Genomic DNA, 56936 nt, shown 5'->3' with positions numbered 1-56936 from the left:
ATCAACTGTTTTTTGTTCTACCGCTGCCATCAGCTCAAGCCTTTTAATCTTAGACCTTCAGATTCGGCGTGTCCTCAAGCGTTTGAAACGCGGAAATCGCATCGAATGATTATTTATGGTGTTATAAAGGTCTTGTCGGCAGCGCTTAGCATTAAGCGACCGTTCTTGCGAGCCATAATCCTAAAAACAGTGCAGCAATGCTCAATACGACGCTCAACAGCACGTAAAATGCTGCACTTGCCGCCTCGCCTCGCTGCCAAAGCAGCACAACATCCAGCGAGAAAGAAGAGAAAGTCGTGAAACCGCCCAGAATACCGATTGCCACGAACAAGCGCAGTTCCTCCGAACCCTCGAAGCGGCGCGTCAGCAGTTCAATAAACAACCCCATCAGCAATCCGCCGATCACATTAACCGCAAGGGTACCATAGGGAAAGGCTGCACCAAAGAAACGTGTCATGAGGATACCGGTCAGGTATCTCAAGACTGAACCGATGGCACCTCCGGAAGCGACGAGTAATATTGCGTTCATGTTACATTCAGTTCGGCTGGTTTAATTTGCAATCTCAGTAAGTTGACTCATCACGGGACGTTACGAGCCGTAGAAAAATGTTCCCAACTGTGATAGGGAACAATCAAGACTTTAGAGCATTGAATATTGCGGTGCACAAGAGTCTGATGCAGTGTCATTTCTACGTGTGAGTAGCGGACCAAGCAATCGGAGTGGCAAAGTGTCATTGTTAAACATCTATTGGAGATCACTCCAATATCTCGGCGCTGAAAAGCGTGCGACCTTGTTTATATGCATCGCCAATATTGCGCTCGCTGCAAGCATGATCATTGAGCCATGGCTTGCCGGCCGGGTGATTCAGGCCATCGCAACAAAAACAGCTATCATTCCTCCGCTCAGCCAGCTGGCTGCTGTCGGCCTTTTCCATATCGGCGCGAATGTGCTTGTTTCCCGCGAAGCAGACCGCCTCGCCCATCGCCGCAAGCTGGCTGTCCTTACGGAATCCTACAACCGTGTTATCAGTATGCCCCTTGCTTGGCATCATCAGCGCGGCACATCAAATGCTTTGCACACGTTGCTGCGCGCCGTCGAAACGCTGTTCGGCCTGTGGCTGGAATTCATGCGCACCCATCTGGCAACTGCCGTTGGCCTCGTGCTGCTGTTCCCGCTTGCACTCAGCCAGGACTGGCGTTTGACATCAGTGCTCGTCGTGCTTGGCGTAGTCTATATGATGGTTGTGCGTGTTGTTACCAGCAAGACAAAGGATGGTCAGGCCCAGGTAGAACGTCACCACATTACAGCTTTCACACACGTAAGTGACTCAATGAGCAATATCTCGGTATTGCAGAGCTACAACCGTGTTGAAGAAGAAACTCGCGCATTGCAGACCTATGCGAAAAACCTGCTCGACTCCCAGTATCCGGTTCTCAACTGGTGGGCGTTGGCCAGCGGTATCAATCGCATGGCTTCCACCATTTCCATGATCGTTGTTCTGCTGCTTGGTTCTTACTTTGTTATGCGTGACGAGATGAACGTTGGTCAGGTTGTTGCCTTCACAGGCTTTGCTGGCTTGCTAATTGGTCGTCTTGATCAGCTCAGCGCCTTCGTGAATCAGATTTTCGCGGCCCGCGCCAAGCTTGAAGATTTCTATGCCATGGAAGAATCTGCAGCTTATGCTGTTGAGCCGAAGTCCGCGCATGACATCGATAATGTCACTGGCGACGTGGAATTCCAGAATGTTTCGTTCGAGTTCCCGAACTCTACGCAGGGCCTAAAGAACGTTACCTTCAAGGCAAAGGCCGGTGAAACTGTCGCCATTGTCGGACCTACCGGTGCCGGTAAGACGACGCTGATCAATCTGTTGCAGCGCGTTTATGACCCGAAGGAAGGCCGCATTCTTGTTGATGACATCGACACGAAGACAATCAGCCGCCGTTCACTGCGCAATGCCATTGCGACCGTGTTTCAGGATGCGGGTATGTTCAACCGCACGATTGAAGACAATATTCGCGTTGGCCGTCCGAAGGCTACAGATGAGGATGTGTTTGCTGCGGCTGAAGCTGCCGATGCAAGCGACTTCATCCTGTCAAAGTCTGCTGGTTACGACACTGTTGTCGGTGAGCGCGGTTCGCAGCTGTCCGGTGGTGAGCGTCAGCGCGTCGCTATTGCCCGCGCCATCCTCAAGGATGCCCCTATCCTTGTTCTGGATGAGGCTACAAGCGCCTTGGACGTTGAAACTGAAGCCCGCGTGAAAGTAGCGGTTGATAAGCTTTGCCAGAACCGTACGACGTTCATCATTGCTCACCGTTTGTCGACCGTACGTGACGCCGATCTAGTATTGTTCATGGATCAGGGTGAAGTTGTTGAATCAGGTAGCTTTGATGATCTGGCGCGCCAGAACGGCCGCTTCACTTCGCTGCTTAAAGCCGGTGGCCTGAAGCTTGATGACGATACAGCGAATGTAACGCCATTCCCACGCAAGCCGGCAGCGGCTTGAAAGGTTAGCGATTAAACAAAAGGCCGCTCATGAGCGGCCTTTTTCTTTTGACGCTATGCTCCAGTAGCGCCAAGGCAAATACCAGACAAAACGCCCTGAAAGTGTGACGGGCACCGGGTCCAACCCACTGGTGCCACCCGGACCACACCGGGCAAAGCGAAATAACCCCATCCAGCCACCAGCCCATAAGCCATGGCGCGCAATCGCTTCATAGGTGTATTCCGAGCATGTCGGCAGATGCCTGCACGAGTTCCCGATAAATCCCGATAGTGTCAATTGATAGAGGCGGACCAGCCCTGTCCCAAGCACGCGCCCCGGAGTCTTGCGCCATGGGCCACCCCAATTACGGGAATATTTTACCTTATGCTTATGCGCTGGGTCATTACACATAAAATCAGGCTGCGGCTTCTGCGTTTTTCCTGTCGATCTGATCAAGGCAATCAACCACGGCATCGAAGGTGAGCATGGTAGAATTGTGCCGCGCCTTATAATCCCGCACAGGTTCGAGAAATTTCAATTCCTCGAAGCGCCCTTCAGGCGGCGCGCCATTTTCTTTCAGCATACGCAACATGGTCAGCTGCAGTGCTCGAAGTTCTTCAGGCGTTGCACCAACAACATGGCGCGCCATGATTGAAGACGAGGCCTGCCCCAGGGCACATGCTTTAACATCGTGAGCAAAATCGGAAACGACGCCATTTTCCACCTTGAGATCAACGATGACAGTCGAACCACATAGTTTTGAATGAGCTTTCGCAGACGCATCGGGCGCTTCAAGACGCCCTAGACGCTGAATATTGCCGGCAAATTCCAGAATTCGCGTATTGTAAACATCATTGATCATGATTTGCCAGTCTTCATCTTAAACGCGTCACAACTCGCCGTTTGATGCTCTATGAATTCCCTATAGACTACCTATATAGTATCTGAGCAGGCACACATAAAGTCGCATAGATTAATTTCGCGATGGGATGTATGTCTACCGGGCGGATGATTAGTCTGCTTATGCTTCAATACACCGTCTGTTCCGGCACTGGAACGATTATCGTGTATTGCCGTTTAACTCGTCGCTCCTTTGAGGGCGACTACGGGAGATCGCGATGGATGCGGTAGTGAAGAACTTGCAGTCAGCAACTGCAAAGCAAAATAATGTTCGCCGTCCAACTCAGGAAGAAGCAGAAGCAGCGGTACGCACGCTGTTGCTTTGGGCGGGAGATAATCCCGACCGCGAGGGCCTGCTCGATACGCCTGAGCGTGTGGTAAAATCCTACAAGGAATTGTTTTCCGGCTATGCTCTCGATCCCGCCGACGTTCTTGGCCGGACATTCGAGGAAGTTGCTGGCTATGAGGATATGGTTCTCATTCAGGACATTCCATTCTTTTCCCATTGCGAACATCACATGGTTCCAATCATTGGAAAGGCACATGTTGCCTATCTTCCGGATGGTGAAAAGGTTGTCGGCCTTTCCAAGATCGCCCGTGTTGTTGATATTTTTGCGCACCGCCTGCAAACGCAGGAAAGCATGACGGCCCAGATCGCCAGTTCGATACAGGATTCACTTCGCCCACGTGGTGTCGCCGTCATGATCGAAGCCGAGCACATGTGCATGGCGATGCGCGGTATCCGCAAGTCGGGTTCCTTGACAACCACCACGACATTTACCGGCTCGTTTAGGAATGAAGTGAATGATCAGGTTCGCTTTATGACCATGGTGCGAGGCCGCTGATAGAAAATGACGGATACGTCCCTTTCTGCTGCCTCAAATCATGATCATGATATCGAAGAAGGCACGGTTTTCAGCCCGCGGTTTGACGCTGCCGGACTGATAACGGCTGTCGTGACCGATGCGCGGGATGGTGAACTGCTTATGGTTGCGCATATGAACGCTCAGGCTTTGCAGTTGACCATTGAAACCGGGATTGCACATTACTGGTCGCGATCCCGCAAGTCGCTGTGGAAGAAGGGCGAAACCTCCGGAAATCTGCAGACCGTTGTCGAGTTGGGTACGGATTGTGATCAGGATGCACTGTGGCTCAAGGTTAGAGTTGCCGGTGATGGACCGACTTGTCATACCGGACGCAGGTCGTGTTTTTATCGCAACGTCGTTGCAAAAGATGGAAAGCCATCACTGGTAATGAAGTTTTAGGTGAAGCGATGCCTCGCATCCGCCGTTTTCGACGTTTGTAGTCGCGTTTCATTGGTCAGCTAAGAACTGTTATTCACGCAATATTCAGCTTTTGGTTACCACAATCGGAATTGAGTGAAAGTCCACGACTCTAGGAGTTTATGCCATGCTCGAATGGGCATCGCGCCGGACACGTGCGGCGGAATCGATAGGTATCAGCAATGGTTCCGATGAGAAAATCGCAGCAACTGAACGGCCCGTTCAAAGCAAGACACCGATAGCGCTCGCTCTTGGTGGCGGTGCCGCGCGCGGTTGGGCTCATATTGGCGTGCTGCGCGCACTCGACGAAGCAGGTATCGAAATTTCGATGATTGCCGGAACGTCAATTGGCGCGCTTGTCGGCGGCTGTTACCTTGGCGGAAAACTCGATCAGCTTGAAGAGTTTGCGCGCAGTCTCACCAAGCGCGGTATTTTCAGCCTGCTTGATCTGCGTTTTGGTGGCAACGGACTGTTTGGCGGTATGAAGCTGGATCGCCGGCTTCGCGAACATCTCGAAGAGCTATCAATCGAAGATCTACCAAAGCGCTTCATTGCTGTTTGCACTGAAATCAATACTGGCCACGAAATCTGGTTGACCCGTGGCAGCCTTATCACCTCCATGCGGGCATCCTATGCCCTACCCGGTGTGTTCGAACCAGTTGAATGCAATGGCCGCATCCTTGTCGATGGTGCATTGGTGAACCCGGTTCCGGTCGCCGTTTGCCGGTCATATGAGCAGCCATTGGTCGTTGCCGTGAACCTGCATTATGACCAGTTTGGCCGCGCCGCAGTCATCAAACATGCGGCAGAAGCCCCGCATCCACAGGCAGGTGACGTTGAGGGCTCCGGTTCGCGCCGCGCGGCCTATTCGAAGCGCCTCGGCATCACCGGAGTGATGATGGAATCGTTCAATATTATTCAGGACCGTATTTCACGCGCACGCATGGCGGGCGATCCGCCGGATATCGCATTGCTGCCAAAGGTTGGCACCATCGGACTTGCCGAGTTTCATCGCGCCGATGAAGCGATCCGAAGCGGGTATGAAGAGACGATGGCCCGCCTCGGCGAGCTTGAGCGCATGCAAAAGCTGGTGTTTTAGCTCAAGCCGTAGCGATGTAGCTGCGGATTTCCTGTGACTCGCGCTCTACCTCTTCGATACGCAACTTCACAACGTCACCAATTGATACAATACCGTGCAGGCGTCCGTCTTTTTCAACCGGGAGATGGCGGAAGCGGCCCTGGGTCATCGTTTCCATGACTTGGTTGATTGTGTGGTTTTCGGTGCAGACCTTGACCTTGATTGTCATGATCTCCGAAATCGGCTTCCACAAAGCATCAGCGCCGTCAGCAGCAATGGCTCGAACGACATCGCGTTCCGACAAGATTCCCTTGATGGCTTTGTTATCATCGCAAACAACAATCGCACCGATTTTATACTTTGCCAAAACCGTGATCGCATCAGCCAGCGTCATATCAGGATTTGTGCTGAAAACGTCATAGCCCTTGCGTTCAAGAATCAATCTGACTGTCATGTGCATCCTCCTTGCATGTTCGACCGCTGCATCTCCCCCGATGCCTAAGCAGTCTAACTCATCGTGCTTATGTTGCACCTATTGCACCTGCATTGCAATTACATGCTGGCCTTGAATAATGACCGTTGCGAAGGAGATTTTCGCTGAATGTGATTTCAACAACTCGTCCCACCTGATTGATTTTCTGCATATTTTTCCAGGTTGGCAATGCCTGTCAAATGTCAGGCACTGCGCCGGTCGAACAGCGATATCCCAAAGAAACCTATCACAAAGCCGCCTATGTGCGCTTCCCACGCAATGGAAGCCGAACTTTCTGCTCCAAGCGATAAAAGCCCTGTGACGATATTGGTAACAAACCAGACACCGAGGAAGGTCAATACCGTACGCATGCGCAGCGCAACGCCGATAGGAAGTATGTCTCCCATAAAGGCCGCCGAATTGCGTGATGTCGAGCGGCGAAATCCGAATCGGGCTGCCGCACCCATCATGCCGGAAACGGCACCAGATGCACCGACCAATGGCGACATACTGTCAGGATAGATTGCGTAATGGGTCAGAGCGGCGGCTATGGACGTAACAAACCAGAACAATGTCGTGCGCAACGGTCCAATGCGGGCAGCCAGTGGTGAACCGAATGCTGCGAGCCAAATCATGTTCAGCGCAATATGGGCCACGCTTCCGTGCATGAATGAGTAGGAAATGCTGGTAAACCAAGCCAGCGCTGGCATTTCAGCTCCGGATTGGGAAAAGCGCGCGGGAATAAACGCATAATTCCAAAGAAACTCTACCGCCTGCACACCAGTCAGAACATAGGTTTCGTACACGAAAACGGCGATGCATATGCCGATAGCTACAAGAATAATGCCTGGAATGTTGAATATGGGTTCACCGCCCGACGATCTGCTCCGGGTATATTCTGGTTCGGTCATTGCTGTATCGGCCTCAATTGCATTTGGGCAAGCTAGCGACTTACGCTTCTCGCGCCAAGGCCGGAACTGAACTGGGTAGTTAAAAAGAAAGAAGGCCGCCCGGTGACGGACGGCCCCAAATTTAAGGTCAGGTATGAAATCTCGTAGATTGTTGTCTCACATTCCTTGCAGCACCACAACGTAAACCACTTGTTAACCCTAACAGCCCGCCGCGGTGGACACGAGCACATCAAACATGGCGTTGATATCCGGTCGGTGACACAGTCCGCCCACATCCTGATCGGACAAACGGATATATGCAGCCTGGAAAATCGCACGAGCTTATTGCCTATTGGGAGCAGCTGCGTGGAACGCGCGCTGCGCCTGAGCGCGCCGAGATTGCGCCAGCTGCCATTTCTCGCCAATTGGCTGATATATTCATCCTTCAAGCCAGCGCTGGCGGTGAAGCCAAGTTCCGACTTGCAGGAACCCGCATTTGCTCGATTCACGGCCGCGAACTGAAGGACTCGCCTTTCGGTACGCTTTGGCAAACAGAAGACCGCCGCCATATCTCCGGGCTTATTGCAAATTCCCTGGCTGGGAAAAAACCCGTCAGCATAAATGCCGAGGGCATGAGTGTGCGCGAACGCCTGTCGTTGTTTGAGTTCACATTGTTGCCCTTGGCCAGCGAAGCATCTGAGCAATTCATGTTGGGTATGATTGTTTCACTTGGCCAGCCATTTTGGTTGGAATCGGATTCCATTATCGAAAACAGCATACGCTCAATCGCAACATTGGATTCCCGCCGGATCAGCCGTGACCAAGTCGTATCGCGAACGTTACAAAGCCCGAAAAGCGCCATTCATACCATTATAGGTAAAAAGGCGGATCATCTTCGATTGCTCGAAGGCGGAAAATCATCAAAGCAGGCCAAAACAGACGTGAAACCATTATCGTGACGCTGAGAATTGTGGCATAGTTTGCTAACAAGCTTATTAAACACTGCTATTGGACAAAACGATGCAACTCACCCGCGATGGCTCAAGTCCAAGTCCGGTCGCCACGGCAAAGTTTTACAGTGTCAAGGTCCAGCTTTATGGACGCTTCATGCTCGAAGACCGTACCGAGCATGTCTGTCAGATAAACGAAATGTCCCCCGGTGATGTCATCATCGGCACGGATGTGATGGCCAATAATGGCGAACGCGTTATTGCTTATATTGATCACATTGGCCGGGTTGAAGGCACTGTCGAAAGACTGGTAAGCGGCGGTTTTCTTCTGTCGCTTATCGCTTCTGATCGCAAGAAAAACAAAATTGCTGCGCAGCTGACATGGCTTGCAAACAAGCATGAGCTGGATATGCCGGAAGATCGCCGACATCAGCGTATTGCGCCGCGCAACCCAATCACGACGCTTTCCATGGCTGATGGCAGGCAATATCCTTGCCGTATTGTCGATTTATCCATCTCTGGCGCAGCTGTAGAGCTTCGTATGCGCCCTGCCCTGAATAGCCAGGTTATCCTCGGGACCATGCGAGGACGTGTCGTGCGGCATTTCGAAGAAGGTGTCGCTATTGAATTTGCCACGGTACAGAGCCGCGAGGCAATTGACTCTGCCTTTGAAGGTTAGAAGCTTCCTCTCGCCTCTCGCCCGCATTTACAGTTTTTTCTTCATGTCCGTGAAATATTTTTGTTCCGATTGCCGCCAGAAGACGGCGATCATCTGGCATTGACTGGCTGCGCGTTAAGCCAATAGAAATAATGACATATTAATTTAAACCATTACTTAATTCTAATATTCTCAGTTTTATTCAATATATTACTTATTTAAACTAAATAATAACACTTATTAATACATAGTAATTGCCTAATTCCTTTATTTTTTACTACTTTATTCATTCATATTTACTCATCAAGATTTCCGCTCAATCAAACTCTCTCTGCCATTGTCGCCTCAACCGGGGAGACGACGGTAATGATAAAAAAGACAATCCTGCTTGGCACTGCATTTCTTTTCATGTGTATTGCCGCCTATGCTGAAGCTGGTGTTTCAGCGACAATCATGAAAACTGGTGGCCGCACCTCGCAGCCGATAGGTCATTATGAGTTTTGCCAGACCTATAGAAGCGAATGCAGTGTAAAGAGCAGCAACGATACGCCGTTGAGCCTTACATCAAAGACATGGAATCTGCTTGTTCAGGTCAATAGTCAGGTGAATGCACAGGTCCGGCCTGAGACTGATATGGATATTTGGGGCAAAGCCGAAGTCTGGTCCTACCCGACAACTGTTGGCGACTGCGAAGATTACGTCCTGCTAAAGCGTAAACTGCTCAATGAAAACGGTATTCCCTTGAGCAATCTTCTTATCACCGTCGTACGCCAGATGAATGGCGAAGGTCACGCTGTATTGACTGTTCGCACCGGCCAAGGCGACTATATTCTCGACAATCTCGAAGCACGTATCAAGCCGTGGAATGAAACCAACTATGATTACCTCAAGCGCCAGTCAACAAAGAACAGTGGCGCATGGGTTTCGATCAACGATGATCGCCAGGTACTGGTCGGCAGCATCGAACAGTAGGGTTTAATCGGGGCAAGCCGGTGCATCTGCACCGGCGATAGTCAGGCTATCTCAAGACCGCTCATGAAACGTTTGCCGTTCTCCACATAGTGCGCGGCAGAAAGCTTCAACTGTTCTATTGCAGCAGTATCAAGGGTTCGCACTACCTTGGCGGGTGAACCGACGATCAGCGAATTATCCGGAAATTCCTTGCGCTCAGTGACCAATGACCCAGCCCCCACAAGCGAATTCCTGCCGATCTTTGCACCATTCAGGATGATTGCTCCTATTCCTATGAGTGTGTTTTCTCCGATAGTGCAGCCATGGAGCATTGCACGGTGCCCAATCGTGCAACCATCACCAATCGTCAGCGGATATCCCATATCCGTGTGCATGATTGTATGTTCCTGCACATTGGTATTGCGACCGACATGAATGAGTTCGTTATCGCCGCGCAGCACTGATCCGAACCAGATACCGGCATGCTCGCCCAGAAACACTTTACCGACAATTGTTGCATCAGGCGCTATCCAGTTTGACTGGAAATGCTCAAATTGCGGTGCATGTCCATTAAGCGAAAATATCGGCATTAGCTTCCTCCAGAATCAAACTGAATGGCCTGTTGATACTCAATTAACCATAAATCAGCACATAGGCGATTAAACTGTCTGCGGAATAACTTCTACAGGCAAGCTCATGCAAGCGACCGCGCAGAACATAAAGGCAATTTCGGCAAGCCTGATATTGCGCAAGATATTTTATTGCGTGATCGCGCTTTGCGCCTTGTCGCTAAGTCTGGCGATGGCTGGCTATTTTCTGGGACACACAATCTCGCTCGGCGGACACACGGAAGATATTTCGGTTCAGGAAATTGTCATTGGCAATGACGTTCTGCAAATCCCGGCAAACATGATCCGCTTTGACAGGCAACGCCGCGATGGAATCGCAGACCGCGTTGACCTGTATCTGCATTGGCCTGATATGCAGGGCTATACGCCTGAACTTAAAGATGATTTCAATGGCGCGGGATCTGGAAAGAGACTGTTGTTCCTGACCTTCGAAGAGCGGCAGGGAAGTCAGGATATGTCCGGCCGTTATGGCCCTGTCTATCTTCCCCTGACCGAGGGGCCCGGCATTGCGGGGCCGGCTGATTTGACGATCCAGCGCTTCAGAAGCGATAGCGGTTTTGTAAATGAGGAACTGCTCGTTGCGCCGGATCACGGCGCGAAACGTCCCTTTGTCGCGCGCTGCCTTGATGAACAATCATCAAGAGACAATCTGGCCTCCTGTCAGAGCGATATTTTCATCGGCAGTAATTTACAGCTGACCTATCGGTTTCCCAGAGAAATGCTTGGGGATTGGCGGCTTCTGGATAAGCAAATCAAAGAGTTTGCGCGTGGACACATTAAAAGTGCCGAGTGAAGTCCAGATAAAGTTGCGAAGAGATTCCCGATATGCCGGGCTGAAAATGGTTATTTTTGAGAACCGGCACAGAGCGTACATTTGGTACGTGTGCACCGGATCGGAGAGAAGCTCCATTTGCAGGCCGGCATAGCGCGAATATCAAGTAACCTCTCAGAGGTCCATTTCCAGAATAGCCATCGAGAAATTATAGGACAGTTCGCCCTCATCCTCGTCTTTGTAGATGAGACCGAGGAACTCGTCGCCCAGATAAAGTTCTGCGGAATCATCCTTCCGCGGGCGAGCTTTCACTACCAACTCCGTATTGCGGAATGTCCGCTTGAAGTAGCTGTCGAGTTTTTTCAATTCTTCGGGCTTCACCTAAAATCTCCTGTCATATTCATCGAGTCAGAGCGGTTTGCCATGCGGCACTGCGCCCTGTAAAGGGCTGACTGCAATCGTTAGTGGTAAAGAAACAAGCTTTATTCGAAGTTCGTAACAAGCTGATCCATAGCGCGCGATGGCTCCGAGCAGCCTGCCTCGCCGACTATACGGGCAGGAACGCCTGCTACGGTCACGTTATGCGGGACAGGTTTCAGGACCACGGAACCGGACGCCACTTTCGAGCAATGGCCGATTTCGATATTGCCCAGAATGTTTGCGCCAGCACCAATCAGAACACCGTTGCGGATTTTTGGATGGCGGTCACCAGTCTCTTTGCCGGTGCCGCCAAGGGTTACGCCTTGAAGAATTGAAACATTGTCTTCGATAACAGCTGTCATGCCGACAACGATGCCCGTTGCATGGTCGAAGAACACACCCTGCCCCATGGGAACGGCCGGGTGGATGTCAGTCTGGAACACTGATGAAGAACGGCTCTGCAGATAAAGCGCGAAGTCATTACGCCCTTCATTCCACAGCCAATGCGCAAGACGATGGGTTTGGATGGCCTGAAATCCCTTGAAATAAAGGATTGGCTCCAGAAAACGCGTGCAAGCAGGATCGCGGTCGTAGACTGCCTGAATATCGACGCGCAGAATCTGCGACCAGGAGGGATTAGCCTCCAGCATGGCCGTAAAAGTTTGCCGAAGCAGCTCAGATTCAACATCCGGATGGTCAAGACGTTGCGAGATGCGATGAATGACCGCCTGTTCTAACGACTGATGGTTCAAAACAGTGGTGTAAAGAAACGTCGCAAGCAGAGGCTCGTTGCGCACCACCTCTTCCGCCTCAGCCCGGATCGCATGCCAGATCGGGTCGATCTGCTTGATCGATCCAGTCATCTTTATCGGTACGCTTGCTGACATGTTTTAGCTCCAGGCATTCAGCCGAATTTTATACTCTAGCTCGGATTATACGGCAAAAGTCGTTTCATGACACCTCATATTCCTGCACACAAACCGCAAGAAATTTTGAAGATGGCATTCATATACTTGATCATTGCCATATTGGCCGCCCGCCTTGACTAGGCGAAATCGTGCTTGCGTGCAAGAAACGGCGTTCTCGGAATTTAAGCGGTGATTGGGTTACGCTTCAAAAACTCCAGAACGGCTTCCTTGAAGACCTTATCACCAACCGCCAGCATGTGATCACGATTGGGAATATCGATAGCTTCACCGTGAGGCATCAGCGCCGCAAGTCTTTGTGCACTACCGCCAATATCGTCTTTTGTACCAACAGCAACGAGAGTTGGCTGCTTGATGCGCGCCATGTTCTCCGCGCTGATTTCTTCTTTCGAAGTGATAACGCAAGCCGCCAATGCGATCTTGTCGCTTTTGGTCTTGTCCGCGAACATTCTGAACATTTTGCCGCGAGGGTGTGTAATCGCATCAGGATCATCCGCCATGAGCGCTTCTGCAATGGGCGACCAATCGCCGGCACCTTCCACCATGCCGATGCCAAGACCGCCAAACACCAGATCATGCACGCGCTGCGGGTGTTCCAATGCGAGGAAGGCGCTGATGCGTGCGCCCATGGAATAACCCATTACGTGAGCTGATTTTATTCCAAGATGATCCAGAAGTACGGCAGCATCTCCCGCCATGCGGGTGGGAGTATAAACCGCCTTATCATGCGGCTTGTCAGAAGCGCCGTGGCCACGATTATCTATCGCGATTGTGCGATATCCTGCCGACTTCAATACAGGAATCCACCCGGGCTGTATCCAATTGTACAATGACGATGAAGCAAAGCCATGAATGAGAAGCACCGGTTCGCCCTCGCCCTCATCAACATAGGCAAGCTTTAACCCGTCATTTTCAAAGAATTGCATTTTGCTGTCCGTTATTTGGCTTCAATTGCGGGATGCCGCACCTTGTCGCCAACTCTTAAACCGAGACGTTGCGCCGTTCCAGCCTTTACTTCGACAACAAATTTCACCGGCCCACCCGACGATATGGTGTCTCGCGAAAATGGCACGGCATTTTGGCGTATTGCAGCGATGCGTCCGCTCTCATTGAGAAACAGCATATCCAAAGCAGACGGGGTATTCTCCATCCACATCGTAACCAGTCTGGTCTGGTCAAAGACGAACAGCATCGCGCTGTTATCTTTCAAATCGGTACGGAACATCAAACCGCGCTGACGCTCTTCCTCCTCGTCAGCGATTTCAACGCTGAAAGGTACGTCACCCTTGGCTGTATTGATTGTCAGCGCTACGGCATCAATCGGCAGATGCATAGGCGCATTTTGCTGCGCCAGTGCTGTGAAAGCAGGGATCAGCGCAAAAGCCATAACGGCCAGCAATAATTTCAGGCGATTCATCAACAGGTCTTCAGTGGGAAACCGGCAGCTGCGTGCCGATATCAGGATGAACTTCCGAAGCCATCAAACCTTTTTCGCCATTGCCGAAACGGATCAACACGACTTGACCGGGCCGTAACTCGGTAAGGCCGAAGTGGCGCAATGTTTCCATATGAATGAAAATGTCTTCCGTGCCTTCGCCGCGCGTCAGGAAGCCGAAGCCCTTGGTGCGGTTGAACCACTTGACCAGAACCCGCTCCAGCCCGCTGGAGGGTGTCACAGTGACGTGGGTGCGTACAGGCGGCATTTCTGTCGGGTGCACTGCCGTCGAATTATCCATGGACTTTACATGGAAGCACTGCATGCCGCGCTCACCCTGCTTCACTTCGCAGACAACACGTGCGCCCTCGAGTGCAGTCTGGAAACCATCACGGCGCAGGCAGGTCACATGCAGAAGAATGTCGGGAAGCTCTGAATTGTCCGGGACAATAAAACCGTAGCCCTTGGCAACATCGAACCATTTGATCGCCCCTGAAACCTCGATGAGGTCGAGACTGTCGCTTGTGCCTTCATCATTATGGGAGATCTGGGTCGATACTGTTCTGTCTGACATGAAGCGAGCCCTCCTCTCCCGAAAACGAAACACTGATTCTCTTATTGAAGAATAACACCGGTCCGATAGCGGAGAGCAAGTATCATCTTGTTGTTTTCTTGCAAACTATAACCAAAACCATCGTTTATCCTCAATCAGTCTCTTGAAATTAGCTCGCTGGTTTGTTCGCGTAAGCAATTAGTGTTATCGATATTGGTAGTCACTCGCCCTTTCCGGCGGGAAGGCACTACTATTCCAATCCCGTGAAAAGAACCCAAAGGCAAAAGATGCGCTATCTTCATACAATGGTTCGCGTCCGCGATATCGATGAATCGCTGGATTTTTACTGCAACAAGTTCGGCCTGAAAGAAGTTCGCCGTACGGAAAATGAAAAAGGCCGGTTCACGCTTATCTTTCTCGCTGCCTCTGAAGATGAAGGCCGCTCTGCTGCCGAACGCGCGCCCGAACTCGAACTGACCTTTAACTGGGACCCGGAAGAATATACTGGCGGGCGCAATTTCGGCCACCTCGCCTATGTCGTGGATGATATCTACAAGACCTGTCAGGATTTGTCGGACAAGGGTGTCGTGATCAACCGTCCTCCCCGGGATGGCAACATGGCTTTCATTCGCTCGCCTGATGGTATTTCGATCGAGCTGATCCAGAAAGGCCCGGCCCTTGCACCGCAGGAGCCATGGCTATCCATGCCAAACACCGGCACTTGGTAAATCATTTTCTGGATTGCAGTTCCTGCATGTATTCCTGCACACTTTTCAAACGATCGGGCGTGCCCGGATGAGTGGAAAGCATGCTTGTATTACTGGTGTCGTGCAGTTTCTCTTGAATAAGCTTAAAGAACCGGCCAATCGCTTCCGGATTGTAACCGGCCTTGAGCATCATCTCGACGCTACGGCGATCTGCTTCCGCTTCCTGGGCTCGCGAATGCGAAAGGGCCAAAAGGCCCGCGCCCTGAGTTAGAATATCCTCCGTTCCGCTGCCAATGTCGCCGCCAATCAACATGATCAACGCGACAGCCCCGGCGGAACGGTAGACCTGCTTCAGACTGTGCTCTAATTCCACATGCCCGATTTCGTGGGCCAGAACGCCGAGCAGCATTTCACTGTCGCCATCGGCCATCTCCACCAGTTCATCAGTGATAATGATGGTTCCATCCGGCAAAGCGAAGGCATTGGGTCCGATCAAACCACCCTGCCTGAACTGCAGTTTCAATTGTTCCGGGCGGTATTCGGACTCGACCGCCAAACGCTCAAACCCTTCAAGCAGCTCAGTTTGATCTTCTTCAGTCAGCTCGGTGGGATTGAAGGTGGTGGCATCCAGCGTTTGCATTGTGCCCTTCGCCATAAGCTCAGGGACAATTGGCGGCGTGACAGCAACAGCAACGTTCACAAGCACGGGAAGTCCATAGCGGTAAATGCCAAATGTAAAGGCAATCGCCAGGACGGCAACCACCAGCAACCTCGGATGGAAGCGCTCAAGGCTGTGTATCCAGCCGGAGCGCCTGCCCCTATGGGCAAATACCAGCCGGTCGATTGCATCATTATCCGGCGTCTCGAACACTGTGCCATCGCTGAACGTCAGCCGTCTTGGTATATTGCCGACCCGTCCGGTGATGGTCACAGCCGATATATCGTCCGAGACAAGCAGGGTTTCCTCAGTTGAAACGACCGAGAGACTACCCGCCTCTGCCGTCAAGAACGCCTGATTTTGGCGGCTCGACAGATAGGGATACCAGACTCCCGCGATCTGCGACTGATCAGAAGCCAACTGTTATCCCTTCCATGGAGATGAATTCGGCACCAACAGCTGAGCCGGTATCCTTGATTGTGGACAGGATTTCACCGATCTCGCCGTCAAAATGCATCGCAGTGTGGTCCGCCTGAAATTTTGCCAGGCGGATTGTTGCCCAAGGGCGCATAAGGCCCAATGACAAAATCGTCACAACCAGATTCGAGAAAATGACCCACACGAACTGCCAACGCGGCATGTCTGACGCCAAAGCGTGCCGCTCGTCAAACGTTGTCGCGCTATAGCCCACATTGCGGACTCCCGCAGAATACAAGCCTTGTACAACACTGCCCAAAGCGAAAAACAAAACGTATAGCGGCAGGATTATCATTAAAGTGCTGACTGAATCAGGAGGAGTACCCCCCTCTGCCGCAGCTTTGATAGAAGCGATGACGGGTATAAAGGCAGCGGTAAACAGCACGAGGCCTGCGAGCGAAATGAGTGCTGGCAACCACCAGACACCATAAAGAGGGCGAAGTCCAACCTGCGTTTTGAATTCGCGACCGCCATAAAGAGTGTTACCCAAGGTGTAGCGCAGCATCCACCGGCTTGCGATCGGTGCGCAAATCCCGGCTGTAATCATCGCCACCAAGGGGCCAAGATAGAAGGCCTTTGCCGCTCCCCAATATCCGCCCGTAAAGTCAAACCGTACGTTCCGATAGCTCGTGACGCGCGCGCTGAACCGCAGTCCGCGGGCAATAAGCCATGGAATGGCAACGACGAATACAATCGCCAATGCAATACCAACCAGCGGAAGAAACGCCAGAAACACGTTGTATGTAATCAGAAAGCCAATAACGATTATTTGGCCGATAAGAATTTGGATTGGCCGCGCGTGATAGTCAAAACGACCATCTGCCAAAGCAGTATTGCCGTAGAGATATCTGTTGCGCCGAACTTTTGCCCAGGCAGAATAGATACCCAAAGTTATGATCGTCAGAATTACATTGACGATCCATATGCCGAAATATTCTTTTGCTGTCCCGGAAAATATAAAGCGGTGCGTGCTGGTATAGTCGGAACGGCCAAACTGGGCCGGTATTGAGTCAGTCATGTTTCCCCCGAAACAAAAGTAAAATCTAAATAATTGTATCTATTGCGGAATGCACGCAACTTGCAATCCCACATCTTGCAGAGCGTGCATCTGAGCGGAAATAAAGTCTCTTCCAAGCCTCACACTCTCCTGTTATCAGAAATGACGAATGTGGAGGAATGCTATGAAGGATGTGCTTATCGAGCTTGAGCGCCGCAGAACCATTGCGCGCGAAGGTGGCGGCAAAGCCCGCATTGAAGCGCAGCATAAGCGCGGCAAACTCACAGCGCGCGAACGCATCGATATTTTCCTCGATGAAGGTTCATTTGAAGAGTTCGATATGTTTGTCGAACACCGCTCCACTGATTTTGGCATGGAAGACACCAAGTTCGCTGGCGACGGTGTTGTTACCGGATGGGGTACGATCAACGGCCGCACTGTTTTTGTCTTTGCCAAGGATTTTACTGTGTTCGGCGGCTCTCTGTCCGAAGCACATGCGGAAAAGGTCCAGAAGATTCAGGACATGGCTTTGCGCAACCGTGCGCCGGTTATCGGGCTATATGATGCAGGTGGTGCGCGTATTCAGGAAGGTGTGGCAGCGCTTGGGGGCTATGCCGAGATTTTCCAGCGCAATGTGCTCGCTTCCGGCGTCATCCCGCAAATCTCGGTGATTATGGGCCCATGTGCCGGCGGCGATGTCTACTCACCCGCCATGACCGATTTCATCTTCATGGTGCGCGACACCTCTTATATGTTCGTCACCGGCCCGGATGTTGTAAAAACCGTCACCAACGAGACTGTGACTGCCGAACAGCTCGGCGGCGCATCGATCCATACGACAAAATCATCCATCGCAGACGGCGCTTATGACAATGATGTTGCCGCACTTCTACAGATGCGGCGTCTGATTGATTTTCTGCCGGCATCCAATACCGCTGAACTGCCTCAAATCGAATGCTACCAGCCAACAGACGAAATGGATTACTCGCTGGATCGTCTCGTGCCAGACAATGCGAACAAGCCCTACGACATCAAAGAGCTTATCCGCAAAACAGTCGACGAAGCGGATTTCTTTGAAATTCAGGAAAGTTTTGCCAAAAACATTGTTGTCGGTTTTGGACGTGTTGAAGGCAGGACTGTCGGCATCGTCGGCAATCAACCCATGGTTCTTGCAGGCGTTCTTGACAGTGATGCGTCCCGCAAGGCAGCCCGTTTTGTGCGCTTCTGCGATTGCTTCAATATTCCCATCGTCACCTTTGTCGATGTGCCCGGCTTCCTTCCTGGCACGGCGCAGGAATATGGCGGCCTTATCAAACATGGTGCCAAATTGCTCTTTGCTTACGCAGAAGCAACTGTACCGAAAATCACGCTCATTACGCGCAAAGCCTATGGCGGCGCTTACGATGTCATGGCCTCCAAACATCTTCGCGGCGATATAAATTACGCGTGGCCTTCCGCCCAGATTGCAGTCATGGGTGCAAAGGGTGCCGTAGAAATCATCTATCGCAAGGATATAGGTGACGCTGACAAGATTGCCGAGCATACCAAGCGCTACGAAGATCGCTTCCTGTCACCCTTCGTTGCCGCCGAGCGCGGTTATGTTGATGAGGTGATAATGCCTCATTCAACTCGCAAGCGCATTTCCCGTGCATTGCGCATGTTGCGAAACAAGGATCTGGAAAACCCATGGAAGAAACACGACAACATCCCGCTTTAAACTATAATGGCAGCATTAAAACGCTGCCATTATTTACAGTTATCGCGGTATATTGAGAGAAGCTACCATTTCACTTTGAACCCTGTTGTCCCATTAAGGCTGTAGTTGTCGCCGAGTTGTGCAAGGGTGGTAATAACAGAGACTTCACCATAAACGGCATACTTACCGTCTTGCCAGGTATAGTCGCCACCAAGTCCAAGGCCGCCAGTCAAGCGTTCACTTCGAGAGATAAAGCTGGTTGCGGAAATGTCTGTTTTGGTGCCGTCAAGAAATTCATAGTAGAGATTGGCAATACCGTAAAGATTGGTATGTACCGCCTTCCCTGATTCACCGAGCCATGAATTTTCATACTCAACTGCGGCACCTATACGGCCTTTCAGGCTGCCTCCGTTCTTGAGTTCAACCCTTGCATCGAAAGCATCGGTGAAACTATCAAACTCAACGTCTGAGTAAACCAGTTGGGCCTGTGGTGTAATCTGCCATTGCTGGTCGATCTCAATACGTTTGCCAGCTTCAATACTCAACCCATAGCCAAAACCACGGTTGCCGGCGACAAGATTGAGATTGGCTGTATCTGAGTTTAGGTCAGTGTCATACCACGTAGCCTGCGCCTGCCCATCGATATAGAGGCCATTATCTCCATACCATGTCAGATTGGCCCCGACGCCATAACCCGTCGTGTCGATATCGCCCTCACCATGCGCAGATGATATGTCTGTGGATACGGTCCCGTAATGCTGTAATACCACCGAACAGGACGCCGGCATTTCCTTCATACAAACCACCATCCAATCCAGATTGGATGCGCCACACATTGCTTTCATGGTTAGCGCCTGTGGTTGATGTCTCAGACTTGACATGCGCATGACTGCCTTCAATCCGTGCCCAAATTGCTTGAGCATTGATCGTTGAGTGAGCCTTGTCCTTACTTGTACCTTTTCCATCTGACCAATGGCGATTACCCACGCGTTGTTTGAGCGTTGATATAGTGTTCAATGCCTGCAACGTTTGAGCATATGTCTCGTAAACCGGAGCGCCCGCTTGGTATAATGGCGCCTGTTGCTGGTTTACTACTAGGGACTGTCGATCAACTACTGGTGGCTGTGGATCAATAATTGGTGGCTGCGGATCAATCACCGGCAAGGGATCGTGTTCCGGCAGAGGGTTTTTCAACTGCGACCGTAAATACCAATCGCCGTCGCTGGCGCTTGCGGCATGCTTATACAATTTATAAGCAAAGGCTCCAGCAACCATAGTTTGTTGACCATCATGCAGGTAGCTGTTTGGGCTGTTTTCAGAAAGGGAGAATACAGCAGCTGAATTTCCTTTCACATCGATGACTTTGATGCCCTCATTCGTGGGCCGGCCATTGCCCAATAATGAATTGACCAAAAGATGAGAGCTTCCGGAACTGTTGCCTTCGATTACCAACTGATCTGTCAGCGAGTTATCGTCACCCAGTTCCGTATCGATTTCCACGACGCTGTTAGATTCTCCCACATAGTCGCCGGAAGTTATGGTCCGATCACCCGCGGCATTATCCGACAGATTCAACACACCCCGATTTATGAACTTTTCGAGCCCGCTGAATGTTGTCGTCTCAGCATTTGCTGAATTCGCGGTGATCACCAGGTTTTCGTTGGCGACAGTATCGTCACCGTCACCAAAATCAGTAACGCCGATCGTTTGCCATAGATTGTGATTGCTGAAACTATCGTTAAAGGACCCCGATATTATCCGGCCCGTGACCAATTCATCATTGACGAGAGAGAGTGACCCACCGGATGACTCGATTGCGAGATCGTCCCATTTTGCTGACGTGTTGAAAATCTCGCCCTTATTTAGAAGGTTGATTTTATTCCCGTTGACCGATTTTGCCGATATAGCGACCTGTCCTCCTTCTACAATTCCATGATTGGTGATTTCGGCACTACCGTTGCCGGTGTTGGACAGATCAATCCCAATTTTTTTTCCAGAAATACGCCCGCTTCCGATATCCACAATTGCATCACTTGCCCTTGTATCAACATAAAGGCCAGAATTTTCGACGCCACTAACATCAGCATTGACATTGACTGTGGTGATACCCGAACCGTAATTTTCCGCAGCTATGCCGGTTTTACCATGGATCGTTCCGTTAGAAATAATTGTCAAATCGGTTGTTGTCGGTTCTTTGTTGGTAGCGAAAATACCATATTCAGTGGCCTGAACCTCTCCATCGCTGTTGATAAGAGTCGAGCCAGTGCCATAATTGTCGATACCAATACCAAACTCCACGCCTGTAACCGTTCCTTTTGCATTAATTGTCACGTCGGTGGAGGTTTTACCGTTTACAACCTGGATACCCGTTCGGCCCCCGCTGATAGTCGCCTCAGTGGCGATATTTGTAGCGCCAGCACCATAATTGTTAACAAAAATACCGTCTCTGCCACCGATAATGTCACCGGCCCCTGCTTCGATAGTAATATCAGAATCGCCTGACCCGGTTGTGCTGGATTGAGCACCTTCTATGTGAACATGAATACCATCTAAGTTGCCGTTGACACGTCCTTTAACTTTAACCGAAGTAGGACCATTACCATCTTTATATGAATATATACCATAGTCATCAGTTGCAAAGCTGTCGGACATAGTTGACATCAAGGCAGTCGTACAGAAAAGAACTGCGACGATGCTTTTGTTGAAGAACTTTATAGAGCGCGCAACCCCTCTGCGACCGGCAATACAACCTATCATTATAAACTCCAATAAATAAATTAACTTTATAAAATAAACTTTACATGCGTAAAAATAATTTCACTCAATGACATCATATATAAAACAAAAATGCCAAACCCAGCAACACTATAATACTTTCAATACAATATAAACAATATCCTGCACTGAATAAAACTCTACATTTTGAGATATACAGCTTTCAATTGAATTGTTACATTTACAACTCTTAGATGTAAAACGTCGCATAATAAAATAGGCTCCCCAAAAGGAGAGCCTTCAAAACAGTATAAAGAGTGTAGAATTATCGGCGGAAGCTGAAGCCGCCGCTGGATTCGCGCAATATCTGGGAAATTGTGCGGCTGTCGCAGGGTTCACTGATCTTTGTCGTAGCTTTCACAAGCTTGGAATTGGCTTTGGCCACCTGTGCCATCTTCAGTACATTTGTATCAACTGTTGATGACGTATCGTTATTTATTGTTATCATTCTTTGATACCTCCATAAAAATACCCTCAGAGAGAGTAAACCTCTACCCGCATACAGTTTAAATTCCGTTGCATTGTGGCGTTCTACAAAAACTAAACCGATTTAACAAATCACTATTTGTATCCGATTTTGACTTGTATTTGATATAACAAGTGAAACACGAGAAGGTTCCGAGAAAGGCAAGAAAAGCGCAATGTTTATATCGGCGACGCGTCCTGCCAGCAATTTCCTGCCAGCCAAGCCCCAATATGCGTACTAAAAATTTCTCAGAACCAAATGAAGACGCAGACGTTTCTCGTCAATAACGGGAGAGCACATGACACAACCCCAAGAAATTGTTCACGCTTCGAGGCAGTTTCAGGACTGGCTTTCCGCACTCAAAACGCGAGCAATGTTTGCAACGCATAATCAGAGCTTTGCCAGCATGCGCAGTGTCATGCATCGGCTACGCCGCTATATGAATACAGATCAGGTGCTGGCATTCGCGGACGCTTTACCGCCATTGCCCCGTGGGTTGTTCATAGAAGGGTGGCGGCCTTGCCCTGCCCTTGATCTGGTATCAGAACAGCAATTGGCAAGAGAGGTTTACGACGATCTCACGGCGCATCATAGTCCGCCCGACACGATTGTCAGAGATGTTCTTACAATCATGGCAAAGCAACTCGATGCGCATAACGCAAAGATTGCAGGTGAACAGTTACCGCCTGTTTTACAGCCGCTTTGGCCGAATAGTGGGCAAACCGCCTAGCTGCTTTTCACGCCCACTTTGCTTTGAATATCTTCGGCGGTTTCTTTGACAAAAAAGGTAAGTCCCGCCGTGATGGTGACTATATGCGTCCCCGTGCCGTAGGGATTGAAAGAGACAACATGGTCGAAATTCAACGTGATGTGATCGCCATTAACGTCTGTGAGCTTGATCCACATGGCCTTACCTCCCTGTATGAGCGTCTCAAGAGCAAATTTTGCCTATATAGAGCCAATTCTGTTTCTCGGATGACGAGACAATCCACGCCGAAGGTAGCTAGGTCGATGTGGTTCCATCGAACGAAGCTGCCTGACAAAGTGGTTGGCCGTCAGCCGGAAACCCAGCCGTTGGTTTGCCAAGGCAAACCAACAAGCTTTCAAACCCGCTGGTCGAGTTGTCCGCATTTTATAGAAATGCGGTTCGACCAGTGGGCCGGGTGAATTCGGGCCAAATCCTCCGGGTTTTAGCATCGTCCGATGGGTAAACATCGGCCTCGCTAAATCCCTCGACCTTGTCCGCGAATTCCCTCCGGCAGAATGGGTCTATATAAGCAAAACTTGCTCTTACTCAAGGAAGCAGGATTCTCTCAATCAAGCAATCACTTACCAGAGATTCCTTCCGTCAATCGTATCTACCCGTAGCGATGCGATGTCGAAATCATCGAAGAGCCGCACATTTACGCTGACCCGCGGATTTTCCCAATCCGGTTTATAGTCCACCCAGGTAGGCACTTCGGAGAAAGTGCCACAGCCACATACATTGCAGTGATGATGCTTTGCCATGCCGTTTTTCGAATATGTGGCATCCGCCCCAGGCGTGACCGAAAGCTTTACTTGATCGGGAGTGTAATAGGCCCAAAGAGCCCCGCGCTTGGTGCAGAAGGTGCAAGTGCACACAGTAACAGACTCTGGAATGTCGCTGATTTCAAACTTGATTGCGCCGCAATGGCAACTGGCCAGAATAGTCATGGTTCTCTCCCCTCGATGACACGTTTCCGGAACGAATATATGACACCTCCTGACAACCTGATGTCAGGAGGCGCGAATACTTCACGGATTCATGCGATAATGGTAGCGGTAAAGCTCGTGGTCAAAACCCAATGAAGCATAGAGCGCTCTGGCGGCTGTGTTATCTGCCAGAACTTGCAGGCACGCGGCTTCCGCGCCTTCCCTTTTTGCCCAGCCCATAAGGGCCGTGAGAATTTTACGGGAGTATCCCCGTTGGCGATAATCAGGATCGGTCGCCACAGATTCTACGACCAGCAAACCATTATCGATCGCGCCATATGCTTTAGCGACGGTTTTGCCATCGGCTCGGATACTCACGAACGCTTTTGGTATCACGATGGTAGCGATCATCTGCGCAAAAATTGTATGATCAAGTTCTGATGAAGCACCGATCCTGTGGCTTTCATTATGCCAATCAGCGCTCATCTCTCTTTCTATGAGCACGCCATCAACCTGCGCAAATGATCGCGCTGCAAGATCGCAGAAAAGAACTGCAGAGCCAGCGGCCATCCCATAGCCACGTTCTCTCAATTGATCGTCCAGATCATCGGCGATGTGAGGCACCCGGAAAATCGGTTTGCGACCCAGCGAGGTGTAAAGGGTCTCAGCTGTTCTTATCAATCCGTCTGGTTTGCCGCGAATACCGCGTAGGGGATTGACCGAGTTTGTCCGGCGAATTCCACCACCGGAAAATCGCATCAGCCATCCTTGATGAATGAGTTCGCGCGGCGATGGCCAGGCATTGTTGCAAGCTTCCTCGACCCGCCAGTTCAGATCATCATCCACGTTTTCACCCTATACGGCCTGTCCTGCAACCCATCCAGACGACCAGGCCCATTGGAAATTATATCCCCCAAGCCAGCCAGTTACGTCTACAACTTCACCTATGAAATAAAGACCTTTTGCGGCCTTTGCCTCCATGGTTTTCTGATCCAGTCCATCCGTATCGACGCCGCCAAGTGTCACCTCAGCAGTTCTGTAACCTTCTGACCCTGCCGGTTTGACCTGCCATTCATTGATGGCCTTCTCCACTGCCAGTAATTGCTTGTCTGTGAGATCGGCGAGATGCTTTTCAATACCGCTGTTTTCCGCGATCAGTTGCGCCAGTCGCTTCGGCAGTAATTCACTCAATGCTGTCTGTAGTGCCTGACGACCATTGCGCGCTCGTGCGGCTCGCAAGGCATCGAGCACCTTTACGCCGGGCAGCATGGCAACGCTGATCGTGTCGCCTTCCCGCCAAAATGATGAAATCTGCAATATCGATGGTCCACTGAGACCACGATGGGTGAAAAGCATGGCTTCGGCGAATTTGGTCTTGCCGTGACTGACCACCGCATCGACCGCGATGCCCGAAAGCGGCTTGAGCGGCGCCAAGGTGTTTTCGTCGAAAGTCAGCGGCACCAATGCCGGGCGTGTTTCAGTAATGTTCAATCCGAACTGACGCGCAATATCATAGCCGAAACCTGTAGCACCCATCTTCGGTATGGATTTCCCACCACAAGCGACAACCAGCGATGTGCATTTTATCTTGTCGCCAGCCAGATCGACCAGATAGCCGCCCTCGCTTTGCACGATTAAATCGACATTTGTCCGCAGACGCAGTGCAACCCCCGCCTGCTTCATTTCCGTGACCAGCATGTCGATGATTTGCTTGGCGGAACCGTCGCAGAAAAGCTGCCCAAGTGTCTTTTCATGCCAGGCAATGCCGTAGCGGTTTACCAAAGCCAGAAAATCGCGCTGTGTGTAGCGGCGCAATGCTGAAATACAGAAATGCGGATTTTTGCTGATGTAGTTCTGTGGCGCCGCATTCATATTGGTAAAGTTGCAGCGGCCGCCACCGGAAATACGTATCTTGTCGCCGGGCGAAGCAGCATGATCGACGATCAGCACGGACTTGCCGCGCTTGCCCGCCTCAATGGCACACATCATGCCAGCGGCGCCCGCCCCGATGATGAGAACATCCACGTGCGCGGTCATGGTGCGGGCAACAACTGGTCTGTGCGGCCCGCCAGCCAATAGGCCAGCAAACCGGCCCACTCCCGCGCTGCGATTGCCATATTTTGCAAGGAATCCTGCGGATTATCCTCCGCAAGCCCAATAGTTTCCGCACCGGAAGCACGGTAGTCGGCTGGCCATGCCGTCACTTCAAATCCGGCTTTCCGGAAAAGTCCCATGGAACGCGGCATATGGAACGCCGATGTAATCAGCAACCAGGTTTCCCCCGGTTTCGCTTCCACCATTTCCTTGGTGAAAACTGCATTCTCATAGGTATTGCGTGATTTGCTCTCGAGAATAAGCCTTCCCGGTTCTACGCCAAGAGCGGTCAACAGTCGCGGCGCTGTTACACCATCTGCCTCGCCATCCAGCAGCAGAGTCCCTGTTCCTCCGGTAACGACTACCTTTGCTTCGGGGTGTCTGCGCGCCAGAATTGCAGCTTCCACAAACCGGTCACCGCTTGCATTGAGCTCATAGCCGCCGCGCACCAGATTGACGCCGCCTTCAAACCCGCCGCCAAGCACAATGATGCCATCCACTTTCGCAGGTAGCGTAGCAGGACGTGGAAAACGGTCTTCCAGCGGATTGATCATGAGTGCGCCCAGCGTGGTCCAGGCACCAAGGCCCAGCACCAGAAATGCTATGGCTGCTGTCGTCATGGCAAGTCGCCGCCAGCGCCATACCAGCAACAGAAATGTCAGGGCCATAAGGATGATGGCGAAGTTCAGCGGCTGTGCGAAAAACCAGAAAACCTTTGAAAATACAAAAAACATGATTACTCCAAATCAGCCAGCATCTGGACCTTGTCTATCTCGCGCTCTAGGCTTGTCGACCACTCCGGCCCCTGCTCGACAATGTTGAAACCTTCGCGCTGATATAGCCTGATTGCGCCGGTATTGCGGGCGTGCGTGCTGATGCGGGCTTTGAGATAACCTGCTTGCAGGATCGCATTCTTCATTTCACGCAGCAAGGACGATCCGATGCCCTGCCCCTGCACGGCTGGTTCTACCCATAGATCGGAGATGTAGTCATTGTCTTCTTCCCGCGCGCCCCAGCCAACCACAATCTGCTCAACTTCGGCGATGGTCACCGTTGGAAAAGATGTTTCGGCAAATTCGCGAAAAGCCTTTTCGACATGCGCGCGCATACCGGGCAGCTCGGGTTCAAAAGAAAAAATATTGGACGCCCAGGCGCTTGAGCCGACAGCAGCGATTGCTGGTATGTCGGCTCCTGTTGCGCGCCTGATTACCACCATTTCGGAGCGTTGAACTTGCCTGCCGCCTGCTCGATCACATAGGCGGTCTGGAACAGGGTTTCTTCGTCAAATGGGCGCCCAATGAGCTGAAGCCCGAGTGGCAGACCACGACTGTCGAGACCGGCAGGAACGGCAATTCCCGGCAATCCGGCCATGTTCACAGTCACTGTGAAGATATCATTCAGATACATTTTCACCGGATCGGAATTCATTTCCTGATCTGCAATACCGAAAGCCGCCGAAGGCGTAGCCGGTGTCAGGATTGCATCAATACCCGCGTGGAAGACGTCTTCGAAATCCTTCTTGATCAGCGTGCGCACCTTCTGGGCCTGCAGATAGTACGCGTCGTAGTAACCAGCAGAAAGCACATAGGTGCCGATCATAATGCGGCGCTTCACCTCTTCACCAAATCCTTTGGCGCGGGTGTTTTCATACATATCGACGATGTCCCGTCCCGGAACACGCAGACCGTAGCGAACGCCATCATAGCGTGCAAGATTCGATGAAGCTTCTGCAGGCGCTACAATGTAATAGGCAGGAAGCGCATATTTCGTGTGCGGCAGGGAAATATCCACGATGGTCGCACCGGCATCTTTCAGCCAGCTAATCCCTTGCTGCCAGAGCTTTTCGATTTCCTCCGGCATACCGTCAACGCGATATTCCTTCGGAATGCCGATCTTGATGCCGGCAAGCGGTTTGCCGATAACAGCTTCATAATCAGGCACAGCGATATCGACAGATGTTGTATCTTTGGCATCAACGGAGGCCATCGACTTCAGCATGATTGCAGCATCACGTACATCGCGGGCAATCGGTCCGGCCTGATCCAGCGACGATGCGAAGGCAACAACACCCCAGCGCGAGCAACGGCCATAGGTCGGCTTGATACCGACCGTGCCGGTAAACGCTGCAGGCTGGCGGATTGAACCACCCGTATCGGTCGCAGTGGCACCGGCGCAAAGCCGCGCGGCAACTGCCGCAGCAGAGCCGCCTGATGAACCACCGGGAACCAGATCAACATTGGAGCCCTTGGCGCGCCAAGGGTTCTTAACCGGCCCATAATATGAACTCTCATTGGATGAGCCCATCGCGAACTCGTCCATATTCAACTTGCCCAGCATCACGGCGCCATCAGCCCAAAGATTGGCTGTTACTGTTGACTCGTAATGCGGCTTGAAACCATCCAGAATATGCGATGCGGCCTGCGTGTGGACACCTTCAGTGCCAAACAGATCCTTGATCCCGAGCGGAATACCTTCCAGCGGCCCTGCATTACCTGCAGCAAGACGAGCATCGGAAGCCTTGGCCATTTCCAGCGCCTTTTCAGGCGTTGTAACGATATAAGCGTTCAGCGCTTCATTAGCGTTCTCGATTGCCTGAATATATGCACCAGTCAGTTCCGTAGCGGAAATCGCCTTGGCCTTCAGCTGGTCGCGCGCCTCGGCAATGGTGAGAGCGGTTAGATCGGTCATCTTAAGTCCTTATTGGGCTGGCGTTAATGCGAGCCGCTTTTCGTAAAATGCACTATATTCAGAATCCGGATAGTCGAGCAGTGCGCCGCAGCGCACGAATCCTGAGCGCTCGTAAAGTCGCCACGCAGGCTCAAAACCCGGCGTTGTGCCGGTTTCCAGAACCAGCCGGTTCATCCCTTTGTCACCGGCAAGCGCCGTAATTGCCTCAAGCAAAGCCGAGCCGATGCGTTGTCCGCGAACAGTTGGGCGGGTAAACATACGCTTGACCTCACCGACACCATCGGCATGTTCTTTCAAGGCGCCGCAACCGATTGCCTGTCCTGTTTCATCGCGCGCGACAAACACTGTCGTGTCTTCCCCCGCCATTTGCTCAACAGTCATCTTGAACTGGAATTCCAACGGGGAAAGCGGCAAAAGATGATCGTTGAGATCGCTGACCAGCGACCTCACATCATCCTGCAAAGGTGTTTCTATCGCGACGGAAACAGCCATGGCGAAAACTTACTCCACGACCTTTGGTACAACAAAGAAGTTTTCTTCAGACGTTGGCGCGTTGGCAACGATATCGGCAACCTTGTCGCCATCATTGACAACATCTTGGCGCTTTTTCATTGCCATAGGTGTTACCGAAGTCATGGGCTCAACACCCTCGACATTCACTTCATTCAGTTGCTCAACAAAGCCAAGGATCGTATTCAATTGGCCGGTCATCCGGGAAACGTCATCCTCGGTGACCGCGATGCGGGCAAGGTTCGCAACGCGTTTTACGGTGGCAGTATCGACGGACATGGAAATTCCTGAATTTCAGATTTTGATGTTGCAGCTATAGTGTCCGTTACGCTTGAGCGCAACGGACAAGGGCAGATAGGCTTTTACTGTGGCGCTTCAGGGGCAACTTCTTCCTGATCGCCGTCAATTGGGGCGTCTTCCGTATCCAGTGAATCATCGTCCAGTGTTGCTGCGTCATCATCATCGGTGACCGCTGCATCATCATCAGGCGCAATTCCGAAAATGGAAGGATCGAACAATGATTTTCCAGCCTCGTCCGGACCTTTCACAGCATTGCCGTTGATCTGGATTGAGCCATCCACTTTCTGATCGACAACCCATTGGATGCGCCCATCAGGCAATTCATTACCGAAGTCTTTGGCCAACTTGGCGAAGACGATATAGTTTTTGATCTCTGGTTCTTGTTCCGATGCCTTGTTCAGCCGGTCCACCAGCTTGTCGAAGCCTGCCATCTCCCACGTGGTACGGCTTTGCGGCTTCATCATCGCAAACGTCACCTCGCCCTCTACCGAAAGCTCCGCATCGACAGTTCTGACAAGACTTTTGGATATGACAACCTTAGGCGGGTTGAGCATGAAAGCAGCCGCTGTATTTTCCGTAAATGCATCCGGAAGCGGCTTTTCCTTGTTCAAATCCATTTCCTTGATGGCGCCGCGCACCACTGTATCAAGATCAAGTCCGGCTGTGCCAAAAGAAAGCTCAACATCGGTCGGAAGAAATGGAGTGGTCCAATCCGGAATGGGCAAAACGGGATACTGCAGACCGTTTGTCCGCAAGGCATAATTATAGGTGCCGTTTTTGCTGATACCGTCAAAGTTCACTTCCTGCGAAATGTTTTTTGCAAGAAATGGCCCTACCGGCGATTCAACATTCAAATTCGAAAACCGATACGCCCCTGTGAGGTTCTCCCAAAGTGGCAAGGCAGCAAGCAATTTTGTCTTCAATTCAGACTGGTTGGCTTCGGTAAGTTTGGTCTTTTCTTCTGGCGTCTTGGCAAATTCATCTGAGTGCGCGACGAAAAATGCCCAAAGATCTAGAAGTTCCACATATCTGAAACCACTACCTTTTCCATCGACACCGAGGCTCGCGGCACTGATGCCGATCTTCATCAATTCCTCAGGCGCTGCTGGGGTGGATGGCTTGACTTCACCATCGGTCGCGTTCTCATCAGCGGCAGGGTCGGACTTGAATGAAATCGTTTCCTTGAAATCATCAATTGTCTGAACTTGTGTGAAATCAACGCCGCCCGCTGCGTTGGCCGTTGCGACCATCTCGGCTTTTGCCTTGCCCGCCGTAGCTTCCATTTGCTGCGTTGGGGCAGTCGAACTCATCTTGAAGCCATCATATGTGGCTGTTGCCTTGGAGAAAGTTCCGATCTTCGGATCGAAATTGCCTCGCAAATCCATGTTTTCAGCTGACCATTTGGTACTTTCCTTGCCAGTCGCCGCATCTATCTCGATGGAGCCTTGCAGCAAGGTTTTTGAGGTAACATCCCACGACCCATCGGCCAGCGGTTTGGTCAAGAAGCTGTATTCGCCGAAATCACCCTTGAATAGCTCCTGCTTTGGCAGAACTTCGAGCAGCTTGGACGTGCTAAAGGTGATCTTATAGCTGTCACCTTCCGGCTTGACGCTCAGAATATTCTTTTCGATGGCTGTCTTGCCAAAATATTTCGACAAGGTTGTCGCGAGTTCTTTCGCACCATTGGCATCAACTGTCTGCGCCGCAGCAGGTGTGAGTGCCAGAAGCGAACAGGAAATCAACAGCAGTTTGCGCAAGATATTCTCCAAGGGTCGGTTTATTCGGCGATAAACATCACCGCTGCCAATGGCTCTAACAAACCAAAATCAAACAGTAAAATGCTTATTTACCTCAGCAACGACAACTTCACTTTCGCCGCCTTCCATTCCGGCGACAAACTTGTCGGCAGTCTGGTCGATTATGGGAAATGACCCATAGTGGCAGGGTATGACTTTTCCAAACTTGAAGTAGCGTCGTGTTGCAAGCGCTGCAACAGCTCCGCCCATGGTAAAGCGGTCGCCAATGGGCACCATGCCGATCTCGGGTTGATGCAGTTCATTGATCAAGGCCATATCGGAAAAGATGTCCGTATCCCCCATGTGATAGAGCGTCGGTTCGTCTTCAAAATGCAGCACCACGCCATTCGCATTGCCAAGAGAGTGCGAAACACCATCCTCGGTCATGTGGGCAGATGAATGTAACGCATTGACGTAAGTCACTGTAAAGCCGTCATAAGAAACTGTACCGCCTGTATTCGTAGGGTCTACGCGTGCAACACCCTTTGAGCCAAGCCAAGTCACCAGATCGGCATTGCCGGTCACCAGCGCGCCGGTTTCTTTTGATATCTCCACCGTGTCGCCCACATGGTCGCCGTGGCCATGCGTAAGGATAATGTGATTGACGCCTTTGGTCGCTTCCTTGAAATCAACGCCCTTGGCACCGGGATTTCCATTGAGAAACGGATCGATCAGAATGATGTTCTTTGCAGTTTCAATTCGGAAACCCGATTGGCCCAGCCATGTGATTTTCATCTTGTTCAATCCTTCATCAGTTAAGTCATGCCTCGCCAGAGGCATATAATAGCGTTATGTGACGATTAAACCGATCTATCAACGATCAGACAACCGCAGGAAGCAAAAGACTTTGACGATTTTGGCAATTGAGCAACTGGAAGAGCATGTCGCTGATGGAAAGACCATCGCAGGTCTTGATCTCGGCACGAAGACAATCGGGATTGCTATTTCAGACCGGGGTTTTTCCTTTGCCAATCCGCGCCCTGTGTTGAGACGAGCTAAATTTACGCATGACGCACAGGACCTTCTGAAAATGCTCGCCGCTGACAATGTCGGTGCAATTGTCATTGGTCTGCCGGTCAATATGGATGGTAGCGAAGGGCCACGCGTTCAGGCGACTCGCGCCTTCGTCCGCAATATGGAAAAGCTGACCGATCTGCCGTTTGTCTATTGGGACGAACGCCTGTCGACAGTAGCGGCAGAACGCGCCTTGATCGGTATGGATGTCTCAAGACAGAAGCGGGCGGAACGAATTGATTCCGCCGCAGCAGCTTTTATTTTGCAAGGCGCACTGGATCGCCTGCAAAGCCTGCGTCAGGAAACGGACGCAGTTGGCAACTCTTCGGAATAACGCGCACGTTCTGCACGCTCGGCACGCCAGGCTTTGACCCAGGCGATGATCTTGCGGCGGCGGCGGAACGCGATCAGCAGCAGAACCAGTCCCGTATCGAATACGCAAGCCCTTGCAACCAGCGGAGGAATGCTCTCGGGGGCTATTCCGAGGATATTTCCGTAGATTGTGAAAACCTGATCGTGCAACTCACGGCTAAAAAAATGCATGCCCATACTCAGGTCGTAATACGACAGGAAGTACCATCCCCATAAGAAAACCAGCGGTCCGCCCCAGAAAATCAGGAAGTTGCGCATCAAATGCTCCTCAAAGGGATTGCAGGCGTCATTGGCCTAACCCACGGTTTTTACGAAGTCTTTTCGACTCAGACTGATATCTGTTAAGACGTTAGCCGCAACGTAAACCGTTTGTTAAGGTTAATTTAAGAAAATTTAATTCAAATTGAAGGAATTAGCGAGGGGGCTGTCCGGCCTCACTGCAAATTTTTATGGGTCATTTTACGAAAATTTGACTCAAATGCCCCTGTGGCGGCATCCGGAGCTGTCAAACAACGGCTCTCGCGTCTCGAATCAACCAGCGGCTGGATAGAGAGAATTCACAATATTGGCTGCGTTGTGACGTGCATCAAGCATGCCGTAGGTTGTACGCCACTGCCCGCCAAGCCGCGTTTCGATAAATGCATCGGCAATATCTTCGGAGTGGAGATAGCGCAATTCCGCACCCGCAGCGGCGAGCGCCAATTGCTCGGTCAGGATACGCGCTGCACCTTCATCATTTTCTGCCACGCGCATGGCAGCGCGAAGCACTTCTACCGTACCCTGCCCGCCACGCCCGAGTTGCGCACCGATCCAGTTCAGAACTTCGTCGAAAAGTTGGGGTCCACGCTTCAATACACGCAGCACATCAAGCGCCATGACATTGCCGGAGCCTTCCCAGATCGCATTGACCGGGGCTTCGCGGTAATAGCGTGCAAGATTCCCCTCTTCGATGTAGCCATTGCCGCCAAGGCACTCCATGGCCTCGTAAAGCATCGCCGGGGCAATCTTTGCCACCCAGTATTTTACGACCGGGGTCATGACACGGGCAAATGCCGCCTCGCCACGATCCCGCGCCGCATTGTCGAATGCACGGGCAAGCCGAAGGGTGAGAGCTGTCGCAGCCGCAGAATCGAGCGCCATGTCGGCAAGAACGCGCAGCATCAGAGGTTTGTCGATCAACGGACCGCCGAAAACAATGCGGTTGCGGGCATGGTGCACGGCTTCCGCCAGCCCTGCACGCATAAGTCCCGCCGAAGCAATGGAGCAGTCGAGCCGTGTCAGTGTCACCATATCGATAATGGTTTTGACGCCATCACCGGGGTTGCCGACCATCTGGCCGAGAGCGTTCTCGAATTCAACTTCCGATGAAGCATTCGAGCGATTGCCAAGCTTGTCTTTCAGCCGCTGGAAACGAAACCCATTGGATGAGCCGTCCGGCAGAATGCGCGGTACCAGAAAGCATGACAGGCCCTCACGCGCTTGCGCCAGCACCAGAAACGCATCGGACATTGGCGCAGACATGAACCATTTATGCCCGGTCAGCCGATAGAAGCCGCTGCCCGCCGGTTCCGCCTTGGTCGTGTTGGTATTGACGTCAGTACCGCCCTGTTTTTCGGTCATGCCCATGCCGAGGGTCAGACCCGTCTTTTTCGCTGGCGATTTATTGCTGGAATCATATTTGCGCGGGATGATCAACGGCGACCATTCACGGTACAGGTTTGGCGTAGCCATAAGTGCGGCCAGCGATGCGCTCGTCATGGTCAAGGGGCACAAATGCCCGCATTCAAGCTGCGATGTCAGGAAAAACCGACTGGCACGTGCCTGATGGCGCAAACCGGACTCGGCCTTTCCATCTTCCCATATGGACGAATGCAGGCCCTGTCCGACCGAGCGGCGCATCAACGCATGGTAAGCCGGATGGTATTCAACAATGTCTGCCCTGAACCCCTGACGGTCATGGGTACGCAGCTTCGGTGTTTCCGTATTGGCAAGCCGCGCGAGATCCAACGCGTCGCCGGACAGTACAAAACGTCCGCTCTGTTCCAGCTCATCACGCACAGATTTCGGGAATCGCTTGGTGATCTGCATGAATAGCGGATCGCCGAGATAAGCGTTTTGCCCGGTCATTGTTGGGGTCTGGTTGAGAACGTCGTGGGTTTTCAAGAAACTGTCCTGATTCAAATTCGCTTTTCTTCTATATGGAGCGAACATTCTGACAAGCGGTTAATGCGCTCAATATATGGACTCTTTGCCGATAGTCGATATTCATCATCGCCCTGCGCCTGCTGTTTCGGGCTTTTCAGACAATTAGTTGGGGAGTGAATGGCAATGGCGGACGGCAACGCTTGCAGCCGCGAAACATCGGGCTTATAGGGAGCACTTGATATGACATCAAAAACCTCTCCTTTGCTCTTTCCCCACCGCCACTTGCTTGGCATCAAAGGCCTTTCCCCGCAAGATATCATCCAGCTTCTCGATCTCGCTGACAGCGAAGTCGCCGTTTCGCGGCAATCGGAGAAGAAAAAGACGACCCTGCGGGGCCGCACACAGATCAATCTGTTCTTCGAAGCATCCACGCGAACGCAATCCTCCTTTGAGCTTGCAGGCAAGCGACTTGGTGCGGACGTCATGAACATGTCCGTCGGCAATTCATCGGTGAAGAAGGGCGAAACGCTCATCGACACGGCGATGACGCTTAATGCGATGCGTCCCGATATCCTGATCATCCGTCACGCTTCTGCCGGTGCCTCAGCGCTTCTGGCGCAAAAGGTTGGCTGCTCGGTGGTCAATGCCGGGGATGGCGCGCATGAACATCCGACGCAGGCATTGCTCGATGCACTGACCATCCGCCGTGCCAAGGGCAAGGTTGCGCGGCTGACGGTTGCGATCTGCGGTGATGTGCTGCATTCGCGTGTGGCGAGATCGAATATCATCCTGCTCAACGCGCTCGGTGCACGCGTCCGCGTTATTGCACCTTCGACGCTTTTGCCGGCGGGCATTGCCCATATGGGCGCGGAAGTCTTCCACAGCATGGAAGAAGGGTTGAAGGATGCCGATGTCGTCATGATGCTGCGGCTGCAGCGCGAGCGCATGGCCGGTTCTTTCGTTCCTTCCGTCCGCGAATATTTCCGCTATCACGGGCTTGATCGTGAAAAGCTCAAATATGCCAAGCCAGATGCGCTGGTCATGCATCCCGGCCCCATGAATCGCGGTGTCGAGATTGCATCCGATGTTGCAGATGGTTCGCAAAGCGTCATTCAGGAACAGGTGGAAATGGGCGTCGCTGTTCGCATGGCAGTTATGGAAGCCCTGCTGGACCCGCGCCGTAATCCGGAAGGAGTTGCCGGATGAGCGCCACTGTTCTCAACAATGCCCGCATTGTCGATCCCTCCCGCGGTCTCGATGAGATCGGCACAATCATCATAAAGGATGACAGGGTCGTTGCCAGCGGCGCTGGTGCCCGCAATCAGGGCGCTCCCACTGGCTCCACTATCATCGATTGCCGTGGCAAAGCCGTTCTGCCCGGGCTTGTAGATGCCCGCGTCTTTATCGGCGAACCCGGCGGCGAGCACCGTGAGACCATCGCATCGGCCAGCCATGCGGCAGCAGCCGGCGGCGTAACATCCATCATCATGATGCCGGATACTGATCCCGTTATTGATAATGTCGCGCTGGTCGAATTCGTCAAACGTACGGCGCGCGATACGGCTGTTGTCAATGTTTACCCAGCCGCCGCAGTCACCAAAGGCCTATCTGGCGAGGAAATGACGGAGATTGGCCTCCTCCGGGAAGCAGGCGCAGTTGCAATTACCGAAGGCCGTCATTCGATTGCCAATACACAGCTCTTGCGCCGCGCCCTCACCTATGCGCGGGATTTCGGTGTTGTTCTCGCCCATGAAACGCAAGACGCACATTTGGGCGTCAATGGCGTGATGAATGAAGGCCTTTATGCCAGCTGGCTTGGCCTTTCCGGCACTCCGCGTGAAGCCGAAGTCATTCCGCTGGAGCGCGACATGCGTCTGGCCGCATTGACCAAAGGCGCCTATCACGCCGCTCAGATTTCTACCGCCATGTCCGCCGAAGTCATCGGCCGGGCAAAGCAAAACGGCTTGAACGTTACCGCTGCGGTATCCATCAATCATCTCTCGCTGAACGAGAATGATATTGGCGAATTTCGTACATTCTTCCGCTTGCAGCCGCCATTACGGCTGGAGGAAGATCGCCTCGCCATGGTGGAAAGCCTGCGCGATGGAACTATCGACATTATCGTATCGGCCCATGACCCGCAGGATGTTGACACCAAACGCCTGCCCTTTGCGGATGCGGCGGCGGGCGCAATCGGTCTTGAAACTCTGCTTGGTGCAGCACTGCGTCTCTATCATAATGGCGATGTGCCGCTTCTGCGCATTATTGAAGCCCTGTCGACTTCACCTGCGCGGATTTTCGGTCTTGAAGCAGGTTCACTGCGGCCCGGTTCGGTGGCGGATATGACCATAGTCGATCTTGACGAACCATGGATTGTCAGGGAAGAAGATTTGACGTCGCGTTCCAAGAACACCTGTTTTGAAGGCGCGCGTTTTCAGGGCCGCGTTGTTCAGACATTTGTTGCAGGAAAATCGGTCTTTTCAATCTAAACCCCAGGGGAATGGGTACATGTCGGATTTCTTTAACGCCGGAATTCCACTTCTGCTCCTCTCATTGGTTTTCGGCTATTTGCTGGGGTCGATACCTTTCGGCTTGATTCTGACGCGCATGGCTGGCCTTGGCGATGTGCGCAGCATCGGCTCCGGTAATATTGGCGCGACAAACGTGCTGCGCACCGGCAACAAGAAGCTCGCCGCAGCTACCTTGATCCTTGATATGCTCAAAGGGACGGCGGCGGTTCTGATCGCTGGCATCGCAGGACCGGAAGCAGCAATCGCTGCTGGTCTTGGTGCATTTCTCGGCCATGTCTTTCCCGTGTGGCTGAAATTTAAAGGCGGTAAAGGCGTAGCCACCTATATCGGTGTCTTGCTCGGCTTGTTCTGGCAGGGTGCGCTTATATTTGCAGCCATCTGGCTCATTATCGCTTTTGCAACGCGCTACTCATCACTTGCTGCACTCATTGCTGCAGCAATTACGCCGGTCGCATTGTATTTTATTGGTAATCATCACATCGCATTCCTGTTTCTCATTTTGACAATCATCGTTTTCTTAAAACACCGCACCAATATTGAGCGGCTCGTTTCAGGTACCGAAGGTAGAATCGGCTCTAAAAAATGAATGAAGAGAAGAAAGGCATTCGCCTTTCTGATGAGCAAAGGTTGAGCTGGTTAAGGCTCATCCGTAGCGAGAATGTGGGCCCGGCTACGTTTCGTGAGCTGATTGCCCATTGCGGCTCCGCGTCCAACGCTATCGAGTTGATACCGGATCTCGTTCGTCGCGGCGGCAGAGGTAGACCTATCCGCATAGCCAGCAGAGAGGATGCCGAACGCGAAATGTATGCCGCAGCCAAAATGGGCGTCTTCTTTACCGGGATCGGCGAGCCGGATTATCCGCGCTATCTCCGGCAGAGTGACAATCCGCCGCCACTGGTAGCGATAAAAGGCAATCTGGACGTGTTCCGGTTATCGCCAGTAGCAATAGTCGGGGCACGGAATGCCTCACTCGTTGGCATCAAGTTTGCGCGGATGATAGCGCGAGAACTCGGCGAGGCTGGCTTTGCCATTATTTCCGGACTGGCCCGGGGCATTGATACTGCGGCCCATGAAGCAAGCCTGGATCATGGCACAGTTGCTGTCATGGCAGGAGGGCTTGACCACCCTTACCCGCCGGAAAATCTTGCACTCTATAAAGCCATTCCCGAACATGGCGGCGCTGTCATCAGCGAAATGCCCCATGGCTGGGAACCACGCGCGCGGGATTTTCCACGCCGCAACAGAATAATTGCAGCATTATCCTTGGGACTGGTTGTCGTAGAAGCTGCAGAAAGATCAGGCTCTCTCATCAGTGCGCGCCTTGCCGGCGAACTTGGCAGGCTGGTTTTTGCGGTTCCCGGTTCTCCACTTGATCCGAGAGCAAAAGGCACCAACGAACTTTTGAAGAACGGCGCAATTGTAACGACACGCACCGACGATATAATCAGCGCTCTTGCCCCGCTCGTTGAAATGCCGGCAGTTTGCGATACCGCTTTTCTGTCTCCCGGACATGATCTGCCATCAATCGTCGCACTGGATGAAACTGACCGGGACCGCGTTTATAATTTGCTTGGTCCCGTGCCTGTAGACATGGACGACCTTATCCGAACCAGCCAATTGCATCCCTCGGTGGTAATGCTCATATTGCTGGAGCTGGATCTGGCCGGTCGACTGCACCGTCACTCAGGAGGTTACGTTTCTCTTGCGTGAAACTGATGCCACACCCAGTTGCTTGCGTAACTGGTCACTGCTCTCAATATATGCGATTTCGATAAGGTAGCTCAGCATATCCATATTGTTTGTTTTTGCCATCGCCCGTAATTCGCCGAGCATTTGTTGAATAAACCTGGCGTTCTCGATTTCATTAATTTGATTACCGCTCATAAATATCATCCTCAAATACAATTTGATATCGAAAATATGTGTTATACTTAGCTAACAGCATTCTAATTTAAATCTATATAAGCTACTGTTTTTTAGTCTTTTTCCGTGCAACAAAAAAACAGACGTCCTGAATCAGTCCTCCCGCCAAACCTGAATACAAAATACCATTAATTGTATAAGCTCGACGAGCAACCCACGGTTGTATTTGTCGATTTTTCGCGTACAGACCTTGACGTTGTGTCTCAGCCTGTTCATTTCACAGGCCAATTCCGAACTAAAATTAGTGCTTTTGTAATCTGACAAGAGCAGGAAAGCTCAATTCTGTAATGAACGTTGTTGTCGTCGAATCGCCTGCCAAGGCCAAAACTATCAATAAGTATCTCGGATCGGGTTACACCGTCCTGGCCTCCTTTGGCCATGTCCGCGATTTGCCAGCCAAGGACGGGTCTGTTCGACCTGACGATGATTTTTCCATGTCCTGGGAGGTGGATTCCGCCTCATCCAAGCGTCTTGGCGATATTGTCAAGGCTCTGAAAGACAGCGATGGCCTCATTCTCGCAACCGATCCGGATCGCGAGGGAGAAGCCATTTCTTGGCACGTTTTGGAAGTTTTGCAGCAGAAAAAGGCCATCGGAAAGAAGTCGGTCAAGCGTGTCGTGTTCAACGCCATCACCAAGGGCGCTGTACTGGAAGCAATGGCCAACCCACGCGACATCGACATGCCGCTCGTCGATGCCTATCTTGCACGTCGCGCACTGGATTATCTCTTCGGATTTACGCTTTCTCCCGTCCTTTGGCGCAAATTGCCTGGTGCGCGCTCTGCAGGCCGGGTGCAGTCGGTTGCATTGCGCCTCGTCGCAGACCGCGAAGCTGAGATTGAACGATTCGTCCGTGAAGAGTACTGGAATATTGCGGCCCTGCTTAAAACGCCGCGCAATGATGGCTTTGAAGCGCGGCTGATTTCCGTCGATGGAAAAAAGCTCGGCAAGCTCGATATCAAGAATGGTGAGCAGGCTGGCGAAATCCGCAGCATGCTCGAAGGCGCATCGTTCAAGGCAGCTTCCGTTGAGGCCAAGCCGATCAAGCGCAGCCCCGGACCGCCCTTCACCACATCCAGTTTGCAGCAAGCGGCATCCGGCCAGCTCGGCTTCTCTGCTTCGCGTACGATGCAGATTGCGCAAAAACTCTATGAAGGTATGGATCTGGGTAGCGAGACTGCCGGTCTGATCACCTATATGCGTACTGACGGCGTGCAGATGGCACCCGAGGCCGTACAGGCTGCCCGCCAGACCATCGGCAAAGTCTTCGGCGACAAGTATGTACCTGAAAAGCCGCGTTTTTATTCGACAAAAGCCAAGAACGCTCAGGAAGCCCACGAAGCTATCCGGCCAACTGACTTTAATCGGCATCCAAAGGACATGCGCAAGTTCCTCGATGCGGATCAGGCAAAACTCTATGAATTGATCTGGAAGCGTGCGATCGCCAGCCAGATGCAGTCTGCCGATATTGAACGGACCACTGTCGAAATCGAAGCCAGTAATGGCTCGCGCGCAGCACAGCTTCGCGCGACGGGCTCTGTTGTGCGGTTTGACGGTTTTCTTGGTGCCTATACGGATCACCGTGAAGAAGAAGACATTGACGAGGACGGCGCACGCCTTCCGGAAATTCGGGCTGGCGAAGCGCTTGCCCGCGAAAAAATCAATGCCACACAGCATTCAACCGAACCGCCACCGCGCTATTCGGAAGCCACTCTGATCAAGAAGATGGAAGAGCTAGGCATTGGCCGGCCCTCCACCTATGCCTCGACGCTCGCAACATTGCGGGATCGCGAATATATAACAATCGAGAAGCGCAAGCTTCTCCCTGAAGCCAAAGGTCGCCTTGTCATCGCGTTCCTGGAAAGCTTTTTCCAGCGCTATGTCGAGTATGATTTCACTGCTGATCTCGAAGAGAAGCTCGATGAGATTTCCGATGGAAAGCTCAAGTGGAAAGACGTGCTGCGTGCTTTCTGGACGGATTTCTTCGGTTCTGTCGATGGCATCAAGGAGTTGCGCGTTACCAACGTGCTTGATGCTTTGAATGACCGTCTTGGGCCTCTGGTCTTCCCGCCCCGCGAAGATGGCGGTGATCCGCGTATCTGTCAGGTCTGCGGTACAGGCAATCTTTCATTGAAACTCGGAAAATACGGGGCTTTCGTCGGCTGCTCGAACTATCCGGAATGCAAATTTACCCGTCAGCTTGGCGGTAGTGAAGCTGCAAACGAAAACGGCAATGGCGGCGATGAACCGAAAGTGCTCGGCAAGGATCCCTATACGGACGAGGATATTACCGCCCGCAGCGGGCGTTTTGGTCCTTATGTCCAGCGTGGTGAAGGCAAGGAAGCCAAACGCGCCAGCCTGCCAAAGGGCTGGACCCTCGATACGCTCGATCACGAAAAAGCTCTGGCGCTTCTCGCCTTGCCACGCGATGTCGGGCAGCATCCTGAAACGCAGAAGATGATCTCCGCTGGTATTGGCCGTTACGGACCTTACCTCACCCATGATGGCACCTATGCCAATCTGGAAAATGCAGAGGAAGTTTTCACAATCGGTCTTAACCGCGCTGTTACGGTCATTGCCGAAAAGCAGGCGAAGGGTCCCGGGCGTGGACGCGGCACACCTGCTGCCCTCAAGGAACTCGGTGAGCACCCGGATGGCGGCCCGATTACCGTACGTGACGGCAAGTATGGTCCTTACGTCAATTGGGGCAAAGTCAATGCGACATTGCCCAAAGGCAAGGACCCTGCTGGTGTCAGCATTGAAGACGCGCTGGCATTGATTGCTGCAAAGGCCGGGGCAGCACCAAAGAAAAAAGCGCCTGCAAAGAAAGCTGCCGCAGCAAAGAAACCAGCGGCCAAAAAGGCAGCTCCCAAAAAAGCTGCAGCGAAAAAAGCAAGTTAGGATCAGATCATTGGCACGCCGTATCTCTCCACCCAGCGGAAAAAAGCGGCCTGCCCACTCTGCTTCCTCCGGCCTTATCAAACCTGTCCGCGAGGCTCGCATGCCAAGCCGCGAGGAGATTCTCCAGTTTATCAAGGAGAATCCCGATCAAGCTGGAAAGCGCGATATTGCCAAGGCGTTCAATCTCAAAGGCGATGCACGTATCGCGCTGAAGGATATTCTGCGTGATCTGGCGGGTGATGGTCTCGTTGAAAAACGTGCCAAGCGCCTTGCTGTACCAGGCAGTTTGCCGAGTATTGCCGTTCTCGATATCACGGGACGGGACGGCGATGGCGGATTGATCGCCAAACCGGCCGAATGGGAAGCCAATCATACTGAACGGCCGCCGCTGGTCTTCATTCGCACCTCCCGTAACCAGAAAAGCCCGACTGTCGGCGTCGGCGACCGGGTTCTGGCACGTATTTTCCAAAGCTCTGACCCCAGTGGTCCTTCCTATACCGGGCGTGTCGTCAAGAAGATCGAGCATCGCAAGGATGCCGTGCTTGGTGTTTTGCGCAAGCTCGACAATGGCGAGTGGCGGCTAGAGCCTGTGGAGCGGCGGCAGGCGGAACTCGCCATCGACCCAGCTCAACTGGATAACGCCAAGGCCAATGATCTTGTCGAAGTCGAGGTTTCGAAGATCAGCCGTTATGGCCTCGCACTTGGCCGTATCACGCAGATCGTCGGTTCAGTTGCCAGCGAAAAAGCCCTGTCAATGATCGCCATTCATGAGCATGAAATACCGCATGTGTTTCCTGACAGCGTGATGGCCGAGGCCGAAAAAGCCAAGCCAGCAACCATGGCGCATCGTGAAGACTGGCGGAAGGTTCCGCTGGTGACGATTGATCCGGCTGACGCGAAGGATCACGACGATGCGGTGTATGCGGAACCCGACACGGACGAGAAAAACGTTGGTGGGTATATAGCAACCGTCGCGATTGCCGATGTGGCGGCCTATGTCACGCCGGATTCGCAGCTTGATCGCGAGGCATTGAAGCGCGGTAACTCCGTCTATTTCCCGGATCGTGTTGTACCGATGCTGCCTGAGCGCATTTCCAACGATCTTTGTTCACTGAAAGAACTGGTTGATCGCCCTGCCCTTGCTGTTCGCATGATATTCGACAGCGAAGGTCGAAAAATCTCCCACACATTCCACCGCATCATGATGTGCTCTCACGCACGCCTGTCCTATCCCCAGGCACAGGCCGCCATCGATGGCGCGACGGATGAGAAAACAGCGCCGATCCTTGATTCAATTCTCAAGCCGCTATGGGCCGCTTATGCCATACTGAAGCGTGGCCGCGATGCCCGCGAGCCTCTTGAGCTTGATCTGCCGGAAAAGAAAATACTGCTGACGCCCGAGGGTGGTGTTGACAAGGTTATTATTCCACCGCGTCTGGATGCGCACAAACTAATCGAAGAGTTCATGATTCAGGCGAATGTTGCGGCTGCCGAAACGCTGGAGCGCAAGAAACAGCCGCTGATCTTCCGCATCCACGACGCTCCGTCATTGCAGAAACAGGAAAGCCTGCGCGAGTTTTTGCGCACGCTCGATATATCGCTTGCCCGCGGTGCTGACATGCGCCCGAACCACTTCAACAATATTCTGAAGCGGGTGGATGGCACCGAGCAGCAGGATATGGTCAATCAGGTCGTGCTGCGCTCCCAGTCGCAGGCCGAGTATAACCCCGCCAATATTGGGCATTTTGGCCTCAACCTGATGCGTTATGCGCATTTCACCTCGCCGATCCGCCGTTATGCGGACTTGATCGTGCATCGCGCGCTGATCTCCGCGCTTGGTCTTGGTCCGGACGGTATTACGCCCAAGGAAGAAGCTGCGTTGCCGGAGATTGCGGCACTGATTTCGACCTCGGAACGCCGTGCAATGGCGGCGGAACGCGCAACGGTTGACCGGCTGATCGCGCATCATCTTGCCGATAAAATCGGCGCGAGTTTCGAGGGTCGCGTGCAGGGTGTGACCAAGGCTGGTCTTTTTGTCTCACTTGCGACATATGGCGCCGATGGCTTCATCCCCATTTCAACTCTGGGCAATGACTACTATCTTTACGACGAAACCAACCATGCGCTGTCCGGCGAACGCAGCGGCAAGGGTTATCGCCTTGGCGATAATGTCGAGGTACGCCTCGTCGAGGCCTTGCCCGTCGCCGGCGCGTTGCGGTTTGAAATGCTGACAGAGCCACACCCGGTTCCCAGCGGCGTACGTTCGCATCACAAGGCGACACGCTCTGCACGCACCAGCCAGAAACGTTTTCCGGGCAGTTCACGTGGCAAGCCGGGAGGCCGGAGAGGTCGAGGATGACAGAGCAGTTTATCGGCAACAACATTGCGCAGACAAGGCCGCGCCGGCCTATCGGTCAGGCAATGTGGCGCGGCTTTCTGGGGCGTTGCCCCCATTGCGGAAAAGGCAAACTCTTTCGCGCTTTCGTCAAATCAGTCGACAATTGCTCCGTCTGCGGTGAAGATTACACACATCATCAAGCCGACGATTTTCCGGCCTATATAACCATCACAATTGTCGGTCATATTGTGCTTGGCGGTTTTCTGGCAACAGAAACACTTCTCATCTTGTCAAATTGGGCGCATCTGGCGATATGGGTGCCGCTTACGATTATTATGTCGATCGCGTTGCTGCAACCGGTCAAAGGCGCGATCATAGGCTTGCAATGGGCAAATTACATGCATGGATTTGGCGAGCACAGCGATCCGAAACCATCGGAATAATGATTTTATGGCCGTGAATGACCAGAGCAAGCAGGCGTCCGCTCAACAGGGCATCTTGAAGAAACGCATCCGCCCCCGTGATGCGGCATCGCTGCTTATTGTGGATCGATCCGGTGGTGAACTACGCATTCTTATGGGCAAACGCCACATGAAGCATGTTTTCATGCCGGGAAAATTTGTGTTCCCCGGCGGGCGCACGGAAGCGGCAGACGGGCGAATGATGGCCATTGCCGAATTGTCCGAACATGACAGTTCAAGACTACTCAGCGACATGGCGGGGCGCCCGAGCATTATGCGCTGCCGCGCGTTGGCGCTTTCGGCAATCCGTGAAACCTATGAAGAAGCCGGGTTGTTTCTTGGCCGGAAAAGCCAGTTTTCCGAGGTTTCCCATCCTGATTGGGCCGCATTTGCTGAGCGTAACGTGATGCCCGACCTTTCCGTGCTCCGCTATTTTGCCAGGGCAATTACGCCGCCCGGCATGCCACGCCGCTTTGATACGCGGTTCTTTCTGGCATTTCGTGAGGCCGTTGCCGATTCGCTTCCTGAGCAGACCGGCCCATCACAGGAATTGGAAGAATTGGCCTGGCTGTCCTTTGCCGAGGCGCTTGAACTCGACATTCCCGATATTACCCGCATCATCATTCGCGAAGCTCAGGGCGTTCTTGATGCAAACCCCTCCCTTGATCCCGGCAATGCTGTTATCCGGTACCGTGTAAAGTACGGACGATTCGTCCGGGAGGTTTTTTGATCAATGGATGCCCTTACGTCTGATCGGACAAAAACCGGTTCGTCGTGGCGTGCGCTAGTCGCTGCCATCGCAACAATCAGTGCTGTCGGCGTGGCCATTGGTCTTGGTATTCCTCTGCTCAGTGTGATTCTGGAAAATCGCGGCCATTCCGCCACGATGATCGGTCTGAACGCGGCAGTAGCGGGTATTGCTTCCATTGTCGCCGCGCCGTTTGCAGCGCCTATCGCTGCGCGATTCGGCGTCGTCCCCACCCTGCTTGCCATGCTTTTGATGGGCGGCCTTGCCTTTTTCGGCTTCCACTTCTTCACTGATTTCTGGATGTGGGTCGTCCTGCGCGTATTTTTGCATTTCGCTCTGACGATGCTTTTCATCCTCTCGGAATATTGGATCAATGCTGCCGCTCCGCCGGAGAGGCGCGGGTTGGTTCTGGGCATTTACGGCACGGTTTTATCCATGGGCTTCGCGCTCGGGCCATGGTTGTTTGCACAGATTGGCAGCGTTGGCATTATGCCATTCGCCGTCGGGTTCGGCATCATCATCGTGGCGATGCTTCCCGTGATGTTTGCATGGAAGGAAAGCCCTGATTTTCATGAGGAAGAGCACGTTCCGTTTGCTCCTTTCATCTGGGCTGTTCCTACTGCAACTGCTGCAGTCTTTGTTTTCGGTGCTGTGGAAACGGGGGGGTTTGCCTTGTTCCCGGTCTTCGGCGCTCGCATCGGCTACAGCGAAGCCAATGCCGCCCTGCTCCTTACCACCATCGGCCTTGGCAATGTTCTGATGCAGATTCCGATTGGCCTTCTGAGCGATCATGTCAAAGACCGCCGCAAGATCCTTCTCGCTTGTACATTGATCGGCCTTGTCGGCATGGGGCTGCTGCCATTCATTTATTACAGCTGGTATCTCGTTGCTGCATTGCTGTTTGTCTGGGGCGGTGCGGTTGCCGGGCTCTACACGGTAGGCCTGGCTCATCTCGGATCACAATTGACCGGCCGCGAACTTGCATCTGCCAATGCCGCCTTTGTATTTTGTTATGCGATCGGCATGCTGGTTGGCCCACAGGCAATCGGCATTGGCATGGATATGATGGGGCCCAGCGGCTTCGCCGTCGCGCTGGCAATATTCTTCGCAGCTTATGCGCTGCTGGTAGGATCAAGGTTGGTGAGCCGGAAAGGTTGATCTTTGGAACTGCAAGTCGCTGGAATTTTCTGAAAACTATTATATATTGATCCTTGGAGTGAGAGGCGAGCTTTTGCCCGCCTCCCGTTTCCTTAGTGTTTGAATTGAACCCGGACGGTTATTGACCAGCTCGTCCGGGTTTTTCCTTATCTCCCCCCTTGTGGGGGAGAAAGTGATTTCGGCATCTTAGCCCTTGCTAAGTGCCAGAAATCACAAGAGAGGGGAAAGGACACTAGCGGTTTTGCAACCTTGCCTCATATAGAATCTGCGAACAGACGCCATCGAGATTGACGAGAACTTCATTGTTCCAGAAGCGAAGCAGCTTAAATCCTGCACTGTGCAATTTTTCATCGCGCACAACATCTGCTGCTGACTCACAATGCTGACTACCGTCCAGTTCAATAATGAGCCTCTGCTTCAGACAGGCGAAGTCAACAATATAGGTTAAAATTGGCACTTGCCGCCTGAACTTGAGACCACTCAAGCGATGATTTCTGATAGCCTGCCACAATAAGTTTTCAGCCAAAGTAGCGTCATGCCGCATGTTGCGTGCATAAGATCGAATTCTGAACGGTATTTCCTGCCTGATAATTGTTCCCCCTCTCTTGGATTTTCTAAGGATTTAGCAAAGGGGCTAAATCCAGGAAAATCCTTTCTCCCCCACAAAGGGGGAGATAACGTCGGCGCAGGTATTGATGACCTAGTTGTTTTCGACGAACAACAAACGCAGGGTTGAATATTATCTGATGCCTCCCCGCCCCAGTTGTCGTGCATGCAATTGGTGCTTTAAAGTGAGGCAGAGCATTGCGCGAGGGTTGACTTTTAACGCCGTTGGTTTATGTGTCCGACCAACTTTCCGCTTGATGCCACACTGCTGGACTTGAATAGCGGTCCTTCATACTCAGAACAGGTAGTTTAAAATGGCTAAGGCTGCGAATATCAAGATCAAGCTTCTGTCGACCGCTGATACCGGTTTCTTTTACGTTACGAGCAAGAACAGCCGTACGAAGACAGAAAAGATGTCCTTCCGTAAGTACGACCCGGTCGCACGCAAGCACGTTGAATTCAAGGAAACCAAGATCAAGTAATCTTGTGTTCCCATAAACAAATCAGCCGCCCTCGGGCGGCTTTTTTGTTTTCTGATTACGGATTGCCCGCCGACACATCACCTGTCTCATCAGCCTAAGCTGCGGCAGATACGACCTTGTTCCGCCCGGACGATTTGGCACCATAAAGCGCATCATCTGCGCGTTTCATCAGATTATGCACGGTATCGCCATCGGGCAGTACGCTCGCGATACCGATACTGATGGTCATGGGAACAGTTGTCCCCGTATTGTTGATCTCAAACGGTGTTGATGCCACTTCGCGGCGTATGCGTTCAGCAACAATTGAAGCCAGCGTCTGGTCCGTGTCAGGCATGACGATGAAGAATTCCTCACCACCATAGCGGCTGGCAAGATCGCTGCCACGGACATTGCGGCGCAACCTTCTGGCGAACTCACGCAGAACCTCGTCGCCGCCATCGTGGCCGTATGTATCGTTGATCAACTTGAAGCGATCTATATCGGTCATGAGAATCGACAGTGGACGCCGGCGCTCCACTGCCCGTTTGAACAGCGTCGCCAGATGAGTTTCAAGATAAAGCCGGTTATGAAGACCTGTCAGACTATCGGTTACCGCCATTTCATAGGTTTTGACAACGCTGGCCCTTAGACCATCATGATAGGCTTTGCGGCGCAGCTGGGTGCGTAAACGTGCCAGAAGTTCGTTTGGGTTAACCGGCCGAACCAGATAATCATTGATCCCCAGCTCCAGTGCGCGGCGTATCAAAGCCTCCTCACCCATATCCGCGACAAGGATAATCGGCAGCGAACGGGTGTTATCCAGCGAGCGCAGCTGTGCGCAAATCCGCAGCGGATCGAAGCCGGCGAAACTCGATGAAACAATAAGGCAGTCGTGATTGCCCTGTACAGCCTTGAAGAAGCCTGCTTGCGGATCATTCTCAACATCAACCGAGCACTCATCGCCCAATATGCGCGTTATCTTATCAACGCTTTCCGGCCGCTCATCTATCAGCAGAACGCGGGCAAACTTGGTGACATCGGGACCGCCGCTGGGTAGACGCAGGATCGATTCCAGACCGACATCGCGCGTTGTCGCCACACGTAAGCGCAACTCGTCTGTCAGGTTCTTCAGCCGGACGAGACTTTTTACCCGAGCAAGAAGCTGGAGGTCATTGACCGGCTTTGTCAGGAAATCATCTGCACCGAAATTCAGCCCGGTTATCCGGTCCGAATCCTGATCGAGTGCTGTCACGAGGATGACCGGGATATGAGCTGTCGCAGCGCGTGACTTCAACCGGCGGCACACTTCAAATCCATCCAGCCCCGGCATCATCACGTCAAGCAGGATGACATCGATATTGCTGCTTTCAGAGATTTCGAGCGCTTCGTAACCATCGGTCGCTGTGACAACCTCATAATATTCAGCACGAAGTCTGGCTTCCAGAAGCTTCACATTGGCAGGAACGTCATCCACGACAAGTATACGGGCCGTCATATTCAATTCTCCCGACGGTCAAGCGTCGCCAAGGTAGGACTTGATAGTTTCGATGAATTTGGGAACCGAGATCGGTTTGGAAATATAGGCTTCACACCCGCCCTGCCGGATACGCTCTTCATCACCCTTCATCGCAAATGCCGTCACGGCGATAATGGGAATGACATGGAGATCGTCATCTGCCTTGAGCCATTTTGTAACTTCCAGACCCGACACTTCAGGGAGTTGTATATCCATGAGGATGAGATCGGGCCGGTGCTCCCGAGCAAGGTCCAAAGCCTCAAGGCCATTGCGTGTTCGTATCGTCTCATATCCACTGGCTTCGATAAGATCGCGGAAGAGCTTCATATTGAGCTCATTGTCCTCGACGATCATGACTTTCTTCACCATTGCCAGTTTCCTGTTGATCAATCCTGAAGGATAAGGTCCACGCTATACAAATTCATGAAGCGGAGCACACAATCCCGTCTTTATTGATATCTGAAATAACGTCTGATGATTGATGAAAAGAAAACTCTTCGACTCAATTCAGAAATGCTGCTGATCATGTTTAACCAAGCATTTATTCAACATCTTCTTTTGGATATGTTCAACTGGTATTAACCACATTATCTCATCAGCAAGCACTGCAGAGGCTCCCAATTTGCTCTACTGTGGTTTGTAGACAGCACAACTTATGGATGAATTAGTTAAAATGCAGAAGATCGACCTTGATGGAGCACACGACCTTGCAATCAGTTCCCTTGTGTTTCTGTCCCAAGACGGTGAATTGCTATCCCGTTTTCTTGCGTTGACGGGGATCACATCAGATCAGATTCGTATCGCTGCTCAGGAACCGGGCTTTCTTGCCGGTGTGCTGCAGTTCTACCTTGCCCACGAACCCACCCTGCTGCGCTATTGTACGGAAACCGGGACCGATCCGGCACTTTTCCAGCAAGCACTGAATCTCCTGCCGGGCGGACGTCAGGAAGCCTATTGAATCCAGTTTGTAAGTCGCTGCAGCTTATTGCAACGATGAGTGCTGTTCGCTAAGGTCCGAACGTTCATTTTATGTTCCGGGCATCATGGCCAGTCTTAACAATCCGCAATTTGGTTTCTGCCGTGACTGCCTTGCAGCGCAGGCGAATGAGGGAAAGCGCTGCCAGGTATGCGGCAGCCCGCGATTGCTCCGGCATGAAGAACTTTATCGTCTTGGCATCGCCCACGTGGATTGTGATGCGTTTTACGCATCGGTGGAAAAGCGCGACAATCCTGAACTACGTAACAAGCCTGTAATCATTGGTGGCGGTAAACGTGGTGTCGTTTCAACAGCTTGCTACATCGCCCGCATCCATGGTGTGAAGTCTGCCATGCCAATGTTCAAAGCGTTGGAGGCCTGTCCTCATGCTGTTGTCATTAAACCGGATATGGAAAAATATGTTCGGGTCGGGCGGGAAATCCGCCAGATGATGCGCGATCTGACGCCTTTGGTTGAGCCGCTTTCAATTGATGAGGCTTTTCTGGATCTGTCCGGTACGGAACGCCTGCACCATGACCCGCCAGCGCGGGTTATGGCGCAGTTCTCCAATCGTGTTGAACGCGAACTGGGACTGTCCGTTTCCGTTGGTCTTTCCTATTGCAAGTTCCTCGCCAAGATTGCTTCCGATTTTGAAAAACCGCGCGGCTTCTCCATTATCGGAGAAGAGGAAGCCCTCACCTTTTTACACGATAAGCCGGTCACAATGATCTGGGGTGTCGGCAAGGCGTTTGCAGCAACACTGGATCGGGATGGCATCCACACCATTGGGCAGTTGCAAACGATGGAGCTGGGTCCGCTGATGCGCTCTTATGGCACCATGGGTCAGCGACTGTACCGCTTGTCGCGCGGCATGGATACCAGACGGGTTGATCCTGAAGGTGAAAGCAAAAGTGTTTCGGCAGAAACAACGTTCAACGAGGATATCGCCTCGTTGGAAGAACTGGTGCCCATCCTGCGAGCACTCTCCGAAAAAGTATCCAGACGACTCAAAGCGGCAGACATTGCCGGACGTACTGTTGTTTTGAAATTGAAGTCACGTGATTTCAAATTGAAGACCCGAAATCGCCAGCTTGCCGATCCGACACAACTCGCTGACAGAATTTTCCGGACAGGTGTTTCACTGCTCGAAAAAGAAATCGACGGAACACGGTTTCGTTTGATCGGAATCGGTGTGAGCGATCTTGGCGATGATGGCAGAGCTGACCCTCTCGATCTCGTCGATGTGCAGGCTACTAAACGTGCAGTTGCGGAAACAGCAATCGACAAGTTGCGCGGGAAGTTTGGCAATCATGCCGTCGAAACCGGTTACACATTCGGCAAGATCAAATCGCGAGCAAAAGAAGCGCCGGACGAGATCGATTAGCTGACAAAAAACACGTTGTTACGAGGATTTTGACGAAGAATGTGAGCAAAACTGTCGATTTTGGGAGCAAAATTGCAACCACCGAGCGCAATTTGGTTGCGCTTGGTTGATTTCAGCCCATTTCGACTTCGACAATGCCGGGAATAGCCTTCATCGCACTGGCAATCTGGGGGCCGACCCGATAGCGATTTGGCAGCTCTATTTCCACTTCATTGGCCCCGTTTTGCTTGATCAGGATCAGGCTGACAACCTGTCCATCATTTTGCGGCGTCAGATAGGGCGTAATGGCCGCCAGGGGCTCGCTGGAGCGCATATAGAGCCGCAATGCCTTCTGCATGCGGGTCGCCTCATCCTCAAGAGACTGTGCAGTCTGTATGCGCAGGCTGATCCCTTCGGGCCTGTCTTCCGCCCCTACCGTGATAACCACAGACCTTCCCGGCTCCAGCAAATCCCGGAACTGCGCCAAAGCTTCCGAAAACAGTATCGCTTCGAATTGTCCTGAAGAATCAGAGAACTGGATGATCCCCATCTTGTTCCCGGTCTTGGTCCGGCGTTCCTGTTTGGCGGTTATTGTTCCTGCAAGACGGCCGGCATTGGCACCACGTTTTACCGCTGCAGAAAACTCCGACCAAGTTTGAACGCGCATCTTATCAAGGATCGGCTGATACTCATCAAGGGGATGTGCAGATAAATAGAAGCCCGCTGCTTCAAATTCTCGCCTCAGCTTTTCCGAGGAAAGCCAAGGGCTTGCGGATGGAAGTTGAATTGTTTGTGCAGTTGCTGCCATACCGCCGAAAATGTCAGCTTGACCGCTGACACTGTCTTCCTGCGTGCGTTGTGCATGGCCTATGATGCGATCGAGACCTGCAATGAGTGCGGGCCGTTCACGTCCAAAACAGTCGAAAGCGCCAACATTTATAAGGCTTTCGAACACACGCCGGTTAACGACGCGAGGGTCGATCCGCTCACAGAAATCCTCAAGGCTGGCATAAGGTGTTGCCCCGCGTTTTTCGACAATATGATCAACCGCCGCCTCACCCACGCCTTTGATAGCAGCGAGCGAATAATAGATTCGGTTCTCGCCAACCTCGAATAGCCGGTAGGACGTATTGACTGAAGGAGTGACGACTTCGATGCCAAGCCGCACCGCCTCACGGCGGAAATCATTGAGCTTATCGGTATTCGACATATCGTAAGTCATTGATGCAGCTAGAAATTCGACCGGGAAATGCGCCTTCATATAAGCGGTCTGGAACGACACGATCGCGTAAGCAGCAGCGTGAGACTTGTTGAAACCATAATCGGCAAACTTCGCCAGAAGGTCGAAAATGAAATTTGCCTGCGGCTTGGTTACACCACGCTCGACTGCCCCATCGACAAACCTGACCCGCTGTAAATCCATTTCAGAGCGGATTTTCTTACCCATGGCACGCCGCAGAAGATCGGCTTCACCGAGCGTATAGCCCGACATTTCCTGCGCGATCTGCATCACCTGTTCCTGATAGATGATGACGCCCTGCGTTTCCTTGACGAGATGATCAATCTTGGGATGGATTGAGGCCATCTCCTCATCACCGTTCTTGCGCGCATTATAGGTCGGGATGTTCTCCATCGGACCCGGGCGATAAAGCGCAACGAGCGCAATAATATCCTCAATCCGATCAGGTTTCATACCGATCAGCGCTTTGCGCATGCCGGTACTTTCCACCTGAAACACGCCGACTGTCTCGCCTCGCGATAACATTTCATAGGTGGTCTGATCGTCGAAAGGCAAATTCGACAGATCAACATTAATATCTCGACGGCGGACCAGATTGACCGCGGTTTGCAGCACGGTCAGCGTTTTGAGGCCGAGAAAGTCGAATTTGACCAGCCCCGCCTCTTCCACCATTTTCATGTTGAACTGCGTGACAGGCATGTCGGAACGCGGATCGCGATACATCGGAACCAGTTCAGACAGCGGCCTGTCGCCGATAACGATACCAGCAGCATGTGTTGAAGCGTGCCGGTACAACCCTTCAAGTTTCAGGGCTATATCAAGCAGGCGTTCGACAACCGGCTCCTTGTCGCGCTCTTCGCGCAGACGCGGCTCGTCTTCGATAGCCTTCGAAAGTGTTACGGGATTGGCCGGATTGGCGGGAACCATCTTGGTCAGACGATCAACCTGCCCATAAGGCATTTCAAGAACGCGCCCAACGTCACGCAACACAGCGCGCGCCTGCAATGTTCCGAAAGTGATAATCTGCGCTACCTGATCGCGGCCGTATTTGGCCTGAACATAGCGAATAACCTCATCGCGGCGTTCCTGACAGAAATCGATATCAAAATCCGGCATGGACACGCGGTCGGGATTAAGAAAGCGCTCGAACAGCAGCGAAAACCGCAGGGGGTCGACGTCCGTGATCGTAAGCGCATAGGCGACAAGTGAGCCTGCACCTGAACCACGCCCCGGCCCTACCGGAATATCATGAGCCTTCGCCCATTTGATAAAATCCGCAACGATAAGAAAATAACCCGGATATTTCATACGGGTGATAACGGCGATCTCATATTCCAGGCGCTCGGCATATTCTTCGCGTGTATGAGCGCCAGCAAGCCCCACAGTCGCGATACGCTCTTCCAGACCTTCGCGTGCCTGACGTGCCAGTTCTTGCGCTTCGGCAGCCAGTGCTGCTTCAGGATCGGCACTTTCGCCGGTGAAACGAGGCAGGATCGGTGCACGGTTCTTCGGATAATAAGAACAGCGCATGGCGATTTCGACGGTGTTCTCCACTGCCTCCGGCAGGTCAGCAAAAAGCTGAACCATCTCGTCTTCGCTCTTGAGATAATGATCCGGGCTCAAACGCCGCCGATCATCGATGGAAAGCAATGACCCCGATGCAATCGCCAGCAAGGCGTCATGCGCCTCATAATCAGTGCTCTTGGAAAAAAACACATCATTGGTGGCGACAAGCGGCAGCTCGAGTTCGTAGGCCAGATCGACCTGTGCAGCCTCCAATGATTTGTCATATCCGCGATGACGCTGGAGTTCGACATAAAGCCTGTCACCAAAAAGCGATTTCAATGCAAGAAGCCGCTGGCGGGCACGGTCTATCCGGTCATCCTTTATCGCCTTGGCAATAGCGCCCTCCGGACCACCAGAGAGAACAATTATACCCTCGGTCTTTCCGGCCAACCACGCAGAAGTGACATGCACAGGATCGCCCGCCGGTGTTTCGAGATAGGCGCGACTCACAAGCCGAACGAGGTTGGCATAGCCCAGCTCGGTCGCGGCAAGAAAAACCATTGGTGCAAGACCAAGCGCCTCGCGCCGGTTTACGTTCCGGCTTTCTTCACTCTGGTCATGGAATGCGATATCCAACTGGCAACCGATAATAGGCTGCAAACCAGCTTTTGATCCTTTTTGTGCAAATTCAAGTGCACCAAAAAGATTGTTTGTATCGGTGATCGCGATAGCCGGCGCTTTGTTTGATACGGCAAGGTCAATTACCTTTGGTACCTGCAATGCGCCTTCAAGCAATGAGTATGCGGAGTGGACTCTCAGATGGACAAAGCGCAATGGAAGCTTGTCTGCATTGCCTGCGTTGCCGTGCCCATCTGCCAATTTAATATCTCCGATTTATGAAACGGAGAACCGATTCCACCGCGCATACATAGTCGGATATGCGCGATGAGGTGTCTACCCGAATTGAACATTGAGGCTGCGCGAACAGTGGATAGTTGCGTCCGTTCACTCGTCTTCCGGGTTATTGTTCTTTCAGATTACGCTTACCCACATTGCAAAAGTCGCAATGAAAAGGCTGATTGTAACAAATGACATGACATCCTGGAAAAGTTCGCTCATCGGTAAAACCCTTCTTCGTTTGCTCTATGTATATGTTTTGTTCCATTTTTGTTCCAATGTCAAGCGTACTCCATGCGTGGCTGACGCTATGGTTTTCAAATTCCTAACGGGAAGTAAATAAGGACGGGAAGACCAATCAGAGATCGGTGATCTTGCCGTCCTTCAAAGTGACGCGTCGATCCATACGGCGGGCCAGCTCGTGATTATGCGTGGCGATCATTGCCGAAAGGCCGGATTGACGCACAAGCGCTTCAAGCGCTTCAAACACATAAGATGAGGTAACCGGATCAAGATTGCCTGTAGGCTCGTCAGCGAGTAGTACAAGCGGTGCATTTGCCACAGCGCGAGCTATGGCCACCCGTTGCTGTTCGCCGCCCGATAGTTCGCTTGGGCGGTGAGATGCCCTCGCCCCCACCTTCATGTAATCGAGTAATTGCTGTGCGCGTTCCGATGCGACTGCCGGTTTCATGCCCCGGATCATTTGCGGCATCATGACATTTTCCAGCGCAGAGAATTCCGGAAGCAGGTGATGAAACTGGTAGACAAAGCCAACATCGTTGCGGCGTATCGCAGTGCGTTCCTCTTCCGACAACGCCCCACAAGAGCGTCCGTCAAGAATCACGTCACCACTGTCTGGGCGCTCCAGCAAACCTGCCGTGTGCAGCAAAGTCGATTTTCCCGCGCCGGAAGGCGCGACAAGCGCGACCATCTCGCCCCTGCCCAATGAAAAGCTGGCATTGTCGAGGATGATAAGCTCGCGGCCGATCTCGTCATAGCGGCGGCCGACATTGGTTAGCTGCAGAATAGGCCCAGCCATATTATTCATACCTCAGAGCTTCAACAGGGTCGAGTTTGGCTGCGCGCCAAGCGGGGAAAAGCGTTGCCAAAAACGACAGGACAAGCGCCATGAGAATGACGGTAAAGGTCTCATTGAAGTCCATTTTGGCCGGAAGGGTGCTCAGGAAATAAAGCTCGGGATTGAAAAGTGTTGTTCCCGACAACCAGGAGAAAAACTCCCGGATGCGCTCCACATTCAGGCAGACGACCACACCAAGCACCACACCCGCAATGGTGCCGGTCACACCGATAGCCGCTCCGGTCATCAGGAATATGCGCAGGATTGAATTTCGTGTGGCACCCATTGTACGAAGGATGGCGATATCCCGCCCCTTGTCCTTCACCAGCATGATCAGCCCGGAGATGATGTTCAGCGCTGCCACCAGAACAATCAATGTCAGGATCATGAACATCACATTGCGTTCGACCTGAAGCGCCGAAAAAAATGTCTGATTACGCTGGCGCCAGTCAGTCAGCATCACTG

Annotated in this window: 61 protein-coding genes (1 of these 61 running past the window's edge); 24 read left to right on the top strand and 37 right to left on the bottom strand. The window is 52.3% G+C overall.

Features of this window, described 5'->3' with window-relative positions:
- Together PMI41_RS06430 and crcB are read right to left on the bottom strand one after the other, a co-directional pair.
- On the bottom strand, positions 1 to 30 hold the beginning of the coding sequence (locus PMI41_RS06430) for an RluA family pseudouridine synthase (protein ID WP_008122997.1). The gene continues 957 nt to the left of window position 1, outside the view; 30 of the gene's 987 nt are visible here — the first part of the coding sequence; it begins with the start codon at positions 28 to 30; the stop codon falls past the left edge of the window.
- A 121-nt stretch (positions 31 to 151) separates the two neighbouring features.
- Positions 152 to 529, bottom strand: a complete 378-nt coding sequence (gene crcB, locus PMI41_RS06425) for a fluoride efflux transporter CrcB (RefSeq protein WP_008122996.1) — start codon at positions 527 to 529, stop codon at positions 152 to 154.
- Positions 530 to 728: 199 nt separating this feature from the next.
- Between crcB and PMI41_RS06420 the strand changes: the two genes are divergently transcribed.
- Positions 729 to 2504 carry a glucan ABC transporter ATP-binding protein/ permease gene (locus PMI41_RS06420; RefSeq protein ID WP_008122995.1) on the top strand — a complete coding sequence of 592 codons (1776 nt, stop codon included), beginning with the start codon at positions 729 to 731 and terminating at the stop codon, positions 2502 to 2504.
- A gap of 27 nt (positions 2505 to 2531) precedes the next feature.
- On the opposite strand, the gene yidD is transcribed toward PMI41_RS06420, so the two are convergent.
- Positions 2532 to 2894, bottom strand: coding sequence for a membrane protein insertion efficiency factor YidD (gene yidD / locus PMI41_RS24590; protein ID WP_081497109.1), 363 nt, complete (start codon positions 2892 to 2894; stop codon positions 2532 to 2534).
- Between the two features lie 4 nt (positions 2895 to 2898).
- A complete protein-coding gene (locus tag PMI41_RS06415) occupies positions 2899 to 3345 on the bottom strand; it encodes an iron-sulfur cluster assembly scaffold protein (protein WP_008122994.1) in 447 nt (148 codons plus the stop codon).
- A gap of 256 nt (positions 3346 to 3601) precedes the next feature.
- Between PMI41_RS06415 and folE the strand changes: the two genes are divergently transcribed.
- The 3 genes from folE (at position 3602) to PMI41_RS06400 (ending at position 5765) form a co-directional block, all read left to right on the top strand.
- Positions 3602 to 4228 (top strand): GTP cyclohydrolase I FolE, encoded by a 627-nt coding sequence (gene folE, locus PMI41_RS06410; protein ID WP_008122992.1) that lies wholly within the window; start codon positions 3602 to 3604, stop codon positions 4226 to 4228.
- Positions 4229 to 4234: 6 nt separating this feature from the next.
- On the top strand, positions 4235 to 4648 hold the full coding sequence (hisI, locus tag PMI41_RS06405; RefSeq protein ID WP_008122990.1) for a phosphoribosyl-AMP cyclohydrolase: 414 nt from the start codon (positions 4235 to 4237) through the stop codon (positions 4646 to 4648).
- Positions 4649 to 4793: 145 nt separating this feature from the next.
- Entirely contained in the window at positions 4794 to 5765 is a 972-nt protein-coding gene (locus tag PMI41_RS06400; RefSeq protein WP_008122989.1) for a patatin family protein, read from the top strand.
- Between the two features lies 1 nt (position 5766).
- Here the strand turns inward: PMI41_RS06400 and PMI41_RS06395 are convergent, their stop codons facing one another.
- On the bottom strand, positions 5767 to 6198 hold the full coding sequence (locus PMI41_RS06395) for a CBS domain-containing protein (protein ID WP_008122986.1): 432 nt from the start codon (positions 6196 to 6198) through the stop codon (positions 5767 to 5769).
- A gap of 221 nt (positions 6199 to 6419) precedes the next feature.
- Positions 6420 to 7127, bottom strand: a complete 708-nt coding sequence (locus PMI41_RS06390; RefSeq protein WP_008122984.1) for a rhomboid family intramembrane serine protease — start codon at positions 7125 to 7127, stop codon at positions 6420 to 6422.
- 296 nt (positions 7128 to 7423) lie between these two features.
- Here PMI41_RS06390 and PMI41_RS06385 point away from each other — a divergent pair, with 296 nt between their 5' ends.
- The 3 genes from PMI41_RS06385 (at position 7424) to PMI41_RS06375 (ending at position 9686) form a co-directional block, all read left to right on the top strand.
- Complete coding sequence (locus PMI41_RS06385; RefSeq protein WP_008122982.1) at positions 7424 to 8065, top strand: PAS domain-containing protein; 642 nt, start codon at positions 7424 to 7426, stop codon at positions 8063 to 8065.
- Positions 8066 to 8126: 61 nt separating this feature from the next.
- Positions 8127 to 8735, top strand: coding sequence for a PilZ domain-containing protein (locus tag PMI41_RS06380; protein ID WP_008122980.1), 609 nt, complete (start codon positions 8127 to 8129; stop codon positions 8733 to 8735).
- A gap of 387 nt (positions 8736 to 9122) precedes the next feature.
- Entirely contained in the window at positions 9123 to 9686 is a 564-nt protein-coding gene (locus tag PMI41_RS06375; RefSeq protein ID WP_348225795.1) for a transglutaminase-like cysteine peptidase, read from the top strand.
- Between the two features lie 41 nt (positions 9687 to 9727).
- On the opposite strand, the gene PMI41_RS06370 is transcribed toward PMI41_RS06375, so the two are convergent.
- Positions 9728 to 10255: a gamma carbonic anhydrase family protein gene (locus PMI41_RS06370; RefSeq protein ID WP_008122976.1), complete on the bottom strand. Its 528-nt coding sequence runs from the start codon at positions 10253 to 10255 to the stop codon at positions 9728 to 9730.
- A gap of 106 nt (positions 10256 to 10361) precedes the next feature.
- On the opposite strand from PMI41_RS06370, the gene PMI41_RS06365 reads away from it, so the two are divergent.
- Complete coding sequence (locus tag PMI41_RS06365; protein ID WP_008122974.1) at positions 10362 to 11087, top strand: hypothetical protein; 726 nt, start codon at positions 10362 to 10364, stop codon at positions 11085 to 11087.
- A 153-nt stretch (positions 11088 to 11240) separates the two neighbouring features.
- Here PMI41_RS06365 and PMI41_RS06360 read toward each other — a convergent pair whose 3' ends face one another.
- The 5 genes from PMI41_RS06360 to PMI41_RS06340 form a co-directional block, all read right to left on the bottom strand.
- The gene (locus tag PMI41_RS06360; protein ID WP_008122972.1) at positions 11241 to 11447 is read right to left on the bottom strand and encodes a DUF3126 family protein; all 207 of its coding nucleotides are present in this window, start codon (positions 11445 to 11447) and stop codon (positions 11241 to 11243) included.
- 101 nt (positions 11448 to 11548) lie between these two features.
- Positions 11549 to 12373, bottom strand: coding sequence for a serine O-acetyltransferase (gene cysE / locus PMI41_RS06355; protein ID WP_008122971.1), 825 nt, complete (start codon positions 12371 to 12373; stop codon positions 11549 to 11551).
- A 203-nt stretch (positions 12374 to 12576) separates the two neighbouring features.
- Entirely contained in the window at positions 12577 to 13353 is a 777-nt protein-coding gene (locus PMI41_RS06350) for an alpha/beta hydrolase (RefSeq protein ID WP_040853966.1), read from the bottom strand.
- The gene (locus PMI41_RS06345) at positions 13350 to 13829 is read right to left on the bottom strand and encodes a DUF192 domain-containing protein (RefSeq protein ID WP_008122967.1); all 480 of its coding nucleotides are present in this window, start codon (positions 13827 to 13829) and stop codon (positions 13350 to 13352) included. The genes PMI41_RS06350 and PMI41_RS06345 overlap by 4 nt, the downstream gene beginning before the upstream one ends.
- Before the next feature lie 10 nt (positions 13830 to 13839).
- Positions 13840 to 14421, bottom strand: a complete 582-nt coding sequence (locus PMI41_RS06340) for a cold-shock protein (RefSeq protein ID WP_008122965.1) — start codon at positions 14419 to 14421, stop codon at positions 13840 to 13842.
- A 266-nt stretch (positions 14422 to 14687) separates the two neighbouring features.
- Here PMI41_RS06340 and gloA point away from each other — a divergent pair, with 266 nt between their 5' ends.
- Complete coding sequence (gene gloA / locus PMI41_RS06335; RefSeq protein WP_008122963.1) at positions 14688 to 15128, top strand: lactoylglutathione lyase; 441 nt, start codon at positions 14688 to 14690, stop codon at positions 15126 to 15128.
- A 1-nt stretch (position 15129) separates the two neighbouring features.
- Here the strand turns inward: gloA and PMI41_RS06330 are convergent, their stop codons facing one another.
- Both PMI41_RS06330 and PMI41_RS06325 read right to left on the bottom strand, forming a co-directional pair.
- Positions 15130 to 16185, bottom strand: coding sequence for a M48 family metallopeptidase (locus PMI41_RS06330; RefSeq protein ID WP_008122961.1), 1056 nt, complete (start codon positions 16183 to 16185; stop codon positions 15130 to 15132).
- The gene (locus PMI41_RS06325; protein WP_008122958.1) at positions 16175 to 17260 is read right to left on the bottom strand and encodes a DUF898 family protein; all 1086 of its coding nucleotides are present in this window, start codon (positions 17258 to 17260) and stop codon (positions 16175 to 16177) included. The genes PMI41_RS06330 and PMI41_RS06325 overlap by 11 nt, the downstream gene beginning before the upstream one ends.
- 163 nt (positions 17261 to 17423) lie before the next feature.
- Here PMI41_RS06325 and PMI41_RS06320 point away from each other — a divergent pair, with 163 nt between their 5' ends.
- Positions 17424 to 18956 carry an acyl-CoA carboxylase subunit beta gene (locus PMI41_RS06320; protein WP_008122957.1) on the top strand — a complete coding sequence of 511 codons (1533 nt, stop codon included), beginning with the start codon at positions 17424 to 17426 and terminating at the stop codon, positions 18954 to 18956.
- Between the two features lie 62 nt (positions 18957 to 19018).
- Here the strand turns inward: PMI41_RS06320 and PMI41_RS24185 are convergent, their stop codons facing one another.
- The 3 genes from PMI41_RS24185 to PMI41_RS06310 all read right to left on the bottom strand — a co-directional run bounded on the left by PMI41_RS24185 (position 19019) and on the right by PMI41_RS06310 (position 22158).
- Positions 19019 to 19705 carry an autotransporter outer membrane beta-barrel domain-containing protein gene (locus PMI41_RS24185; protein WP_008122954.1) on the bottom strand — a complete coding sequence of 229 codons (687 nt, stop codon included), beginning with the start codon at positions 19703 to 19705 and terminating at the stop codon, positions 19019 to 19021.
- A complete protein-coding gene (locus PMI41_RS24180; RefSeq protein ID WP_008122951.1) occupies positions 19650 to 21692 on the bottom strand; it encodes an autotransporter outer membrane beta-barrel domain-containing protein in 2043 nt (680 codons plus the stop codon). Before PMI41_RS24180 ends, PMI41_RS24185 begins: the two co-directional genes overlap by 56 nt.
- 283 nt (positions 21693 to 21975) lie before the next feature.
- On the bottom strand, positions 21976 to 22158 hold the full coding sequence (locus PMI41_RS06310; RefSeq protein ID WP_008122949.1) for a hypothetical protein: 183 nt from the start codon (positions 22156 to 22158) through the stop codon (positions 21976 to 21978).
- A 316-nt stretch (positions 22159 to 22474) separates the two neighbouring features.
- Between PMI41_RS06310 and PMI41_RS24175 the strand changes: the two genes are divergently transcribed.
- Positions 22475 to 22906, top strand: coding sequence for a DUF2267 domain-containing protein (locus PMI41_RS24175; protein ID WP_008122947.1), 432 nt, complete (start codon positions 22475 to 22477; stop codon positions 22904 to 22906).
- On the opposite strand, the gene PMI41_RS06300 is transcribed toward PMI41_RS24175, so the two are convergent.
- The 11 genes from PMI41_RS06300 to PMI41_RS06250 all read right to left on the bottom strand — a co-directional run bounded on the left by PMI41_RS06300 (position 22903) and on the right by PMI41_RS06250 (position 31973).
- Positions 22903 to 23082 carry a flagellar FlbD family protein gene (locus PMI41_RS06300; protein WP_008122945.1) on the bottom strand — a complete coding sequence of 60 codons (180 nt, stop codon included), beginning with the start codon at positions 23080 to 23082 and terminating at the stop codon, positions 22903 to 22905. The two genes, PMI41_RS24175 and PMI41_RS06300, sit on opposite strands and share 4 nt — an antisense overlap.
- Before the next feature lie 423 nt (positions 23083 to 23505).
- Entirely contained in the window at positions 23506 to 23871 is a 366-nt protein-coding gene (locus tag PMI41_RS06295; protein ID WP_008122943.1) for a GFA family protein, read from the bottom strand.
- A gap of 81 nt (positions 23872 to 23952) precedes the next feature.
- On the bottom strand, positions 23953 to 24696 hold the full coding sequence (locus PMI41_RS06290) for a GNAT family N-acetyltransferase (RefSeq protein ID WP_040853964.1): 744 nt from the start codon (positions 24694 to 24696) through the stop codon (positions 23953 to 23955).
- A 9-nt stretch (positions 24697 to 24705) separates the two neighbouring features.
- Positions 24706 to 25887 (bottom strand): NAD(P)/FAD-dependent oxidoreductase, encoded by a 1182-nt coding sequence (locus tag PMI41_RS06285; RefSeq protein ID WP_008122939.1) that lies wholly within the window; start codon positions 25885 to 25887, stop codon positions 24706 to 24708.
- Positions 25884 to 26678: a YdcF family protein gene (locus tag PMI41_RS06280; RefSeq protein WP_008122936.1), complete on the bottom strand. Its 795-nt coding sequence runs from the start codon at positions 26676 to 26678 to the stop codon at positions 25884 to 25886. The genes PMI41_RS06285 and PMI41_RS06280 overlap by 4 nt, the downstream gene beginning before the upstream one ends.
- A 2-nt stretch (positions 26679 to 26680) precedes the next feature.
- The gene (locus tag PMI41_RS06275) at positions 26681 to 27160 is read right to left on the bottom strand and encodes an N-acetyltransferase (RefSeq protein WP_008122933.1); all 480 of its coding nucleotides are present in this window, start codon (positions 27158 to 27160) and stop codon (positions 26681 to 26683) included.
- The gene (gene gatA, locus PMI41_RS06270; protein ID WP_008122931.1) at positions 27151 to 28632 is read right to left on the bottom strand and encodes an Asp-tRNA(Asn)/Glu-tRNA(Gln) amidotransferase subunit GatA; all 1482 of its coding nucleotides are present in this window, start codon (positions 28630 to 28632) and stop codon (positions 27151 to 27153) included. Before gatA ends, PMI41_RS06275 begins: the two co-directional genes overlap by 10 nt.
- A gap of 9 nt (positions 28633 to 28641) precedes the next feature.
- Positions 28642 to 29124: a GNAT family N-acetyltransferase gene (locus PMI41_RS06265; protein WP_008122930.1), complete on the bottom strand. Its 483-nt coding sequence runs from the start codon at positions 29122 to 29124 to the stop codon at positions 28642 to 28644.
- 9 nt (positions 29125 to 29133) lie between these two features.
- The gene (gene gatC / locus PMI41_RS06260) at positions 29134 to 29421 is read right to left on the bottom strand and encodes an Asp-tRNA(Asn)/Glu-tRNA(Gln) amidotransferase subunit GatC (protein WP_008122928.1); all 288 of its coding nucleotides are present in this window, start codon (positions 29419 to 29421) and stop codon (positions 29134 to 29136) included.
- An 83-nt stretch (positions 29422 to 29504) separates the two neighbouring features.
- Positions 29505 to 31199, bottom strand: coding sequence for a hypothetical protein (locus PMI41_RS06255; RefSeq protein ID WP_008122925.1), 1695 nt, complete (start codon positions 31197 to 31199; stop codon positions 29505 to 29507).
- A 69-nt stretch (positions 31200 to 31268) separates the two neighbouring features.
- On the bottom strand, positions 31269 to 31973 hold the full coding sequence (locus tag PMI41_RS06250) for a metal-dependent hydrolase (RefSeq protein WP_008122923.1): 705 nt from the start codon (positions 31971 to 31973) through the stop codon (positions 31269 to 31271).
- Positions 31974 to 32085: 112 nt separating this feature from the next.
- Between PMI41_RS06250 and ruvX the strand changes: the two genes are divergently transcribed.
- Positions 32086 to 32586 carry a Holliday junction resolvase RuvX gene (gene ruvX / locus PMI41_RS06245; protein WP_008122921.1) on the top strand — a complete coding sequence of 167 codons (501 nt, stop codon included), beginning with the start codon at positions 32086 to 32088 and terminating at the stop codon, positions 32584 to 32586.
- Here ruvX and PMI41_RS06240 read toward each other — a convergent pair.
- Both PMI41_RS06240 and PMI41_RS06235 read right to left on the bottom strand, forming a co-directional pair.
- Positions 32550 to 32882, bottom strand: a complete 333-nt coding sequence (locus tag PMI41_RS06240; RefSeq protein WP_008122920.1) for a DUF6105 family protein — start codon at positions 32880 to 32882, stop codon at positions 32550 to 32552. The genes ruvX and PMI41_RS06240 overlap by 37 nt on opposite strands.
- Positions 32883 to 33155: 273 nt before the next feature.
- The gene (locus PMI41_RS06235) at positions 33156 to 34787 is read right to left on the bottom strand and encodes an acyl-CoA dehydrogenase family protein (protein ID WP_008122918.1); all 1632 of its coding nucleotides are present in this window, start codon (positions 34785 to 34787) and stop codon (positions 33156 to 33158) included.
- Positions 34788 to 35009: 222 nt separating this feature from the next.
- Here PMI41_RS06235 and PMI41_RS06230 point away from each other — a divergent pair, with 222 nt between their 5' ends.
- From PMI41_RS06230 to dprA, 4 genes are read left to right on the top strand one after another with little or no spacing between them, the layout of a single operon-like run.
- Positions 35010 to 35975 (top strand): aspartate carbamoyltransferase catalytic subunit, encoded by a 966-nt coding sequence (locus tag PMI41_RS06230; protein ID WP_008122916.1) that lies wholly within the window; start codon positions 35010 to 35012, stop codon positions 35973 to 35975.
- On the top strand, positions 35972 to 37258 hold the full coding sequence (locus PMI41_RS06225; RefSeq protein ID WP_008122914.1) for a dihydroorotase: 1287 nt from the start codon (positions 35972 to 35974) through the stop codon (positions 37256 to 37258). Before PMI41_RS06230 ends, PMI41_RS06225 begins: the two co-directional genes overlap by 4 nt.
- Positions 37259 to 37277: 19 nt before the next feature.
- On the top strand, positions 37278 to 37886 hold the full coding sequence (gene plsY, locus PMI41_RS06220) for a glycerol-3-phosphate 1-O-acyltransferase PlsY (protein WP_008122912.1): 609 nt from the start codon (positions 37278 to 37280) through the stop codon (positions 37884 to 37886).
- Entirely contained in the window at positions 37883 to 39010 is a 1128-nt protein-coding gene (dprA, locus tag PMI41_RS06215; RefSeq protein ID WP_008122910.1) for a DNA-processing protein DprA, read from the top strand. The genes plsY and dprA overlap by 4 nt, the downstream gene beginning before the upstream one ends.
- Here dprA and PMI41_RS06210 read toward each other — a convergent pair.
- Positions 38984 to 39184: a hypothetical protein gene (locus tag PMI41_RS06210; protein WP_008122908.1), complete on the bottom strand. Its 201-nt coding sequence runs from the start codon at positions 39182 to 39184 to the stop codon at positions 38984 to 38986. The genes dprA and PMI41_RS06210 overlap by 27 nt on opposite strands.
- Before the next feature lie 326 nt (positions 39185 to 39510).
- On the opposite strand from PMI41_RS06210, the gene topA reads away from it, so the two are divergent.
- From topA to PMI41_RS06185, 5 genes are all read left to right on the top strand, one after another.
- Positions 39511 to 42123, top strand: coding sequence for a type I DNA topoisomerase (gene topA / locus PMI41_RS06205; RefSeq protein ID WP_008122907.1), 2613 nt, complete (start codon positions 39511 to 39513; stop codon positions 42121 to 42123).
- A gap of 76 nt (positions 42124 to 42199) precedes the next feature.
- On the top strand, positions 42200 to 44482 hold the full coding sequence (gene rnr / locus PMI41_RS06200) for a ribonuclease R (RefSeq protein ID WP_348225794.1): 2283 nt from the start codon (positions 42200 to 42202) through the stop codon (positions 44480 to 44482).
- On the top strand, positions 44479 to 44904 hold the full coding sequence (locus PMI41_RS06195) for a DUF983 domain-containing protein (RefSeq protein WP_008122903.1): 426 nt from the start codon (positions 44479 to 44481) through the stop codon (positions 44902 to 44904). The genes rnr and PMI41_RS06195 overlap by 4 nt, the downstream gene beginning before the upstream one ends.
- 7 nt (positions 44905 to 44911) lie before the next feature.
- On the top strand, positions 44912 to 45652 hold the full coding sequence (locus PMI41_RS06190; protein ID WP_008122902.1) for an NUDIX hydrolase: 741 nt from the start codon (positions 44912 to 44914) through the stop codon (positions 45650 to 45652).
- Between the two features lie 3 nt (positions 45653 to 45655).
- Positions 45656 to 46828 carry an MFS transporter gene (locus PMI41_RS06185; protein WP_008122900.1) on the top strand — a complete coding sequence of 391 codons (1173 nt, stop codon included), beginning with the start codon at positions 45656 to 45658 and terminating at the stop codon, positions 46826 to 46828.
- A gap of 232 nt (positions 46829 to 47060) precedes the next feature.
- Here the strand turns inward: PMI41_RS06185 and PMI41_RS06180 are convergent, their stop codons facing one another.
- Entirely contained in the window at positions 47061 to 47393 is a 333-nt protein-coding gene (locus PMI41_RS06180) for a DUF559 domain-containing protein (protein WP_348225793.1), read from the bottom strand.
- Positions 47394 to 47748: 355 nt separating this feature from the next.
- Here PMI41_RS06180 and rpmG point away from each other — a divergent pair, with 355 nt between their 5' ends.
- The gene (gene rpmG, locus PMI41_RS06175) at positions 47749 to 47916 is read left to right on the top strand and encodes a 50S ribosomal protein L33 (RefSeq protein WP_008122896.1); all 168 of its coding nucleotides are present in this window, start codon (positions 47749 to 47751) and stop codon (positions 47914 to 47916) included.
- Positions 47917 to 48010: 94 nt separating this feature from the next.
- Here the strand turns inward: rpmG and PMI41_RS06170 are convergent, their stop codons facing one another.
- Positions 48011 to 49390: a PleD family two-component system response regulator gene (locus PMI41_RS06170; protein WP_008122894.1), complete on the bottom strand. Its 1380-nt coding sequence runs from the start codon at positions 49388 to 49390 to the stop codon at positions 48011 to 48013.
- Positions 49391 to 49408: 18 nt separating this feature from the next.
- Positions 49409 to 49780, bottom strand: a complete 372-nt coding sequence (locus PMI41_RS06165; protein WP_008122893.1) for a response regulator — start codon at positions 49778 to 49780, stop codon at positions 49409 to 49411.
- A 304-nt stretch (positions 49781 to 50084) separates the two neighbouring features.
- On the opposite strand from PMI41_RS06165, the gene PMI41_RS06160 reads away from it, so the two are divergent.
- Positions 50085 to 50369, top strand: coding sequence for a DUF3572 domain-containing protein (locus PMI41_RS06160; protein ID WP_040853957.1), 285 nt, complete (start codon positions 50085 to 50087; stop codon positions 50367 to 50369).
- Positions 50370 to 50454: 85 nt separating this feature from the next.
- Entirely contained in the window at positions 50455 to 51771 is a 1317-nt protein-coding gene (locus tag PMI41_RS06155; protein WP_008122890.1) for a DNA polymerase IV, read from the top strand.
- Positions 51772 to 51883: 112 nt separating this feature from the next.
- Here the strand turns inward: PMI41_RS06155 and dnaE are convergent, their stop codons facing one another.
- The 3 genes from dnaE to PMI41_RS06140 all read right to left on the bottom strand — a co-directional run.
- Complete coding sequence (dnaE, locus tag PMI41_RS06150) at positions 51884 to 55375, bottom strand: DNA polymerase III subunit alpha (protein WP_008122888.1); 3492 nt, start codon at positions 55373 to 55375, stop codon at positions 51884 to 51886.
- 376 nt (positions 55376 to 55751) lie between these two features.
- Positions 55752 to 56432, bottom strand: coding sequence for an ABC transporter ATP-binding protein (locus tag PMI41_RS06145; RefSeq protein ID WP_008122886.1), 681 nt, complete (start codon positions 56430 to 56432; stop codon positions 55752 to 55754).
- A 1-nt stretch (position 56433) separates the two neighbouring features.
- Positions 56434 to 56936 (bottom strand): FtsX-like permease family protein (locus PMI41_RS06140; protein WP_040853955.1); only part of this gene is annotated, 503 nt, incomplete at its 5' end.

Source organism: Phyllobacterium sp. YR531 (assembly GCF_000282595.1).
Lineage (GTDB): Bacteria > Pseudomonadota > Alphaproteobacteria > Rhizobiales > Rhizobiaceae > Phyllobacterium.
This window is presented reverse-complemented; position numbering and strand designations above follow the sequence as displayed.

Coding starts and splice junctions, on each gene's coding strand:
- PMI41_RS06385 (WP_008122982.1), top strand. CDS start 7,424: ATGCAGCCTGGAAAATCGCACGAGCTTATTGCCTATTGGGAGCAGCTG.
- folE (WP_008122992.1), top strand. CDS start 3,602: ATGGATGCGGTAGTGAAGAACTTGCAGTCAGCAACTGCAAAGCAAAAT.
- gatA (WP_008122931.1), bottom strand. CDS start 28,632: ATGACCGATCTAACCGCTCTCACCATTGCCGAGGCGCGCGACCAGCTG.
- PMI41_RS06380 (WP_008122980.1), top strand. CDS start 8,127: ATGCAACTCACCCGCGATGGCTCAAGTCCAAGTCCGGTCGCCACGGCA.
- PMI41_RS06185 (WP_008122900.1), top strand. CDS start 45,656: ATGGATGCCCTTACGTCTGATCGGACAAAAACCGGTTCGTCGTGGCGT.
- PMI41_RS06190 (WP_008122902.1), top strand. CDS start 44,912: ATGGCCGTGAATGACCAGAGCAAGCAGGCGTCCGCTCAACAGGGCATC.
- PMI41_RS06230 (WP_008122916.1), top strand. CDS start 35,010: ATGACATCAAAAACCTCTCCTTTGCTCTTTCCCCACCGCCACTTGCTT.
- PMI41_RS06155 (WP_008122890.1), top strand. CDS start 50,455: ATGGCCAGTCTTAACAATCCGCAATTTGGTTTCTGCCGTGACTGCCTT.
- cysE (WP_008122971.1), bottom strand. CDS start 12,373: ATGTCAGCAAGCGTACCGATAAAGATGACTGGATCGATCAAGCAGATC.
- PMI41_RS06325 (WP_008122958.1), bottom strand. CDS start 17,260: ATGACTGACTCAATACCGGCCCAGTTTGGCCGTTCCGACTATACCAGC.
- PMI41_RS06300 (WP_008122945.1), bottom strand. CDS start 23,082: ATGTGGATCAAGCTCACAGACGTTAATGGCGATCACATCACGTTGAAT.
- PMI41_RS06370 (WP_008122976.1), bottom strand. CDS start 10,255: ATGCCGATATTTTCGCTTAATGGACATGCACCGCAATTTGAGCATTTC.
- PMI41_RS06400 (WP_008122989.1), top strand. CDS start 4,794: ATGCTCGAATGGGCATCGCGCCGGACACGTGCGGCGGAATCGATAGGT.
- gatC (WP_008122928.1), bottom strand. CDS start 29,421: ATGTCCGTCGATACTGCCACCGTAAAACGCGTTGCGAACCTTGCCCGC.
- PMI41_RS06295 (WP_008122943.1), bottom strand. CDS start 23,871: ATGACTATTCTGGCCAGTTGCCATTGCGGCGCAATCAAGTTTGAAATC.
- rpmG (WP_008122896.1), top strand. CDS start 47,749: ATGGCTAAGGCTGCGAATATCAAGATCAAGCTTCTGTCGACCGCTGAT.
- PMI41_RS06240 (WP_008122920.1), bottom strand. CDS start 32,882: ATGCGCAACTTCCTGATTTTCTGGGGCGGACCGCTGGTTTTCTTATGG.
- PMI41_RS06320 (WP_008122957.1), top strand. CDS start 17,424: ATGAAGGATGTGCTTATCGAGCTTGAGCGCCGCAGAACCATTGCGCGC.
- PMI41_RS06340 (WP_008122965.1), bottom strand. CDS start 14,421: ATGTCAGACAGAACAGTATCGACCCAGATCTCCCATAATGATGAAGGC.
- PMI41_RS06395 (WP_008122986.1), bottom strand. CDS start 6,198: ATGACAGTCAGATTGATTCTTGAACGCAAGGGCTATGACGTTTTCAGC.
- PMI41_RS06345 (WP_008122967.1), bottom strand. CDS start 13,829: ATGAATCGCCTGAAATTATTGCTGGCCGTTATGGCTTTTGCGCTGATC.
- PMI41_RS24175 (WP_008122947.1), top strand. CDS start 22,475: ATGACACAACCCCAAGAAATTGTTCACGCTTCGAGGCAGTTTCAGGAC.
- PMI41_RS06310 (WP_008122949.1), bottom strand. CDS start 22,158: ATGATAACAATAAATAACGATACGTCATCAACAGTTGATACAAATGTA.
- crcB (WP_008122996.1), bottom strand. CDS start 529: ATGAACGCAATATTACTCGTCGCTTCCGGAGGTGCCATCGGTTCAGTC.
- PMI41_RS06165 (WP_008122893.1), bottom strand. CDS start 49,780: ATGGTGAAGAAAGTCATGATCGTCGAGGACAATGAGCTCAATATGAAG.
- PMI41_RS06390 (WP_008122984.1), bottom strand. CDS start 7,127: ATGACCGAACCAGAATATACCCGGAGCAGATCGTCGGGCGGTGAACCC.
- dprA (WP_008122910.1), top strand. CDS start 37,883: ATGAATGAAGAGAAGAAAGGCATTCGCCTTTCTGATGAGCAAAGGTTG.
- PMI41_RS06210 (WP_008122908.1), bottom strand. CDS start 39,184: ATGAGCGGTAATCAAATTAATGAAATCGAGAACGCCAGGTTTATTCAA.
- topA (WP_008122907.1), top strand. CDS start 39,511: ATGAACGTTGTTGTCGTCGAATCGCCTGCCAAGGCCAAAACTATCAAT.
- PMI41_RS06170 (WP_008122894.1), bottom strand. CDS start 49,390: ATGACGGCCCGTATACTTGTCGTGGATGACGTTCCTGCCAATGTGAAG.
- PMI41_RS06145 (WP_008122886.1), bottom strand. CDS start 56,432: ATGGCTGGGCCTATTCTGCAGCTAACCAATGTCGGCCGCCGCTATGAC.
- PMI41_RS06415 (WP_008122994.1), bottom strand. CDS start 3,345: ATGATCAATGATGTTTACAATACGCGAATTCTGGAATTTGCCGGCAAT.
- PMI41_RS06375 (WP_348225795.1), top strand. CDS start 9,123: ATGTGTATTGCCGCCTATGCTGAAGCTGGTGTTTCAGCGACAATCATG.
- yidD (WP_081497109.1), bottom strand. CDS start 2,894: ATGTGTAATGACCCAGCGCATAAGCATAAGGTAAAATATTCCCGTAAT.
- PMI41_RS06250 (WP_008122923.1), bottom strand. CDS start 31,973: ATGAAAATCACATGGCTGGGCCAATCGGGTTTCCGAATTGAAACTGCA.
- hisI (WP_008122990.1), top strand. CDS start 4,235: ATGACGGATACGTCCCTTTCTGCTGCCTCAAATCATGATCATGATATC.
- PMI41_RS06160 (WP_040853957.1), top strand. CDS start 50,085: ATGCAGAAGATCGACCTTGATGGAGCACACGACCTTGCAATCAGTTCC.
- PMI41_RS24180 (WP_008122951.1), bottom strand. CDS start 21,692: ATGATAGGTTGTATTGCCGGTCGCAGAGGGGTTGCGCGCTCTATAAAG.
- PMI41_RS06285 (WP_008122939.1), bottom strand. CDS start 25,887: ATGACCGCGCACGTGGATGTTCTCATCATCGGGGCGGGCGCCGCTGGC.
- PMI41_RS06195 (WP_008122903.1), top strand. CDS start 44,479: ATGACAGAGCAGTTTATCGGCAACAACATTGCGCAGACAAGGCCGCGC.
- gloA (WP_008122963.1), top strand. CDS start 14,688: ATGCGCTATCTTCATACAATGGTTCGCGTCCGCGATATCGATGAATCG.
- PMI41_RS06225 (WP_008122914.1), top strand. CDS start 35,972: ATGAGCGCCACTGTTCTCAACAATGCCCGCATTGTCGATCCCTCCCGC.
- PMI41_RS06265 (WP_008122930.1), bottom strand. CDS start 29,124: ATGGCTGTTTCCGTCGCGATAGAAACACCTTTGCAGGATGATGTGAGG.
- PMI41_RS06280 (WP_008122936.1), bottom strand. CDS start 26,678: ATGTTTTTTGTATTTTCAAAGGTTTTCTGGTTTTTCGCACAGCCGCTG.
- plsY (WP_008122912.1), top strand. CDS start 37,278: ATGTCGGATTTCTTTAACGCCGGAATTCCACTTCTGCTCCTCTCATTG.
- PMI41_RS06365 (WP_008122974.1), top strand. CDS start 10,362: ATGCAAGCGACCGCGCAGAACATAAAGGCAATTTCGGCAAGCCTGATA.
- PMI41_RS06275 (WP_008122933.1), bottom strand. CDS start 27,160: ATGGTGGTAATCAGGCGCGCAACAGGAGCCGACATACCAGCAATCGCT.